Annotated in this window: 41 protein-coding genes and 1 pseudogene; 29 read left to right on the top strand and 13 right to left on the bottom strand. The window is 73.1% G+C overall.

Going from position 1 to position 50,485, the window contains the following annotated elements; all coding sequences use genetic code 11:
* Positions 1-89: 89 nt before the first annotated feature.
* The gene (dgoD, locus tag HZS56_RS21065; protein ID WP_216722304.1) at positions 90-1,235 is read right to left on the bottom strand and encodes a galactonate dehydratase; all 1,146 of its coding nucleotides are present in this window, start codon (positions 1,233-1,235) and stop codon (positions 90-92) included.
* Between the two features lie 55 nt (positions 1,236-1,290).
* Complete coding sequence (locus tag HZS56_RS21070) at positions 1,291-2,055, bottom strand: FadR/GntR family transcriptional regulator (RefSeq protein ID WP_216722305.1); 765 nt, start codon at positions 2,053-2,055, stop codon at positions 1,291-1,293.
* A gap of 330 nt (positions 2,056-2,385) precedes the next feature.
* Here HZS56_RS21070 and HZS56_RS21075 point away from each other — a divergent pair, with 330 nt between their 5' ends.
* The 24 genes and pseudogenes from HZS56_RS21075 (at position 2,386) to HZS56_RS21190 (ending at position 32,459) form a co-directional block, all read left to right on the top strand.
* Complete coding sequence (locus HZS56_RS21075) at positions 2,386-3,078, top strand: DJ-1/PfpI family protein (protein ID WP_216722306.1); 693 nt, start codon at positions 2,386-2,388, stop codon at positions 3,076-3,078.
* A 123-nt stretch (positions 3,079-3,201) separates the two neighbouring features.
* Positions 3,202-3,510, top strand: coding sequence for a hypothetical protein (locus HZS56_RS21080; protein WP_216722307.1), 309 nt, complete (start codon positions 3,202-3,204; stop codon positions 3,508-3,510).
* 83 nt (positions 3,511-3,593) lie between these two features.
* On the top strand, positions 3,594-3,995 hold the full coding sequence (locus HZS56_RS21085; RefSeq protein ID WP_216722308.1) for a hypothetical protein: 402 nt from the start codon (positions 3,594-3,596) through the stop codon (positions 3,993-3,995).
* 410 nt (positions 3,996-4,405) lie between these two features.
* The gene (locus tag HZS56_RS21090) at positions 4,406-5,884 is read left to right on the top strand and encodes a sugar transferase (protein ID WP_216722309.1); all 1,479 of its coding nucleotides are present in this window, start codon (positions 4,406-4,408) and stop codon (positions 5,882-5,884) included.
* Positions 5,885-5,984: 100 nt separating this feature from the next.
* Complete coding sequence (locus HZS56_RS21095; protein WP_216722310.1) at positions 5,985-7,301, top strand: nucleotide sugar dehydrogenase; 1,317 nt, start codon at positions 5,985-5,987, stop codon at positions 7,299-7,301.
* A 160-nt stretch (positions 7,302-7,461) separates the two neighbouring features.
* A pseudogene (locus HZS56_RS21100) lies at positions 7,462-8,681 on the top strand (glycosyltransferase family 4 protein).
* Positions 8,678-10,045 (top strand): Wzz/FepE/Etk N-terminal domain-containing protein, encoded by a 1,368-nt coding sequence (locus HZS56_RS21105; protein ID WP_216722311.1) that lies wholly within the window; start codon positions 8,678-8,680, stop codon positions 10,043-10,045. Before HZS56_RS21100 ends, HZS56_RS21105 begins: the two are co-directional and overlap by 4 nt.
* A 176-nt stretch (positions 10,046-10,221) precedes the next feature.
* Entirely contained in the window at positions 10,222-11,751 is a 1,530-nt protein-coding gene (locus HZS56_RS21110; protein ID WP_216722312.1) for a Wzz/FepE/Etk N-terminal domain-containing protein, read from the top strand.
* Positions 11,752-11,754: 3 nt separating this feature from the next.
* Positions 11,755-13,689 (top strand): asparagine synthase (glutamine-hydrolyzing), encoded by a 1,935-nt coding sequence (asnB, locus tag HZS56_RS21115; RefSeq protein WP_216722313.1) that lies wholly within the window; start codon positions 11,755-11,757, stop codon positions 13,687-13,689.
* Positions 13,690-13,741: 52 nt separating this feature from the next.
* Complete coding sequence (locus HZS56_RS21120; protein WP_216722314.1) at positions 13,742-15,982, top strand: bi-domain-containing oxidoreductase; 2,241 nt, start codon at positions 13,742-13,744, stop codon at positions 15,980-15,982.
* Positions 15,979-17,955, top strand: a complete 1,977-nt coding sequence (locus tag HZS56_RS21125; protein ID WP_216722315.1) for an alginate lyase family protein — start codon at positions 15,979-15,981, stop codon at positions 17,953-17,955. The genes HZS56_RS21120 and HZS56_RS21125 overlap by 4 nt, the downstream gene beginning before the upstream one ends.
* An 18-nt stretch (positions 17,956-17,973) precedes the next feature.
* Positions 17,974-19,536, top strand: a complete 1,563-nt coding sequence (locus HZS56_RS21130) for a right-handed parallel beta-helix repeat-containing protein (protein ID WP_216722316.1) — start codon at positions 17,974-17,976, stop codon at positions 19,534-19,536.
* A 13-nt stretch (positions 19,537-19,549) separates the two neighbouring features.
* Positions 19,550-20,791: an O-antigen ligase domain-containing protein gene (locus HZS56_RS21135; RefSeq protein WP_216722317.1), complete on the top strand. Its 1,242-nt coding sequence runs from the start codon at positions 19,550-19,552 to the stop codon at positions 20,789-20,791.
* 2 nt (positions 20,792-20,793) lie between these two features.
* Positions 20,794-22,035 (top strand): glycosyltransferase, encoded by a 1,242-nt coding sequence (locus tag HZS56_RS21140; RefSeq protein ID WP_216722318.1) that lies wholly within the window; start codon positions 20,794-20,796, stop codon positions 22,033-22,035.
* Positions 22,032-23,267, top strand: coding sequence for a class I SAM-dependent methyltransferase (locus HZS56_RS21145; RefSeq protein ID WP_216722319.1), 1,236 nt, complete (start codon positions 22,032-22,034; stop codon positions 23,265-23,267). Before HZS56_RS21140 ends, HZS56_RS21145 begins: the two co-directional genes overlap by 4 nt.
* Positions 23,264-24,073, top strand: a complete 810-nt coding sequence (locus tag HZS56_RS21150; RefSeq protein WP_216722320.1) for a glycosyltransferase family protein — start codon at positions 23,264-23,266, stop codon at positions 24,071-24,073. Before HZS56_RS21145 ends, HZS56_RS21150 begins: the two co-directional genes overlap by 4 nt.
* Positions 24,070-24,717, top strand: coding sequence for a PIG-L deacetylase family protein (locus HZS56_RS21155; protein ID WP_216722321.1), 648 nt, complete (start codon positions 24,070-24,072; stop codon positions 24,715-24,717). The genes HZS56_RS21150 and HZS56_RS21155 overlap by 4 nt, the downstream gene beginning before the upstream one ends.
* A gap of 3 nt (positions 24,718-24,720) precedes the next feature.
* A complete protein-coding gene (locus HZS56_RS21160) occupies positions 24,721-25,746 on the top strand; it encodes an NAD-dependent epimerase/dehydratase family protein (RefSeq protein WP_216722322.1) in 1,026 nt (341 codons plus the stop codon).
* Entirely contained in the window at positions 25,743-27,017 is a 1,275-nt protein-coding gene (locus tag HZS56_RS21165) for a DUF4910 domain-containing protein (RefSeq protein WP_253914596.1), read from the top strand. The genes HZS56_RS21160 and HZS56_RS21165 overlap by 4 nt, the downstream gene beginning before the upstream one ends.
* Complete coding sequence (locus HZS56_RS21170) at positions 27,014-28,366, top strand: MATE family efflux transporter (RefSeq protein ID WP_216722323.1); 1,353 nt, start codon at positions 27,014-27,016, stop codon at positions 28,364-28,366. Before HZS56_RS21165 ends, HZS56_RS21170 begins: the two co-directional genes overlap by 4 nt.
* Positions 28,363-29,310 carry a glycosyltransferase family 2 protein gene (locus HZS56_RS21175; protein WP_216722324.1) on the top strand — a complete coding sequence of 316 codons (948 nt, stop codon included), beginning with the start codon at positions 28,363-28,365 and terminating at the stop codon, positions 29,308-29,310. The genes HZS56_RS21170 and HZS56_RS21175 overlap by 4 nt, the downstream gene beginning before the upstream one ends.
* Positions 29,307-30,569: a polysaccharide pyruvyl transferase family protein gene (locus HZS56_RS21180; protein WP_216722325.1), complete on the top strand. Its 1,263-nt coding sequence runs from the start codon at positions 29,307-29,309 to the stop codon at positions 30,567-30,569. The genes HZS56_RS21175 and HZS56_RS21180 overlap by 4 nt, the downstream gene beginning before the upstream one ends.
* Positions 30,566-31,144 carry a dTDP-4-dehydrorhamnose 3,5-epimerase family protein gene (locus HZS56_RS21185; RefSeq protein ID WP_216722326.1) on the top strand — a complete coding sequence of 193 codons (579 nt, stop codon included), beginning with the start codon at positions 30,566-30,568 and terminating at the stop codon, positions 31,142-31,144. Before HZS56_RS21180 ends, HZS56_RS21185 begins: the two co-directional genes overlap by 4 nt.
* Entirely contained in the window at positions 31,134-32,459 is a 1,326-nt protein-coding gene (locus tag HZS56_RS21190) for a glutamate-1-semialdehyde 2,1-aminomutase (RefSeq protein WP_216722327.1), read from the top strand. Before HZS56_RS21185 ends, HZS56_RS21190 begins: the two co-directional genes overlap by 11 nt.
* A 33-nt stretch (positions 32,460-32,492) precedes the next feature.
* Here the strand turns inward: HZS56_RS21190 and HZS56_RS21195 are convergent, their stop codons facing one another.
* The 10 genes from HZS56_RS21195 to HZS56_RS21240 form a co-directional block, all read right to left on the bottom strand.
* Positions 32,493-33,164, bottom strand: coding sequence for a phosphatase PAP2 family protein (locus HZS56_RS21195; RefSeq protein WP_216722328.1), 672 nt, complete (start codon positions 33,162-33,164; stop codon positions 32,493-32,495).
* 113 nt (positions 33,165-33,277) lie between these two features.
* Entirely contained in the window at positions 33,278-33,799 is a 522-nt protein-coding gene (locus HZS56_RS21200) for a hypothetical protein (RefSeq protein ID WP_216722329.1), read from the bottom strand.
* Positions 33,800-33,822: 23 nt separating this feature from the next.
* Complete coding sequence (locus HZS56_RS21205) at positions 33,823-34,902, bottom strand: DNA polymerase III subunit beta family protein (protein WP_216722343.1); 1,080 nt, start codon at positions 34,900-34,902, stop codon at positions 33,823-33,825.
* 125 nt (positions 34,903-35,027) lie between these two features.
* The gene (locus HZS56_RS21210; protein WP_216722330.1) at positions 35,028-36,482 is read right to left on the bottom strand and encodes a glycoside hydrolase family 30 protein; all 1,455 of its coding nucleotides are present in this window, start codon (positions 36,480-36,482) and stop codon (positions 35,028-35,030) included.
* 323 nt (positions 36,483-36,805) lie between these two features.
* On the bottom strand, positions 36,806-37,432 hold the full coding sequence (locus HZS56_RS21215; protein WP_216722331.1) for a GntR family transcriptional regulator: 627 nt from the start codon (positions 37,430-37,432) through the stop codon (positions 36,806-36,808).
* Between the two features lie 171 nt (positions 37,433-37,603).
* A complete protein-coding gene (locus HZS56_RS21220; protein ID WP_308408116.1) occupies positions 37,604-38,539 on the bottom strand; it encodes an NAD(P)-dependent oxidoreductase in 936 nt (311 codons plus the stop codon).
* Between the two features lie 162 nt (positions 38,540-38,701).
* Positions 38,702-40,030, bottom strand: a complete 1,329-nt coding sequence (locus tag HZS56_RS21225) for a GntT/GntP/DsdX family permease (protein ID WP_216722332.1) — start codon at positions 40,028-40,030, stop codon at positions 38,702-38,704.
* A 105-nt stretch (positions 40,031-40,135) separates the two neighbouring features.
* Positions 40,136-40,660 carry a ribose-5-phosphate isomerase gene (locus HZS56_RS21230; protein ID WP_216722333.1) on the bottom strand — a complete coding sequence of 175 codons (525 nt, stop codon included), beginning with the start codon at positions 40,658-40,660 and terminating at the stop codon, positions 40,136-40,138.
* 175 nt (positions 40,661-40,835) lie between these two features.
* Positions 40,836-42,542, bottom strand: a complete 1,707-nt coding sequence (locus HZS56_RS21235) for a dihydroxyacetone kinase family protein (protein WP_216722334.1) — start codon at positions 42,540-42,542, stop codon at positions 40,836-40,838.
* 159 nt (positions 42,543-42,701) lie between these two features.
* Positions 42,702-43,631 carry a sugar phosphate isomerase/epimerase family protein gene (locus HZS56_RS21240; protein ID WP_216722335.1) on the bottom strand — a complete coding sequence of 310 codons (930 nt, stop codon included), beginning with the start codon at positions 43,629-43,631 and terminating at the stop codon, positions 42,702-42,704.
* A 241-nt stretch (positions 43,632-43,872) separates the two neighbouring features.
* Here HZS56_RS21240 and HZS56_RS21245 point away from each other — a divergent pair, with 241 nt between their 5' ends.
* Positions 43,873-44,808, top strand: a complete 936-nt coding sequence (locus HZS56_RS21245; protein WP_216722336.1) for an aminoglycoside phosphotransferase family protein — start codon at positions 43,873-43,875, stop codon at positions 44,806-44,808.
* Here the strand turns inward: HZS56_RS21245 and HZS56_RS21250 are convergent.
* Entirely contained in the window at positions 44,793-46,718 is a 1,926-nt protein-coding gene (locus HZS56_RS21250) for an ABC transporter ATP-binding protein (RefSeq protein WP_253914597.1), read from the bottom strand. The two genes, HZS56_RS21245 and HZS56_RS21250, sit on opposite strands and share 16 nt — an antisense overlap.
* Before the next feature lie 289 nt (positions 46,719-47,007).
* Here HZS56_RS21250 and HZS56_RS21255 point away from each other — a divergent pair, with 289 nt between their 5' ends.
* The 4 genes from HZS56_RS21255 (at position 47,008) to HZS56_RS21270 (ending at position 50,404) form a co-directional block, all read left to right on the top strand.
* Positions 47,008-47,865, top strand: coding sequence for a TetR/AcrR family transcriptional regulator (locus HZS56_RS21255; protein WP_216722337.1), 858 nt, complete (start codon positions 47,008-47,010; stop codon positions 47,863-47,865).
* A gap of 159 nt (positions 47,866-48,024) precedes the next feature.
* Positions 48,025-48,918: a beta-keto acid cleavage family enzyme gene (locus HZS56_RS21260; protein WP_216722338.1), complete on the top strand. Its 894-nt coding sequence runs from the start codon at positions 48,025-48,027 to the stop codon at positions 48,916-48,918.
* Between the two features lie 53 nt (positions 48,919-48,971).
* Positions 48,972-49,928 carry a 3-hydroxyacyl-CoA dehydrogenase NAD-binding domain-containing protein gene (locus HZS56_RS21265; RefSeq protein WP_216722339.1) on the top strand — a complete coding sequence of 319 codons (957 nt, stop codon included), beginning with the start codon at positions 48,972-48,974 and terminating at the stop codon, positions 49,926-49,928.
* On the top strand, positions 49,925-50,404 hold the full coding sequence (locus HZS56_RS21270) for a thioesterase family protein (protein ID WP_216722340.1): 480 nt from the start codon (positions 49,925-49,927) through the stop codon (positions 50,402-50,404). Before HZS56_RS21265 ends, HZS56_RS21270 begins: the two co-directional genes overlap by 4 nt.
* Positions 50,405-50,485 lie beyond the last annotated feature (81 nt).

Genomic DNA, 50,485 nt, shown 5'->3' on the forward strand with positions numbered 1-50,485 from the left:
GTTGGCACCCTCCATGCCGAGCCCCAGCATATTTGCCCCGCCCAGAAGCTGCGTCTGGGGCGGGGCGGGGGCAGGCACGGGGGCCGAGGTCACCATTCGGCGAACGACCCGTCCGGGTGCCGCCACACCGGGTTGCGCCAGGCGTGCCCCGCGCGGTCGGCGGCGCGTACGGCCTTCTCGTCGATGTCGAGGCCGAGGCCCGGCGCGTCGTTGCGGGCGGCGTGGCCGTCCACGAAGCGGAAGGGCTCGGTGTCCATCAGGTAGGTCAGCAGATCGGCGTTCTTGTTGTAGTGGATGCCGCGACTCTGTTCCTGGATCAGGAAGTTCGGGGTCGCGAAGGCGACCTGGAGGCTGGCGGCGAGCGCGATCGGACCGAGCGGGCAGTGCGGGGCGAGCAGGGCGCCGTACGTGTCGGCGAGCGAGGCGATGCGGTGCACCTCGGAGACGCCGCCGGCGTGGGACAGGTCCGGCTGTGCGACGGCGATGCCCGCGTCGAGCACGGGCAGGAACTCGCCCCGGCTGTAAAGGCGTTCGCCGGTGGCGAGCGGGATGTCGGTGGCCGCCGCGAGCCGGGACAGCAGGTGACTCTGTTCGGGGACGACCGGCTCCTCCACGAACAGCGGGTGCAGGGCTGCCAGTTCGGCCAGTACCCGGCGGGAGTTGGCGGCGGTGAACCGGCCGTGGAAGTCGACGGCGACGTCCCGGTCCGGCCCGAGCGCCTCGCGGGCGGCGGCCACCCGGGCGACGACGGCCGCGGTCCCGGCGGGGGTCGTCAGCGGTGCGACGGCCCCGGCGCCGTTCATCTTCACCGCGGTGAACCCGGCGTCCACCTGGGCTGCGATCTGTTCGGCCAGCGCGGCCGGTTCGTCGCCGCCGACCCAGGCGTAGACCCGCACGCGTTCGCGAACGGGACCGCCCAGCAGGGCGTGCACGGGTGCCCCGTAGGTCTTGCCCGCGATGTCCCACAGGGCCTGGTCGAGTCCGGCGACGGCGCTGGAGAGGACGGGGCCGCCGCGGTAGAACCCGCCCTTGGTGAGGACCTGCCAGTGGTCCTGGATGCGCAGCGGATCCTTGCCGACGAGGTGTTCCGCGAGGACGTCGACGGCGGCACGGACGACCTCGGCGCGGCCCTCGACGACGGGTTCGCCCCAGCCGACCACTCCGTCGTCGGTCTCCACCCGGCAGAACAGCCAGCGGGGCGGAACGAGGAATGTCTCTATGCGGGTGATCTTCACTTGGCCGGACAGCCTTTCCGTGTCGTCGGGTTCTGCGGCGCCCCGGCCGGTGGTTTCACCGGTGCCGGGGGGTGCCTTCGATGTCGCGGGTCTCGTCGGGGCCGGCATTGCTGATGCGGTGCTGGTCGCGGTGTGCCTGGTCGAGCAGGGCGTGCATCGCCGCCTCGGCCGCGTGCGGATCGCGGTCGCGAACGGCGTCCAGGACCGCACGGTGCGCCGGTACCGGATCGCCGCTGTCCGGGGAGCCGTGGACGATGCGGTCCCGGTGGGCGAGTCCGGACTCGAGCACGAGCCGCATGCGGTCGAGGAGTTCGTTGTGGGTGGCCGCGAGCAGGGCACGGTGGAAGGCGAGGTCGGCGTCCACGGCGTGGGCCGGACCCGCGTCCCGTTCCCCCATCGCGGCCAGCGCGGCGTCCAGTGCGGCGAGGTCGGTGCCGGTACGGCGGGCGGCGGCGAGCCGGACGGCGGCCGGTTCGACGATCGCGCGCATCTCGGCGAGGTCGCGCAGCAGCGCCCGGTCGCGGCCCTCGCCCTCGTCACCCGCGTCGCCCTCGAATCGCCAGCGCAGTACGTCGGCGTCGAGCAGGTTCCAGTCGGCGCGGGGACGGACGAAGGTGCCGCGCTTCTGACGGGCGTCGATCATGCCCTTGGCGGCCAGTACCTTCAGCGACTCGCGCAGCGCGGTCAGACTCACGTCCAGCTCGCCCTGGAGCGCGACCAGGTCGAGCGTCGCGCCCTCGGGGATCCGTCCGCCGAGAATGCGGCGGGCGAGGGCTTCCACGGTCTGGCCGTGCACGCCGCGACGGGCGTAAGGAGTCATGGCGTAGACCCTCTCCCGGTCACGACTCCCTCGTCAATATTTATTAGTAATTTATTTTTTACCGAGGGACTCCACCGGCAGGACGGCGACACGGCACGCCACGCCACGGCCCGACGCGGCCCGGCCCGGCCCGTGACCCCGTCTGACCTCATCCCGTCGACAACCGTCACTTTTCCCTCTGGGAGGAGGGCCGGCCGCCCTCTACGTTCGGAAACACCCGGCACGGTCCGGACCCGCCGACCGGCCGACCCACCCGGCCGCCGCGACCCGACCCGGACCGGAACCGTCCCTCCCCCGACTCCATACCGATCCACCCCGGAGGCTCTCCTTATGCATGCCCAGATCGTCCTGTTCGACGGCTTCGACCCGCTCGACGTCGTCGCCCCCTTCGAGGTGCTGGCCGCGGGCGGCAGCGCTTCCGGGGGCGCGGTGACGGTGGAGCTGGTCTCCGCCGAGGGACCGCGCGAGGTGGTGAGCGGCACCGGCGGGCTGGCACTTCGCGCCACGGCCGCCCTCGCCCCGGACCAACCCGGCCTGGTCCTGGTCCCCGGCGCGTCCGGGCCGATCGGGGACCCCGCCGACATTCCCGGCCACGATGCCGGGGCGCCGGGGCCGTCGGGGCGCGAGGAGTCCGTGCCCGTACTGCTGGGCCGCACCCTCGGCACCGCCCTGCCCGCGCTGCTCAAGGAGGCGATGGACCGTCCCGAGGTGGTGGTCGCCGGCGTCTGCGGCGGCTCGCTCGTCCTGGCCATGGCCGGACTGCTGGAGGGACGCCGTGCCACGACCCACCACATGGGCCTGGACATGCTCGACGCCACCGGCGTCCACGCGGTGCGCGCCCGTGTCGTCGACGACGGCGACCTCGTCACCGGCGCCGGGGTCACCTCCGGGCTCGACCTGGGCCTGTACCTGCTGGAACGGGAGGTGGGCCCCCGCATCGCGCACGCCGTGGAGGAACTCTTCGCCCATGAGCGCCGCGGCACCGTCTGGCGCGCCGAGGGCCCCGAGCCGGCCCCGTTCTGACGCGCGTGTCACCCCACAGCACTCAGGGCACCACCTCTCGCAGCCCACACATCCGAGCATCCGAGCATCCGGACGTCCGAGCATCCGGACTCCGGACGTCCGAACCCGAGGAAGTACAGCGACATGGCAGTCGAAGGCGCCTGGGACCTGTCCGTATCGACCCCCGTCGGCAGGATCCGGGCGGTGGCCGAGTTCCGCCGCGAGGGCGGCACCCTGACCGGCACCGCCCGTGGGGAGGGGGAGGAAGTGGCACTCAGCGGGGTCGTCCTGGACGGTGACCGGCTCACGTGGAAGCAGCGCGTCACCAAGCCCCTGCGGCTGAATCTGACCTTCGACGTGAGGGTCGACGGCGACACGCTGAACGGGACGTCGAGGGCGGGACGCCGGCCGCCCTCGAAGGTCACCGGCCGGCGTCGCCCCGCACATTCCTGACCTCCACACCCTTTGAGGGGTTTTGCCCTTTTCCTCACTGGAGACTCGAATGGCGGACATCCACATGCGACGAGGTGAGGAACATGCTGGTACTGGGTCTCCTGCTCATGGCGGGCGCCGCCGCCTTCGCGGGCCTGCTGATCGCGTACAACCTGTCCGGCGGGCCGGACTACACGGTGACTCTCCTGGGAAGCGAGCCATTCACGATCAGTACGCTCGGAGCGTTTCTCGGCGGAATCGCCCTGACCCTGATCTTCGGCCTGGGCATGTGGATGCTCCTGGCCGGAACGGCGCTGGCGCGCCACCGGACCAAGAAGCGCCGCAGGGACCGCGAGACCGCCCGGCAGGCCGCTACCGAGCGTGACGTGCTGGCGGGCCGCCTGGAGGGCCGCGGCTCGACCACCGACGCCGAGAACGAGCCCGCCGGACACCGCCGGGCGACGGCTCACCGGCCGGGGTGGCTGCGCCCGCACGGCCACCACTGACCCGGCGGAGCGAGCGGCCGGTGCCGCGATCGGCGTCAGCGGATCGCGGCACCGACGCGAGGGCGCGGCGGACGGGGCGGCGAGCAGCCGCCCGCCTCCGGCGCAACAAGTCTCAAAGCTTGCGCACGAATTACACACATCCTCTCTACATACTGGTCGCGATGCTCTAGATTGACCGTGCTTCAGCTGTTCGGACATGAGTCGACCAATGATGATCTATCGGTTCAGCTCTCTCCGAAGTCGGTGGCCGGGTCCCGGCGCCGGGTGTGGGGAACAGCGGAATGTCGTGCGCGGGGAGGCGGGGGCCTCCCGTGGGGAGGAGCGGCGCGGCGCGGAGGGCGGGGGCCTTCCGAGACGCACAAAACAGTGTTGGGCGAACACGTCGTACCACTGGGGACCTGGGGGGTTCTGTGCGACAAGGGGGACTGCTCAGCCCGTTTCTGTCCGCGGGCGGGCATGTGGCGAACGGGGCGGTGGACCGCCCCGAGCACGACTGGGAGCAGCGGTACCGCCGTACCGTGATCACCAGTGACACCGTGACCACCGCCGTCGTGGCGGCTTCGATCGGCAATTTCTTCGGGGTGCGGGACGCCGCCGACTGGCACGAGAAGTGGGTCATCCTGGCCTTCGGCACCGAGGTGCTCGTGCTGGGAGCGCTCGCGGTGAGCCGGTCGTGGGCCCCGGCGGTGCTCGGCCAGGGCGCCGAGGAATTCCGCCGGCTGGGCCGCTCACTGTTCATGGCGACCGTCGTGCTGGCGCTCGGCGGAATCGCCCTCACCTCACGCAACATCAAACTCTGGATCTTCGTCGCGGTTCCCGCGATCGCGGTCGTCACCATGGTCGCGCGCTACGCGCTGCGCGTCCGGCTGCACCGACAGCGCAAGAAGGGACGCTGCCTGAGACCGGTGCTCGCCGCCGGGAGCCCGGCCACCGTCAGCGACCTGATCGCCCGGACCCGCCGATTCCCGCACCTCGGGTGGCGCGTGGACGCGGTGTGCCTGACGGACGGTTCCGGACCGGCCGGTGCCCGGCTGGACGGAGTACCGGTCGTCGGCCGGCTGGCCGACGTCGCCGACCACGTCCACCGCGACGGCTACCGGGTCGTCGCCGTCACACCCGACCCGCACTGGTCGCCGCACCGGCTGCAGCGGCTGGCGTGGAACCTGGAGGGCAGCGACGCCGAGATGGTCGTGGCCCCCGTGCTGATGGAGGTGGCCGGACCCCGGCTGCACGTGGACGCGGTGCTCGGCATCCCGCTGCTGCGGGTCAGCATGCCGGCCTTCACCGGAGGCCGGCGCGCGGTCAAGGGAGTCGTCGACCGGGTGGGCGCGGCGCTCCTGCTGGTCCTCTTCGCACCGCTGATGGTGGTCGTCGCCCTGCTCGTCCTGGTGGACAGCAGGGGCGGGGTCCTCTACCGCCAGCGCAGGGTCGGCAAGGGCGGCCGGGAGTTCACCATCGTCAAGTTCCGCACCATGGTCGCCGGGGCCGACGGGGCACGGGCCGCGCTGGCCGACCGCAACGAGGGCGCGGGGCTGCTGTTCAAGCTCCGCCGGGACCCGCGGGTGACCCGGGTGGGGGCGGTGCTGCGCCGGTACTCCATCGACGAACTCCCGCAGCTCTTCAACATCCTGACCGGATCCATGTCGCTCGTCGGCCCGCGGCCCCCGCTCCCGGAGGAGTCCGCCGCGTACGGCCCGGACATCCGAAGACGGCTGCTGGTCAAACCCGGGCTCACCGGCCTGTGGCAGATCAGCGGACGCAGCGACCTGCCGTGGGAGGAGGCGGTCCGGCTGGACCTGCGCTACGTGGAGGACTGGTCGCTCGCGCTGGACACGGTGATCTTGTGGAAGACGCTGCGCGCGGTGCTCCTCGGACAGGGGGCCTACTGATGCGCGAGGAGCGCCGGAGCGGCGCACGGATGCGCGGGGAGCGTCGGAGCGGCGCAGGCACCGCAGGCCGGCAGGGCCTGCCCGGGGGGAGGAACGGGTCATGAGGGTCAGCGTTTTCGGGCTCGGCTACGTGGGCTGTGTGTCGGCCGCGTGCCTGGCCGACATGGGGCACGAGGTCGTCGGGGTGGACGTGAACCGGGTGAAGGTCGACCTGGTCAACGAGGGCCGGGCCCCGGTGGTGGAGGAGCGGATCGGCGAGCTCGTCGCCGCGGCCGTGCGGACCGGGGCGCTGCGCGCCACCACCGACGTGCGGGAGGCGATCGCGGACAGCGACGTGTCGCTGATCTGCGTGGGCACGCCGTCGGAACCCAACGGCAGCCTCTGCACGACCTACTTGGAGCGGGTGACCGAGCAGATCGGCGCCGCCCTGGCGGAACGGGGCGGACGGCAGACCGTGGTGTACCGCAGCACCATGCTCCCCGGCACCTGCCTGAACCTGCTGGTACCGATCCTGGAGAAGTACGTCGGCGGCACGGCCGGGGCGGACTTCGGGGTCGCGGTCAATCCGGAGTTCCTGCGCGAGGGCACGAGCGTGCGGGACTTCTTCGACCCGCCGAAGACCGTCGTCGGCGAACTGGACCGGGCGAGCGGCGACGTGGTGACCGCGCTGTACGACGGCCTGCCCGGCGAGGTGTTCCGGGTGCCGGTCCCGACGGCCGAGGCCATCAAGTACGCGGACAACGCGTTCCACGGCCTCAAGATCGGCTTCGCCAACGAGCTGGGCGCGGTGTGCCAGGCGCTCGGGGTGGACTCGCACCAGGTGATGGACGTGTTCCTGGCCGACCGCAAGCTGAACATCAGCCCCGCCTACCTGCGGCCCGGCTTCGCCTTCGGCGGTTCCTGCCTGCCCAAGGACCTGCGCAGCCTGGTCCACGCGGCGCGGCGGGCCGACGTCTCGGTGCCCATCCTCTCCCACGTGCTGCCCTCCAACTCCGCTCACCTGGAACGCGCGGTGGAACTGGTCGAGCGCACCGGCAAGCGCCGGGTGGGGATGTTCGGGCTGTCCTTCAAGCCCGGCACCGACGACCTCCGCGAGAGCCCGCTCGTCGAGCTGGCGGAACGGCTCTTCGGCAAGGGCTACGACCTGCGGATCCACGACGCCAACGTCAGCCTGTCCCGGCTGCTGGGCGCCAACCGCGAGTACGTCGAGAACCGGCTGCCGCACCTGGCGCAACTGCTCGCGGACTCCGTCGGCGAGGTGCTGGAGCACGCCGAGGTGTGCCTGGTCGGGACGAAGGACCCGGCCGTGCTGTCGGCGCTGCCGCACGGCGGCGGCCCGACGCTGATCGACCTCATCCACCTTCCCGACGCCGACGCGCGCCGGGCCGAACCGGGGTACGTGGGCCTTGCTTGGTGACAGACAGTCCAAAGACGCGACGCCCGGTGGCACAGGTCCTGGTGGCACAGGTCCTGGTGACATAGCGCCCGGTGACACAGGCCCGGGTGGCACGGCCGCCCGTGGCGCGTCGTCCGCCGCCGCCGGCACGGCCGCCGGCGGACGGCCCGGAGGGCGCGCGCTGATCCTGGTGGAGAACCTGTCGGTGCCCTTCGACCGGCGGGTCTGGCAGGAGTGCACGACACTGCGCGACGCGGGCTGGACGGTCCACGTCATCTGCCCGCAGGGCAGCAAGCGGGACACCGAGCCGGAGGCGGAGATCGACGGGGTGCACATCCACCGCTACCCGCTGCGGGCGGCGACCGGCGGCCCCGCCGGATACCTGCGGGAGTACGGCGCGGCGCTGTGGCACACGGTGCGGCTGGCGCGCAGGGTCGGGCCGGTCCACGTCGTCCACGCGTGCAACCCGCCCGATCTGCTGTTCCTTCCGGCCCTGTGGCTGAAGCGGCGCGGAGCCCGGTTCGTCTTCGACCAGCACGACCTGATACCCGAGCTGTACCTCTCCCGGTTCGGGCGCGGCAAGGACCTGCTCTACCGCGCCGTGTGCGGGCTGGAGCGGCTGACCTACCGGGCCGCGGACGTCGTGCTCGCCACGAACGAGAGCTACAAGGACGTCGCGGTACGCCGTGGCGGCCGGCGGCCGGACGACGTGTTCGTGGTGCGCAGCGCCCCCGCGACGGACCGGTTCCAACCAGTGCCGCCCGAGCCGGAGTTGAAGCAGGGCAAGCCTCATCTGCTGTGCTACCTGGGGGTGATGGGGCCCCAGGACGGTGTCGACTACGCCCTGCGGGCCCTGGCGAAGCTGCGCGACGAGCTCGGCCGGACCGACTGGCACGCGGTGTTCGTCGGCTCCGGCGACGCCTTCGACGCGATGGTGGAGCTGTCCCGGTCGCTCGGTCTCGACAAGCAGGTGCAGTTCACCGGGCGCGTCCCGGACGCCGAGCTGGTGCGCTACCTCTCCACCGCGGACGTGTGCCTCTCCCCCGACCCGCGCAATCCGCTCAACGACGTGTCGACCATGAACAAGGTCCTGGAGTACATGGCGATGGGCCGCCCGATCGTCTCCTTCGACCTCAGGGAGGCCCGGGTCTCCGCCGGGGACGCCGCCCTCTACGCGCCCGCCAACGACGAGGCGGAGTTCGCGGGGCTCGTCGCGCGGCTGCTGGACGATCCGGAGCAGCGGGCCCGGATGGGCAGGATCGGCCAGGAGCGGATCAACGGGCGTCTCGCCTGGCGCAATTCACAGGCCGCGCTGCTCAGCGCGTACGCCGCCGCGTGCGGTGACCGCACCCCGGTGACGCCGGTGCCCCGGCCCGGACCGGGAAGGGGCCGCACCGGTGAGCGATGACACGATACGGCTGGTCACGATCGGGCGGCTGCTCCGTCGCCGCCTGAGGTTCCTCGCCGTCCTCGCCGTGGTCGGCGCGGTGGCCGGCTACGGCGTGTCGGTGCTCTTCCCGCCGCGCTACACCGCGTCGGCGTCGGTCCTGCTGCCGGGGCAGTGGGAGGAGCGCGAGCTGGTGACGCAGGTCGAGATCGCCACCAGCTCCGCGGTGGCCGACCGGGTGGCGGAAACGCTGGACCGGCCGGGAGCCGGCGGCGGAGAGCTGCGGGAGCGGGTCAGTGCCGAGGCCGCCGACGGGAACATCATCAAGATCTCGGGCACGGACGACGCCCCCGGGCGGGCGCAGGAGCTCGCCGACGAGGCGGCCCGGCAGTTCGTCTCGTTCGCCGCACGGGTCGCGGGCGGCGACGCCGATGCCGGCGCGGCGGCGGGGCCGGAGGAGCTGCGGCAGCAGGTGTCGCAGACCAACCGCCGCATCAGCGACCTGGCCGACGCGGCGGACCCCGGGCAGACGGTGGAGAGCGTGCAGGCGCGCACGGAGCTCGAGAAGCTGCGTTCCGCGCTGCAGGACGCCATGCAGAAGCTGGAGCAGGCCGACCCGGCGAACAACGCGGCCGGCATGGTCGTGATGGGGCCGGCGACCCGCCCGGCCGGCGAGGCACCACCGACGAGGGTCCAGTTCGTGGCCGCCGGGGCGCTGCTGTTCTTCCTGCTCGCGGTGGTCGGCCAGCTCGCCGCCGCCCGGGTGAGCCGCCGGCCGCGCACCGGGGAGGAGATCGCGGCGGCGCTGGGCTCGGTGCCGCTGGGTGCCGTCGACGTGCCGGTCGGCGGGCGCGCGGACCGGCCGACGGCGCACGGCACGCGGGCGCGGGTGCGCCGGCTGCTGGGTGCCGACACCCGGTGGGACGTGCCGGTCCCTCGGGCGTCCGGTGACGAGGCCGGCCGACGGCTGCGGTACCGGAGGGTCTGTGCCCGCCTCCGGGAGCGGCTTCCGGCCGCCCGCGGACTGCTGGTCGTCGTACCGGACGGCGACGAGGTCGCGCGCCGGGCCGCCCGGCAGCTCGTCGCCGAGGCCGGCGGCGATCCGGTGCTGCGGGTGGTGGAGGTCGCGGTGGACCGGCCGATGGTGCCGGACCGCGAGACGGAGTCCGGCGCGCTGGTCGTGCTCGGCGCGGGCAGCAGGACCGCGGAGGAGCTCGCCGACCTCGCCGGGGCCTGCGCGGACGGCGGGCACGAGGTCGTCGGCGTCGTCGTCGCCGGACCGGTACGGGCCGGTACGGCGCGCCCCGCCGAACGGCCCGCGCAGAACGGCACCGCGGCTGTCGCGGTGGGGGGCGGCGCGACGGGGGGTTCCGGGTGACGGCGGACACGGACTCGACGAACACGAGGGGCACGGCGGGCACGACGGCCGGGACACGTACGGCCGGCACGGGGGGCGGTACCGCGGATGCGTCAGACACATCAGGCACATCAGGCTCTTCACACGCATCAGGCACTTCAGGCACACCGGGTGCGGCAAGCACGGGCGGTACGGCGGTGACGGGTACGGCCGCGCAGGCGCCGGCCGCCGCTCCGCTGCTCGACCTGCACGCGCTGGTGGTGGCGGTGCGCAGACGCCGACGTCTGTGGTGCTCGCTGGCGCTGCTGGGGCTGCTGGCCGGTGCGGCGGTGGCGGTCCTGCTGCCGCCGTCCCCGGCCGCGGTGACGCAGGTGCTGGTCGCGCACAAGGAGGACCAGCCGAACGACACCGGGACGCTGATCCGTACCGACGTCGAACTGCTGGGGACCACGCGGATCGCGAGCCAGGCGCTGCGGGCCCTCGACTCCTCCGAGAAGCCCGAGGACTTCATGCGGGACTACCGGGGCACCGGTGTGACCAACAACCTGCTGCGGATCGACGTGACGGGTGACAGCGACGCCCAGGCGGTGGCCCGGGCCAAGGCGCTGGCCGACGCGTTCGTCGCGGACCACGTGCGGCGGATGCGCCAGACCGCCGAGGCCGAGGCCGACGCCCTGCTCGACCAGCGCGACCGCATGCGGGACGAACTCGCCGAGGTCAACGAGGCGATCGGCGGCCGGTCGCCGGAGAGCAGCGACCCCAAGGCGTCGGCGAGCATCGAGTCGCTCTTCGCCCGGCGGGCCGAACTGGACTCGCGGATCGCCGAGTTCGACCAGCGCGCCGCCGAGGCCCGCACGGGCACGCCCACGGTCGTCGCCGGTACGCAGATCGTGGACGCCCCGCACGCGGTGCGGCATTCCCTGGTCAGGACCGCCGCCACCGACGCCGGGATCGGGCTCGCCCTCGGGCTGGTCCTCGGGCTGGCGCTGGCCGCGGTCGGCTCGGTGGTGGCGGACCGCCCGGTGCTGCGCCGGGACGTCGCGGCACACCTGGGCGCCTCGGTGATCGCCGAGCTGCGCCGCGTGCCCCGCCGGCCGGCCGGACGGTGGCGGCGGCGCCGCACCCGGGCGGCCGGCGAGCGGCTCACCGCCACCCTGGTCCGCACGGTGCGCGGCTCCGCCGAACCCGTGTCGATGCTGGAGCTGGGCTGTGCGCGCGGCACGGGTCTGATCGCCCTGAACGTCGCGGGGGCCCTGGCGGCGGACGGCCCGGTGGTCGTCGTCGACGGCCTGCCCGGTCCGCAACTCGCCCGCGGGCTCCCGAAGTCGGGCGGGCCGGCCGTGATGGGCGCCGAGCGCGCGGCGGCCGAGCCGCCCGAGGTGCGCCGGATCGGCGTCGGCTCGGTGGCGCCCGGCACCGCCTGGACCGACCTTCCGCGCCTCGGCGGCCAGGCCGTGCTCGTCGTGCGCGCCGGTCACGGCAGCACGGCGTGGCTGCACACCGTGGCGCGGCAGCTCGCGGACCTGCGGGTCACGGTCCTCGGAGTGGTGCTGATCGACCCCGATCCGCGGGACCGGACCGACGGCACGCTGTGGGACGGGCGGCGCACCGCGGCGCGCGGCCGCGACGAGCGGCCGAACCGGCACAACGGCAAGGCCCGGACCCGGGTGGAGCGGCCTCCGGTACCGGTCGCACAGGGCGCGGACGGCGAGCGGGAGGCGCGGTAGATCATGTGTGGCATCGCAGGCACCTACCGGTGGCGGGACGGGAAGGCGGTGACCGACCGGCTCACCGACGTCCTCGCCCACCGCGGGCCGGACGGGGCGGGGCGGTACAGCCACCCCGTCGGCGACGGCGAGGTGCAGCTCGGGCACCGCAGGCTCGCGATCATCGACCTGTCGGAGACCGGCGCCCAGCCGATGGTCTCCGGCGGCCTCGCCCTCACGTACAACGGCGAGCTGTACAACGCGCCCGAGCTGCGCACCGAACTGGCGTCCGCCGGGGTGCGCTTCCGCGGCACCTCCGACACCGAGGTCCTCCTGGAGGCCTGGCGCCGCTGGGGCACGGACTGCCTGCCCCGGCTGCGCGGCATGTTCGCGTTCGCGGTCTTCGACGAGCGCACCGGTGACCTGGTGCTCGCCCGCGACCAGCTCGGCGTCAAGCCGCTGTTCCTGCTGCGACGCGGCGGGGGCCTGGTGTTCGCCTCCGAGCTGAAGGCGCTCGCGGCCGTGACCGGCGGGTCGCTGGAGGTGGACCACGCGGCGCTGGTCGCGTCGCTGCTGTACTACTGGGTGCCGGACTCGCGGTGCGCGTTCCGGGAGGCGGAGAAGCTGCCGCCGGGGAGCTGGCTGCGGTGCCGGCCCGACGGCCGGGTGGAGCGCGGCCGGTACTGGAACCTGAAGGACGTCGCCGCGGAAGGCCGGGAGCGGGCCCGCAGCGGCGGGCAGCCGGACCTGGCGGCCGTCGTCGAGGAGTCGGCCCGGCGCCACCTGCTCTCGGACGTGCCGGTGGCGACCTTCCTCTCCGGCGGGCTCGACTCCAGCTATCTGACGGCGCTGGCGGCCCGCGAGCGGCCCGGGATCTGCGCCTACACGATCGGGTTCCGCGCCGAGGACGCCAGGTTCGAGGCGATGCCGGACGACCTGCGCCACGCCCGCCGGGTGGCGGCGCGGTTCGGCGTCGACCTGCACGAGATCGAGATCGCCCCGGACGTGCTCGACCTGCTGCCGCGGATGACGTACCACCTGGACGAGCCGATCGGCGACCCCGCCGCCATCAACACCTTCCTGATCTGCTCGGCCGCCCGGGAGGCCGGGGTCAAGGTGATGCTCTCGGGGATGGGCGCCGACGAGCTGTTCGCCGGGTACCGCAAACACCTGGCCAACGTGCTGGCGCTGCGCTACCAGCGCGTCCCGCGGCCGCTGCGGCGCGGGGTGTCCGCGGCCGTGGACCGGCTGCCTGTCGCCACGAGCCGCCGGGGCTTGCGGTCGGTGCGCTTCGCGAAGCGGTTCCTGTCCTTCGCCGACCTGCCGGAGGAGACCGCGTTCCGGCGCAGCTACACGATGTACGACCGGGAGGAGCTGCTCGCCCTGCTCAGCCCGGACCTGGCGGGGACGGTCGAGGACGTGCTGACCGAGCACGCGGACGTCTACGAGGACAACGACCTCGACGACTTCGTGAACCGCATGTGCCTGGGCGACGCCCGGATGTTCCTGCCGGGCCTCAACCTCGCCTACACGGACCGCTCCAGCATGGCCGCCTCGACCGAGGTGCGGGTGCCGTACGTGGACGTCGAGGTGGTACGGGCGGCGTTCGCCGTGCCCGGCGACCGCAAGATCGTCGGGCGGCAGGGCAAGGCCGTCCTGAAGGAGGCGGCCGTCTCGGTGCTGCCCCGGGAGATCGTCTACCGGCCCAAGGGCCTGTTCAGCGCCCCGCTGCGGGCGTGGATGAGCCGGGACCTGGCACCGCTGGTGCGTGAAGTGGTGAACGACGGCGAACTCGTCCGGGCCGGGCTGCTGCGCCGCGACGCGCTGCGGCGGCTCGTCGCCGAGGACGCCGCCGGGCAGCGGGACTTCTCCAAGCACCTGTGGCACGTGCTGACCCTCGAGTACTGGTACCGCGGCGCTACCTCGGGGGCCGGCCACCACTCCCCGCCGACGGCGTAGCACCCCGGCACCCTCCCGCACCCAGACCAGCAGAGAGACAAGAGGACCTTCGGTGAAACAGGTTGTGCAGAACTACAAGAGCGGCGAGCTGGCGCTGCTCGACGTGCCGGTGCCGGGCTGCAAGCCGGGCGGTGTGCTGGTGCGGACCGCCTTCTCGCTGATCTCCACCGGGACCGAACTGATGAAGGTCTCCGAGGCGGGCATGTCGATGCTGGGCAAGGCACGTTCGAGGCCGGACCAGGTGGCCAAGGTCGTGCAGAGCGTGGCCACCAACGGGGTGCCCGCCACCTACCGCAAGGTGATGGGCAAGCTGGACTCGTACACGCCGCTGGGGTACTCGCTGTGCGGGGTGGTCGAGCAGGTCGGCGCCGGGATCGACGACGTCAAGGCGGGCGACCTGGTGGCCTGCGCCGGGAACGAGCACGCGCTGCACGCCGAGCTGAACTGGGTGCCGAAGAACCTCTGCGTCCCGGTGCCCGAGGGTCTCGAGCCGCGGCACGCGGCCTTCGGCACGGTCGGGTCGATCGCGTTGCAGGGTGTCCGCCAGGGCGAGTCGCGGCTCGGCGAGGTGGCCCTGGTCGTGGGCCTCGGCCTGATCGGGCAGCTGGTGGTGCAGTTGCTGGCCGCCTCGGGCGTACGCGTCGTCGGCGCCGATCCCGACCCGGCCCGCTGCGAGCTGGCCGAGCGGCTGGGCGCGGCGGCCTGCGGCGACCCGTCCTCCCCCGCCGTGGAGGGTGCCGTCGCCCGGCTCACCGGCGGCCACGGGGTGGACCAGGTGTACCTGGCCGCCGGGGGCGGCAGCAATCAGCCCGTCGAGCTGGCCGCGCGGCTGTGCCGGGACCGCGGCCGGGTCGTCGACATCGGCAAGTGCCGCCTGGACCTGCCGTGGAACGCGTACTACGAGAAGGAGCTCGACGTCCGCTTCTCGCGCAGCTACGGCCCCGGGCGCTACGACCCGGAGTACGAGCTGGAGGGCCGGGACTACCCGATCGGCTACGTGCGCTGGACCGAGCGCCGCAACCTGGCCTGCTTCCTGGACCTCGCCGCCCGCGGCCGCGTGGACGTGGAGCCGTTGATCTCCCGCACCGCCGACTTCGACGACGCCGTCGAGACGTACCGGAACCTGCACGACGGCACGCTGAAGGCGGTGGCCGTGCTCTTCCGGTACCCGGACCAGGAGTCCGGAGGCACACCCCTGGCGCAGGAGCAGGAGCAGGAGCAGGCACCGGCACCGGCACCGGCACCGGCACCGGCACCGGCGGTGTCCCTGCCCGCGGCGAGCGCGAAGCCGGACCGGGCCGCCCGGGCCGCGAACACCCCCGTGCGCCTCGCGTTCGTGGGCGCGGGGAACTACGCGAGCTCGATGCTGCTGCCGCATCTCGCCCGGCGCGACGGCGTCGAGCTGGCCACGGTCGTCACCACGACGGCGCTGTCCGCCGCCAACGCGCAGCGGAAGTTCGGCTTCGCCGGGGCGACCACCGACCTGGACGCCGTGCTCGGCGACGACTCCGTCGACGCGGTCTTCGTGGTCACGCGCCACAGTTCGCACGCCGAACTGACCCGCAGGGCGCTGCTGTCCGGCAAGGCGGTCTTCGTGGAGAAGCCGCTTGCGCTCACCGGCGACGAACTGACCGGCGTGCTGGCGGCGGTGGAGGAGTCCGGCAACGACCGGCTGCAGGTGGGCTTCAACCGCCGGTTCGCCCCGCTGCTGCGGGAGGCCAGGAGGCAGTTCGGCACCCGGACCGGTCCCGCGCACGTCCGCTACCTGGTCAACGCGGGCCGGCTGGACCACGGCAGCTGGTACCTGCGGCGCGGCACCGAGGGTTCGCGGTTCACCGGGGAGGGCGGGCACTTCGTCGACACCGCGAGCTGGCTGCTCGGGGCCGACCCGGTCTCGGTGTACGCGACCGCCACGCCCGGGGGCGAGGACCTCCAGGTCGTCCTGGGCTACCCGGACGGGTCCACCGCCACCCTCTCCTACGTCACCACCGGTCCGGCCGGATTCCCGAAGGAGACCCTGGACCTGGTCGCGGACGGCCGCGCGCTGCGGCTGGACGACTTCCTGCGGGCCGCCGTCTACGACGGCCGCCGCAAGAGGTGGGTCGGTCCGCGGCTGCCCAAGGCCCGGGACAAGGGCCAGGCCGCCCAGCTGGCCGCGTTCGTCAGGGCGGTGCGGACGGGCGGTGCGATGCCGGTGCCGCTGAGGTCGCTGGTCGCCACGACCGCCGCCACCCTCGCCGTACCGACCGCGCTGGCGGCCGGTGCGCCGGTGACGCCGGCGGAGGCGCGATGACCATGAGCGCGGGCTGGTACCTGCGGCGGCTGTCCCGGATGGGGCCGCGGGAGGTCGGCGGCCGGGCCGCCGACGCGGTGCGCAGGCGCCGGTGGCGCTCGGCGCGGCCCCCGTGCCCGCCCGTGACCGGCGCCCGGTTCACGGCGGTCCTGCCCGCCCGGGCCGTCGCCGCGGTGGCGCCGGACGCCGCGAAACGCCTGGTCGCCGAGGCGGACCGGCTGATGGCCGGGCACGTCGAGTACTTCGGCGTGCTCCGCGACGACCTGGCCGACCCGGACTGGTGGTACGACCCGAAGACCGGGCACCGGGCTCCCTGGGGCTACGCCTTCGACGTGCCGTACCGGGACGAGGAGGCGGTCGGGGACATCAAGCAGATCTGGGAGCTGTCCCGGCACCAGTACCTCACCGTGCTCGCCGCCGCCTACGCCGTCACCGGGAACGAGCGGTACGCCGAGCGCGTCGCCGAGCACCTGCGGTCGTGGTGGGCGTCCAACGCGCCGCTGCGGGGCGTGCACTGGACCAGCGGCATCGAGCTGGGGATCCGGCTGCTGTCCTGGGTGTGGGTCCGCCGGCTGCTCGACGGCTGGCCGGGCGCGGCCGCCCTGTTCGAGGACAACCCGGTGGCGCTGGAGCAGATCTGGCACCACCAGCGCTGGCTGGCGGCCTTCCCCAGCCGGGGTTCCTCGGCCAACAACCACGTCGTCGCCGAGGCCGCCGGACAGTTCGCGGCGGCCTGCGCGTTCGCATGGTTCCCCGCCTCGGCGCGCTGGCGGACCGACGCCCTCAGGTCGCTGGAGCGGCACCTGCGGAGCAACACCTTCGGCTCCGGCCTCAACCGCGAGCTGGCCACCGAGTACCACGGTCTCGTGCTGGAACTCGGCCTGGCCGCGCTGGCGGAGGCGGACGCCGCCCGGGTGCCGGTGCCCGCGACGGTCCGGCTGGTGCTGCTGCGGATGACCGACGCGCTGGCGGCCGTGGTGGACGACCGGCTGCGGCCGCCCCGCCAGGGGGACGCCGACGACGGTCACGGCCTGGTCGTGGACGGCGCGGGCACCGACCGCTGGGCCTCGCTGCTGGCCACCGGGAACGCCGTGTTCGGCTCGCTCGGCTGGTGGCCCGCGGTCACCAGCACCGACGTGCGCACCCCGCTGCTGGCCGCGCTCGTGAGGCCGTACGGGAAGCCGGGAACGACGCCCGCCGTGTCGCGGCCCGCCCGCCGCCCGGCCCACTTCGCGGACGCGGGACTCACCGTCCTGCGGGGTCCCGCGGGGATCTGGTGCCGCTGCGACGGCGGTCCGCACGGCTTCCTGTCCATCGCCGCGCACGCCCACGCGGACGCGCTGTCCGTGGAGGTCCGGCACGAAGGGGTCGACGTGCTCGCCGACCCGGGGACGTACTGCTACCACGGGCAGCCCGTGTGGCGGCGGTACTTCCGGTCGACCCTGGCGCACAACACCCTGGAGCTGGACGGCACGGACCAGTCCGTGTCCGGCGGACCGTTCCTGTGGACCCGGCACGCCCGCAGCCGCGTCCTGTCGGTGCGGACGTCGGACGAGGGGGTGTCCCACTGGTGCGCCGAGCACGACGGCTACGGGCGTTCCGTGCACCGCCGCCGGGTGGAACTGACTGAAACCACAAGCGAGTTGCGGGTGGTCGACGAGGTGCGCGGCGAGGGCCGCGCCGTGCGTCTGGCGTTCCACCTCGGACCGGCCGTCACCGCGGACCTGGCGGGAAGCCGGGCGGTGCTCACCTGGAACCGGGACGGCGAGGAGCGCTCCGCGGTGCTCGACCTGCCCGGCCGGCTCTCCTGGCGGACGCACCGCGGCGAGACCGGCCCGCCGCTGGGCTGGTACTCCCCGGGCTTCGGCCGCAAGGAGCCCGCCACCACGCTCGTCGGCACCGGATTCGCCGACGGCGCACACGAGTTCACCACCGTGCTCAAGTTCAACGGGCTCAACGGGTTCAACGGTTAGAGAGGGGAGGGAGGGCGCGTGCGAGTGAAGTGGCGGCACCCGGCACGGGCGGCGGCACCGCTGGTGCTGGTCCTGCTGGCGGCGACCGGCTGCGACAGCGGCGGCGACGACGGCGACGGTGACGGCGGCACGCCGGGCGCACGGCCGGAGTCGTCGGCCGCGCCCTCCCCGACCGGGGCGCGGTCCGTGGCCCGGGTGTGCGCCAAGCCGGCCGCGGGTCCCGCGAAGGCGCCCGCGGGTGCGGTGACGGTCGACCCCGCCACAACCGGCGACCTGGCCGCGAAGACCAGGAGCAGCCCGCCGCACACCACGTTCTGGCTGCGGCCGGGCAGACACAAACTCGATCCGGACCGTTTCGCCCAGGTCGTCCCCAAGGAGGGCAACACCTACCTCGGCGCACCGGGCGCGGTGCTCGACGGCGGCAGGACCAACCAGTACGCGTTCGGCGGCACCGCGCCCGACGTCACCATCAGCCACCTGACCGTGCAGAAGTTCGCCGCGCCGCACGACGAGGGCGTGGTCAACCACGACTCGGCCGACGGGTGGGTGATCGAGCACGCGACGGTCCAGGACAACTCCGGCGCCGGGCTGATGGCCGGCGCCCGCCAGAAGGTCCGCGCCAGCTGTCTGCGCGACAACGGCCAGTACGGCATGAACGCCTACAAGGGCGACGACTCCATCACCGGCCTGGTCCTCGAGGGAAACGAGATCACCGGCAACAACACGGGCGACTGGGAGCGGCGGCGGCCGGGCTGCGGCTGCACCGGGGGCGTCAAGTTCTGGGCCGTCGACGGCGCCGACATCCGCGGCAACTGGGTGCACGACAACCGCGGTACCGGGCTGTGGGCGGACACCAACAACAACGACTTCCGCATCGAGGGCAATGTGCTGGAGGCCAACGACGGTGCCGCCCTGATCTACGAGACCAGTTACAACGCGGTCCTGAGGGACAACACGATCCGGCGGAACAACTGGGTCGAGGGACGCAGGTACGCCGACCGCGGCGACACCTTCCCGTTCGCGACCGTGTACCTGTCCGAGTCCGGCGGCGAGCCACGGGTCGGGGCCCGCACGGACAAGATCGAGGTCTACCGGAACGTGTTCGAGAACAACTGGTCCGGGATCACCCTGTGGGAGAACGCGGACCGGTTCTGCAACAGCCCGGCCAACACCTCGTCCGGCGACTGCACGTTGCTGGTCAAGGACACCGACCGCTGCGCCCAGCCGGGGATCGCCGACGCGCCGTTCTACTCCGACTGCCGGTGGAAGACCCAGCGCGTGGACATCCACGACAACCGCTTCGTGCTGGACACCTCCGTCGTCGACTGCACGCAGATGTGCGACCGCATGGCGGTGCTGGCCAACTACGGGACGTACCCGGACTGGTCACCGTACCAGGGCGAGCTGGTGGCCGATGCGATCACCCGCGAGCAGCACAACCGCTGGCACGACAACACCTATGTCGGACCGTGGAAGTTCGTCGCGCACGACCCGAGCCGGGTGCTCGACTTCGGGCAGTGGCAGCGCGCGCCGTACGAGCAGGACGCGGGCAGCACCCTGCGCGCACGGGACGGTGGTTGAGGTGAGCGCCGCGGTGAGCGGGGCACCCGCACAGCGCACGCCGAAGGCCGTCGGGACGGTGTGGGGGCTGCTGGTCCTCAACACGCTCGGCTCGGCCGGCGCGGAGACGATCGTGCCGCTGCCCCGCTCGCTCATCCAGATCGTCACCATGGGCGCGCTGGTCGCCGCGTTCGCGCTGGCGCTCGCGCTCAACCTGCGGCTGCGCGTGCGGTCCAGTGCCTTCCTGTTCCTGCTCTCGCTGCTGCTGGTGCCGAGCCTGATCTCCAGCGTCAGCCTGGAGTCGGGCTTCGGCGCGCTGTTCCGCTGCGCCCGGCTGGGGCTCTTCGTCGGCACGCTGTGGCTGCTCACCCGCTGGTGGGACGGCGGCACGGCCTTCGTCCGGCACCACGTCCGGATGTACTTCTTCGTCCTCGTCTCGGTCGTGGCGGGCGCGCTGATCTCACCGGGCGCTGCCCTGCCCGACCTCTACGGCGGGCGGCTGGTGGGCGCGCTGTGGCCGCTCACCCCGCCGCAGATCGGGCAGTACGCCGCGGTCGTCGTGGGGCTGGCCGTGCTGCTCCTGCTGGGCCGCCGCACCGACCGGGTGAGCGCGGCCGTGGTCGTCGTGCCCTCGCTCGTGCTGCTGGTGCTGACCCACACCCGTACGGCCACGATCGGGCTGCTCGTGGGACTGGCGCTGGCCATCGGCTCGCTCGTGCTGACCAGTGCCGCCGCGCGCCGCTTCTTCGCCTGGGCGGTGCTGTGCGCGGCGGTGGCCGCGGTGGGGTTCGCCGCCGCGCTGCGGGCGTGGTTCCTGCGCGGGCAGGACGAGGAGTACTTCTCCAGCCTCACCGGCCGGGCCAAGGTATGGGACGCCCTGCTGGCGGAGCCCCGGTCGACCGGTGAGCAGATCTTCGGCATGGGCCTGGGCGACAAGTCGTTCGGCGGGCTGCCGATCGACAACAGCTGGCTGGCGGTCTACCACGAACAGGGTCTGACCGGGATCTGCCTGGTGGCGGCCTTCCTCGTCGTCCTGGGGGGCGTGGCGCTGCTGCGGCCGCCGTCGCTGGAGCGGGCCTGCGCGATCTTCCTGATCGGCTACTGCGCACTGGCCTCGTACACCGAGGCCGGGCTGGGTGACGCCTCGCCGTACCTGCTGCACCTGGCCGTGGCCGCGTCGCTGCTGGCCGCGCCCGCCCGGCCCGCGCCGCCCCCGGCGCCCGAACCGCCTCGCCGTCATGTCCCGCGCTGGGCCCGGAAGCCGGAGGTGATCTGACGATGCACGTCCTCGTGGTGCACAACCGCTACGCGTCGGCACAGCCGAGCGGCGAGAACAAGGTCGTCGACCAGGAGGTGGCGCTGCTGCGCGGCGCCGGTCACCGGGTCGGGGTGTTCGAGCGGCGCAGCGACGAGATCGGCTCGCGGTCGCTGCTCGGCAAGGCCGCGATCCCGCTCACCGTGCCGTGGAACCCGGCGGTCCGCAAGGAGCTCGCCGACCGGCTGCGCAGGGAGCGGCCGGACGTGGTGCACGTCCACAACGTGTTCCCGCTGCTGTCCCCGGCGGTGCTGGCCGCCTGCGCGGACGCCGGGGTGCCGGCCGTCGCCACGCTGCACAACTACACCCAGGTCTGCCCGCCCGGCACGCTGCAGCGGGACGGCCGGCCGTGCACCCAGTGCGTCGGTGCGGCGCCGCTGCCGGCCGTCCGGCACGGCTGCTACCGCGGTTCCCGGCTGGCCACGGTGCCGCTGGCGGTGAGCCTGTCGGTCAACCGGCGGCGGTGGCAGTCGGGCGTGGAGCGGTTCCTGTGCATCTCCGCGGCGCAGCGCGACGTCCTGGTGGGGGCCGGGCTGCCGGCCGAACGCCTCGTGGTGAAGCACAACTTCGTGCCCGACCCGGACGTGCGGCGCACGGGCCCGGGCGAGCACCTGCTCTTCCTCGGGCGCCTCGCACAGGCCAAGGGCGTGCGGCTGCTCATGGCCGCGTGGGACGAACTCGCCGCGGACGGCGGGGTGGGCGTGCCGCTGGTGATCGCCGGCACCGGGCCGCTGGAGCGCGAGGTGGCCGCCTGGGCGGCGGGCCGGCGCGACGTGCGCTGGGCCGGGCTGTACGACACCGCGGAGGTCCGCCGGGCCGTGGCCCGGTCGGTGGCCGTGGTGGCGCCGTCGACGTGGCTGGAGGCGTTCGGCCTGGTGGTCGTGGAGGCGATGGCGGCGGGGGTACCGACCGTCGCCGCCGGTCACGGCGCCTTCGTCGAACTGGTCGAGGACGGGGTGACCGGACTGCTGCACCGGCCGGGCGAGGCCGCCTCGCTCGCGTCCTGTCTGCGGCGGATCACGGACGGGCCGGAGAGGAACCGGGAGATGGGGCGGGCGGCCCGGCGCCGTTACGAGCAGGGCTTCAGTCCGGCCGTCGGGCTGGAGCGCCTGGTTCAGGAGTACCGCACCGCGATCGCGGGTCGGTCAGCACTGGCTCGCGGCGGGCGGACCCGCGCGGGCAGGGGGGATGGGAACAGCAGATGACACGATGCCGACTCTGCGGCTCGGAGGCGATGGCCAGCGTCGTCGACCTCGGGGCGACGCCGCCGTGCGAGAGCTTCCTCGCCGCGGACCAGCTGGACCAGCCGGAACCGGCGTACCCGCTGCACCTGCGGGTCTGCACCGACTGCTGGCTGGCGCAGCTCCCGCCGCTGATCACGCCGGAGGAGACGTTCACGCAGTACGCGTACTTCTCCTCGTACTCGACGTCCTGGGTGGAGCACGCCCGCACGTTCGTCGCGGACGCCGTCGAGCGGCTGCCGCTGGGTCCCGGCTCCTTCGTCGTCGAGGTGGCGAGCAACGACGGGTACCTGCTGCGGCACCTGGTGGACCGGGAGGTCCGCTGCCTCGGCATCGAGCCGTCGGTGAACGTCGGCGCCGCGGCGCGGGAGGCGGGGGTGCCCACGCTCACCGAGTTCCTGGACCCGGCCACCGGCGCGGCCGTCCGCGAGGAGCACGGCCCGGCGGACCTGGTCGTCGCCAACAACGTGTACGCGCACATCCCCGACGTGGTCGGGTTCACCCGGGGGCTGCGCGCCCTGGTCGCCGACGACGGCTGGGTCTCGATCGAGGTGCAGCACCTGCTGACGCTGATCGAGGAGAACCAGTACGACACGATCTACCACGAGCACTTCCAGTACTACACGGTCGCCTCCGCGATCCGGGCGCTGGCCAGTGGCGGGCTCACGCTCGTCGACGTGGAACTGCTGCCCACGCACGGCGGTTCCGTCCGGCTGTGGGCCCGGCCGTCCGAAGCGGCGGGCGAGCCGGGCAGGCGGGTGACCGACGTACTGGAGCGGGAGAAGGCGGCCGGGCTGCGGGAGCTGACCGGGTACGCCGAGTTCTCCGCCCGGGTGGCCAAGGTCCGCCGGGACCTGCTGCGGTTCCTGATCGAGGCCGCCGAGCGCGGCGAGACGGTGGTCGGCTACGGCGCGCCGGGCAAGGGCAACACCCTGCTCAACCACTGCGGGGTCCGCCCGGACCTGCTGGCCTACACGGTGGACCGCAATCCGTACAAGCACGGCCGGTTCACCCCGGGCGCCCGCATCCCCGTCCTGCCGCCCGAGCAGATCGAGGCCGACCGGCCCGACTGGGTGCTCGTCCTCCCGTGGAACCTGCGGGACGAACTGGTCGAGCAGCTGTCCTTCGTGCACGAGTGGGGCGGCCGGCTGGTCTTCCCCATCCCGGAACTGAGCATTGTCGAGGTCGAGCGATGAAGGTCGTACTGTTCTGCGGCGGTTACGGGATGCGGATGCGCGAGGGCGCGGCCGACGACGTGCCCAAGCCGATGGCGATGGTGGGGCCGCGGCCGCTGATCTGGCACGTCATGCGCTACTACGCGCACTACGGGCACACGGAGTTCGTCCTGTGCCTGGGCTACGGGGCCCACCACATCAAGGAGTTCTTCCTCACCTACGAGGAGACGGCGTCCAACGACTTCGTGCTGCGCGGCGGGCGGACCGAGCTGCTGTCCACCGACATCTCCGACTGGACGATCACGTTCGCGCAGACCGGCATCGAGTCGCCGATCGGCGAGCGGCTGCGCCGGGTGCGGCACCACCTGGACGGCGACGAGATGTTCCTCGCCAACTACGCCGACGTGCTCACCGACGCGCCGCTGCCCGAGATGATCGACCGCTTCGCCCGGCGGGACGCGGGCGCGTCGATGATGGTGGTGCCGCCGCAGTCCTCGTTCCACTGCGTGGACCTGGGCGAGGACGGCCTGGTCGGCGGGATCACCCCGGTGAGTGAGCTGCCGCTGTGGGAGAACGGCGGCTATTTCGTGCTCCGCCAGGAGGTCTTCGACCACATCCCCGAGAACGGGGACCTGGTCGCCGACGGATGCGCGGGGCTGGCCAAGCGGGGCCGGCTGGTGGCGCACCGGCACCGCGGCTTCTGGAAGCCGACCGACACCGTCAAGGAGCGGGCCGCGCTGGACGCCGCCTACACCCGGGGCGAGCGCCCGTGGGCCGTGTGGGAGCGGGACGCCGCTGCCGCGCCCGCCGGTGCGGGGTCCGCGTGATCCGGCTGGGCGCCGGGCGCCTGGACCGGGTCGTCGCGGTGGGCGCGCACTGCGACGACATCGCCATCGGCGCGGGCGGCACCCTGCTGACCCTCTGTCTGGCGCGGCCCGGCGTCCGGGTCGACGCGCTGGTCCTCTCGGGCGGTGACGGTGAACGGGAGCAGGAGGAGCGGGCCGCGCTGGCCGCCTTCTGCCCGGGCGCCGACCTGCGGCTGACCGTGCTCAAGCTGCCGGACGGCCGCATGCCGGCGCACTGGGAGGAGGCCAAGAACGCGGTCGAGGAGCTGCGCGGGCGCAGCGAGCCGGAGCTGGTGCTGGCGCCGCGCACCGACGACGCGCACCAGGACCACCGCGGCCTGGCGCAGCTGACGACCACCGCGTTCCGCGACCATCTCGTCCTCGGCTACGAGATCGTCAAGTGGGACGGCGACCTGGGCCGTCCGTCGGCCTACCAGCCGCTGCCGGCCGAGACCGCCGAGCAGAAGGTACGGCTGCTGCAGGAGCACTACCCCTCGCAGCGGCACCGGCCCTGGTACGACCGGGAGGCCTTCCTCGGTCTCGCCCGGATCCGCGGCATCGAATGCCACGCGCGCTACGCCGAGGCGTTCGCCGTCACCAAACTCACTCTCAACCTGGGGGGTTGAACCTTGCGCGTACTGCTGACCGGGCACCAGGGCTATCTGGGCACCGTGATGGCCCCGGTGCTGGCCGCCGCCGGGCACGAGGTCGTCGGTCTCGACGCCGGCCTGTTCGCCGACTGCGTCCTCGGCCCGACGCCCGCGGACCCTCCGGGGCAGCGGGTGGACCTGCGCGACGTCACGGCCGAGCACGTGGCCGGGGTGGACGCCGTGATCCATCTGGCCGCGCTCTCCAACGACCCGCTGGGCTCGCTGGCACCTGAGCTCACCTACGACATCAACCACCACGCCTCCGTGCGGCTGGCGCGGCTGGCCCGCGACGCCGGGGTGCAGCGCTTCCTGTACGCCTCGACCTGCTCGGTGTACGGCACCGCGGGCGGTGACGACCTGGTGGCCGAGGACGCGCCGCTGCGCCCGGTGACGCCGTACGCGGAGTCCAAGGTGCGGGTGGAGGACGACCTGCACGCGCTGTCCGACGGGGACTTCAGCCCGGTGTACCTGCGCAACGCCACCGCCTTCGGGTACTCGCCCCGGCTGCGCGCGGACATCGTGCTGAACAACCTGGTGGGTCACGCGCTGCTGTCCGGCGAGGTGCTGGTGCTCTCCGACGGCACCCCCTGGCGTCCGCTGGTGCACGCCGCGGACATCGCACGGGCGTTCACGGCCGCCCTGGACGCGCCGCGGGAGGCGGTGCACGACCGGGCGTTCAACATCGGCAGCGAGGTCAACAACGTCACGGTCGCCGAGATCGCCGAGCAGGTGGCCGCGGCGGTGTCCGGTTCGAAGGTGGTGATCACCGGGGAGACCGGTGCCGATCCGCGCTCGTACCGGGTGGACTTCTCCCGCTTCCGCGCCGCGGTGCCCGGCTTCGACTGTGCGTGGACGGTGAAGCAGGGCGCCGCCGAACTCGCCGACGCCTACCGGGACTTCGGTCTCACCCGGGAGGGCTTCGAGCAGCGCTTCACCCGCCTCGCGGTACTGCGCGCGGCCACCACGAGCGGCGCCGTCGACGACACCCTGCGGCGGCGCCGATGACCGGGTCCGGGCAGGAGATGTACGCGCTGGTGGAGCGGCTCTACCCGCTGTGCCGGAGCATCACGGGCGACGGTGTGCGCGCCACCCTGCGGATCGTCGACGAGTACATCCCCCTGCACGTGCACGAGGTGCCGACCGGGACACAGGTGCTCGACTGGACGGTGCCCAAGGAGTGGAACATCCGGGACGCGTACGTCGCCGACGCCGCCGGCCGCCGGGTCGTCGACTTCGCCGCCTCCAGTCTGCACGTGCTCGGCTACAGCGTGCCGGTGTCGGCGACCATGCCGCTGGCCGAGCTGCGCCCGCACCTGCACACCCTGCCGGACCGCCCGGCCTGGGTGCCGTACCGCACGAGCTACTACGAGCCGGCGTGGGGATTCTGCCTGGCCCAGGAGACCCTGGACGCGCTGCCGGACGGCGAGTACGAGGTCCGTGTCGACTCCACGCTGGAGGACGGCCACCTCACCTACGCCGAGCACGTGGTCCCCGGGCGGGTCCCCGACGAGGTGCTCGTCTCCTGCCACGTCTGCCACCCGTCGCTGGCCAACGACAACCTGGCGGGGATCGCGGTGGCGGCGTTCCTGGCCCGGGAACTGGCGGAGCGCAACCCGTACTACACGTACCGGTTCGTCTTCGCGCCCGGCACCATCGGGGCGATCACGTGGCTGGCCCGCAACCGGGACCGGATCGAACGGGTCAGGCACGGGCTGGTGCTGGCCTGTGCGGGCGACGCCGGGCAGCTGACGTACAAGCAGAGCAGACGCGGCGACGCGGAGATCGACCGGGTGCTGCGGCACGTGCTGGCCGCCTCCGGACGCCCGCACCGTGTCCACGAGTTCACGCCCTACGGCTACGACGAGCGGCAGTACTGCTCGCCCGGGTTCGACCTGGGCGTGGGCTCGCTCACCCGCACCCCGTACGCCGGCTACCCCGAGTACCACACCTCGGCGGACGACCTGGACTTCGTCTCCCCCGCGGCGATGGCGGACACGCTCGCCGTGTGCCGCGAGGCGTTCGCCGTCCTCGACCGCAACCGGCGCTACGTCAACCTCAGCCCCTACGGCGAACCGCAGCTGGGCCGCCGCGGGCTGTACGACTCGCTCGGCGGCCGCAGCGACGCCAAGCAGGCCCAGCTGGCCATGCTGTGGGTACTCAGCCTCTCCGACGGCGAGCACGGTCTGCTGGACGTCGCCGACCGGTCGGGGCTGCCGTTCGACACCGTCGCCGGAGCGGCGGACGCCCTGCACGGCGCCGGGCTGATCAAGGCATGACGCCGATGGCCACCGGGGAGGAGAAGAGGACGCCCGCGGCACGGGCCGGCCGAGCCCCGCGGGCCGGCACCCGGGGCATGGTCGGCCGGCTGTCCTGGGGGCTGGCCGACCAGGCGGCCTCCAGCCTGTCCAACTTCGTGGTGGGCGTCTACGTGGCCCGCGAGCTCGGGCTGACCGCGTTCGGCGTGTTCAGCCTGGCCTGGGTGACCTACGGGGTGGTGCTCAACGTCTCCCGCGGGCTGGCCACCGACCCGCTCGTCGTGCGGTTCAGCGGGGTTCCGGAACCGGCCTGGCGTGGGGCGGTGGCCCGCTCCTCGGGCACCGCTCTCGGCGTCGCCGCGGCCATCGGCGCGGCCTGCCTGGCCGTCGGCCTGGCGGTCGGCGGCACGGTGGGTCCCGCCTTCGCCTGCCTCGGCGTCGTGCTGCCGGGGCTGCTGCTGCAGGACGCGTGGCGCTATGCGTTCTTCGCCGCCGGGACCGGCCGCAAGGCGTTCGTCAACGACGTCGTGTGGGGCGTCGCGCTCGTCCCGGCCATGGTGGCGGCGGCCCACGTGGGCAGCGTGTCCGCCTTCGTCCTCGCCTGGGGCGGGTCCGCCGCGGTGGCCGCGGCCTACGGCTGCCTCCAGTCCGGCATCCGGCCGAGGCCGGCCGAGGCGCGCGCATGGCTGCGGGAGCAGCGCGACCTCGGCTACCGGTATCTGGTCGAGAACGTCGGGGTCAGCGGTGCGAGCCAGCTGCGCGCGTACGGGCTCGGCGCGATCGTCGGGGTCGGCGCGGTGGGTGTCGTGCGGGGCGCCGAGCTCCTGATGGGCCCGTTCCTCGCCGTGCTGATGGGCCTGTCGCTGGTCACCGTCGCCGAGTCGGCGCGGGTGCTGCGGCAGGCCCCGCACCGGCTGGGCCGGTTCTGCCTCATGCTCGGCGGCGGCCAGGCCGTCGCCGCCCTGCTGTGGGGCACGGTGCTGCTGTTGCTGCCCAACCGGCTGGGCGAGCTGGTGCTCGGCGACGTCTGGAGCGGTGCCTCGGAACTCGTCCTGCCGGTCACGCTGAGCGTCGCGGGCGCCGGCATCGGCACCGGCGCGGCGGCCGGGCTGCGCGCGCTCGCCGCGGCCCGGCGCAGCCTGCGCTGCCAGCTCTTCGCCTCCGCCTGCTACGTCGGCGGCGGGCTCGCCGGCGCCGTCGCCGGCGGCACGGTCGGCTCGGCCTGGGGCGCCGCCGCCGCGTCCCTGTGCGGCTCGGCCGCATGGTGGCTGCACCTGCGGGCCGCCCTGCGCGAGCGCGGTCACGTACCCGTCCCCGAAACAACCGGAGTACCGGAAGTACCCGAAGTCCCTGAGACGAGGAACCCATGACCCACCGTCCCCGGCTGAGCATCGGCCTGCCCGTGTACAACGGCGAGGAGTACCTGGCCGAGTCCTTCGAGGCCCTGCTCGGCCAGACCTACGAGGACTTCGAACTGGTCGTCTCCGACAACGCCTCGACCGACGGGACCCAGGACATCTGCCGCCGCTACGCCGCGCGGGACTCGCGCGTCAGGTACATCGCGCTGCCCCGCAACATCGGCGCGGCGCCCAACCACAACTACGTCTTCACCGAGTGCCGCGGCGAGCTGTTCAAGTGGGCCTCGCACGACGACCTCTACGCCCGGGACCTGCTGCGCCGCTGCGTCGAGGCGCTCGACGAGCGTCCCGGGGTGGTCCTCGCACACTCGGGCCAGGCGGTCGTCGACGGCGACGGCAAGGTCAAGGTGCCCTACGAGTACGGACTCGCCACCGACTCGCCGCGCGCGCCCGAACGGTTCCGCAGCCTGCTGTTCGAACCCGGGGGCGACGACTTCTACGGCGTGATGCGGGCCGACGTGCTGCGCCGGGTGAAGCCGCACGACAGCTACCACCACGCGGACCGCACGTTCGTCGCCGAGATCACCCTGCACGGGCCCTTCCACCAGGTCCCGGAGCTGCTGTACTTCCGCCGCGACCACCCCACCCGCGCCGAGCGGGCCAACCCCTCCAAGCGCTCCCGGTGCGTCAACCTCGACCCGCGCCGGGCGGGCCCGCTGCACCCGACACCCCGGCTGCTCGCCGAGTACGTCTGGGGTTTCGTCTCGGCCGTCCGGCGGGCGCCGCTGTCCGTGGCCGACCGGCAGGCGTGCTACCGCCATCTGGCCGCCTGGGCGACCAGCCGGGTCCGTCCGGGCGCCGGCGAACGGGTCGAGGACCGCACCCCGGTCGACCCCGACCGGCTCACCGTCTCCGTCGACGACCTCGTCGCCGGCCGCGAAGGGAAGAACGCATGACGACGGAGCACAAGTCCCCTTTACGCGTGGGGCTGTTCGGCCTGCTGGGCGCGGGCAACACCGGCAACGACGGATCGCTGGAGGCCGTGCTCGACCACCTCCGCGCCGCTCACCCCGAGGCGGTCGTGGACGCGATGTGCGGCGGACCCGAGATCGTCGCGACCCGGTACGGGATCCCCACGACGCGGCTGAACTGGTACCGGGGCGAGTACCGGACCGCCTCCCGGGCGGGCGCGATCGCGGGCAAGGGCCTGGGCAAGATCGTCGACGCGGTGCGCACCGCCGCCTGGGTGCGCCGGCACGACGCGGTGATCGTGCCGGGCACCGGCGTCCTGGAGACCACGCTGCCGCTGCGGCCGTGGGGGTTCCCGTACTCGCTCTTCCTGCTCTGCGCCACCGGCCGCCTGCTGCGCACCCGGGTCGCGCTCGTCAGTGTCGGCGCGGGCCCGATCGGCAGCCGGCCGACGCGGGCGCTGACGCGCTGGTCGACGCGGCTGGCCGCGTACCGGTCGTACCGGGACACCCAGTCGCGGGAGGCGATGCGGGCGATGGGCGTGGACACCGCGCGGGACGAGGTGTACGCGGACCTCGTGTTCGCCCTGCCCGCGCCCTCGGCGGGCGAGCCCGCGGGCACGCCCGGCCCGGTCTGCGTCGGCGTCATGGACTTCCACGGCAGCAACGACGAACGCGACCGGGCCGAGGAGATCCACCGGCGCTACCTCGACGGGACGACCCGGTTCGTGCGCGCGCTGGCCGAGGAGGGCAGGCCGGTCCGGCTGCTGACCGGCGACGAGCTGGACCGGCCGGTGGCCGACGCGATCGTCGACGCGGTGGACTCGCCGCTGGTCACCGTCGCCGAGGCGGCGTCGCTGGCCGACCTGATGAAGGAGACGGCGTGTGCCGACACCGTCGTGGCCACCCGGTACCACAACCTGGTCTGCGCGCTGCGGGTCGGCACACCGACCCTCGCGATCAGCTACTCGGCGAAGAGCGACTCGCTCATGGCCGACATGGGACTGGACCCGTACTGCCACCCGGCCCGCGAGGTCGATGCCGACCGGCTCCTGGAGCAGTTCCGGGAGCTGGAGCAGCGGTCGGCCGAGGTGCGGCGGACGCTCGCCGAGCGGAACCTGGCCGCCGTCCGGCGCGTCGAGCAGCAGTTCGCCGCGCTGACCGCGGTCCTGCGGCCGGCGTCCGGTTCCGGCACCACCGACCCACGCGCCCGTGCCCGTTCCCGTGCCCGGCAGGAGGCCCCATGAAAGTGACCGACGTCGCGGAGATCCACGGCGCGTACCTCTTCGAGCCGACGCCGTACGCCGACGAACGCGGCTTCTTCTGCCGCACCTTCGACGCCGACGTGGTCCGCTCGGTGGGCATCGACCCGGACGCCTTCGTCCAGGACAGCCTCTCCCGCTCGGCCCGGGGTGTGCTGCGCGGCCTGCACCTGCGTTCCGGGGCGGGCGAGGCCAAGCTGGTGCGCTGCTCGTACGGGAAGGTCTTCGACGTGGTCGTGGACCTGCGTCCGCACTCGCCGACGTACCTGAACCGCGGCTTCTTCGAGCTGTCCGGCGAGACGCAGGCGACCCTCTACGTCCCGGCGGGCTGCGCCCACGGGTTCCAGGCGCTGACGGAGACCGCCGACACCTCGTACCGGATCGACCGCCCGCACGATCCGGCCGAGGACGTGACGATCGCCTTCGACGACCCGGACCTCGCCGTTCCGTGGCCGCTGCCTCCCACGTCGGTGTCCCGGCGGGACCGGGAGGCACCGGGTCTGGCCGAGTTCCTGCAGCGCCAGAAGCACGAGGGGAGTCGAGACCGCCGTGACGGGTGAGGACTTCGCGCTGCCCCGCTCGCGGGCGGCGAACGAACGGCTGCACGCCCTGGTGCCGGGCGGCGCGCACACCTACGCCAAGGGCGACGACCAGTACCCCGAGGACCTGGCACCGGTCATCAGCCGCGGCCGCGGCGCCCACGTGTGGGACGTCGACGGCAACCGCTACGTCGAGTACGGCTCCGGCCTGCGGTCGGTCAGCCTCGGCCACGCCCACCCCCGCGTGGTCGAGGCGGTGCGGCGGGAACTCGACCGCGGCAGCAACTTCGTACGGCCCTCCGTCGTCGAACTGGAGGCGGCGGAACGCTTCCTGGCCACGGTGCCGACCGCGGAGATGGTCAAGTTCGCGAAGAACGGCTCCGACGCCACCACGGCCGCGGTACGCCTGGCCCGCGCCGCCACCGGGCGCCCGCGGGTGGCCGTCTGCGCCGACCACCCGTTCTTCTCCGTCGACGACTGGTTCATCGGGACCACGCCGATGTCCGCGGGTGTTCCGGCCGCGACCACGGAACTGACGCTGTCGTTCCCGTACGGCGACCTGGCTGCCACGGAGAAGCTGCTCGCCCGGTACGAGGACGGGATCGCGTGCCTGGTCCTCGAGCCGGCGGCGCACTCCGAGCCGCCGCCCGGGTACCTGGAGGGGTTGCGCGAGCTGGCCGACCGGCACGGCTGCGTCCTGGTCTTCGACGAGATGATCACCGGCTTCCGGTGGTCGGAGGCGGGCGCCCAGGGCCTGTACGGCGTCGTGCCCGACCTCTCCACCTTCGGCAAGGCGCTGGGCAACGGGTTCGCCGTCTCCGCCCTGGCCGGACGCCGCGCCCTGATGGAGCGGGGCGGGCTGCGGCACTCCGGCGACCGGGTGTTCCTGCTGTCCACCACCCACGGTGCGGAGACACACGCGCTGGCCGCCGCCATGGCCGTACAGAGCGTCTACGTCGAGGAGGGGGTCACGGCGCGACTGCACTCCCTGGGCGAGCGACTGGCCGCCGGAGTCGGACGGGCCGCGGCCGACGCGGGCGTCGGCGACCACGTCGTCGTCCGGGGCCGGGCCAGCAACCTGGTCTTCGCCACCCTCGACGAGAACGGGCAGCCCTCGCAGGAGTACCGCACCCTGTTCCTGCGCCGGCTGCTCGCGGGCGGGGTGCTGGCGCCGTCGTTCGTGGTGAGCAGCGCGCTGGACGACGCCGACATCGAGCACACCGTCGAGGTGGTGGCCGAGGCGTGCGCGGTCTACCGCAAGGCGCTGGAGGCCGGTGACCCGACCCCCTGGCTCGCCGGACGGCCGGTGAAGCCGGTGTTCCGCCGGCGGGCGTGACGGGCCCCGGCTCCCTGGTGAAGTAACGCCCCGTCAGAGGTGGTTCGCGTCGGCCATCGCCCTGGCCGGCCGGTCGGCGGCCCGGTCGACCAGCCAGGCTGTGGCCGGGACCACGGCCAGGGCGGTGCACCAGCCGCCCAGGGCGTCGGTGGCGTAGTGCGCGCCGAGGGCGACCTGCGCCCAGCCCATCGCGGCGCCGGTGGCCGGCGCCGCGCCGAGCACGACGAGGGTGCCCGCCGTCCTGCCGAGACCGAGCCGCCCGGTCACCAGCAGCGCCAGCACGAGGGCGAAGGCGGTGAGGAAGGCGGTGTGGCCGCTCGGGTAGGACAGGTGCCCGCCGTTGATGGTGCGTCCGACGACGCGCTTGAGCAGCGTCGTCGTCGCCACGCTCGCACCGGTCCCGGCCACGACGAGCACCGCCGCGCGAGGGCTCCGCAACAGCAGGCAGCCCGTCAGGGCGGCCCCGACGAGCAGCACCGCGCCCGCGGGCTCCCCCAGGAAGTCCGTGGCCGTCGCCACGTGCCGCCACGGTGCGCCCGGCCCGTACACCGCGGCCGAGACCCGCGTGTCCACCGTGCCGGGGGCTCCGTCGTCGGCGTACCGGATGCCGAGCACGAGGAGCAGCAGCGCGGCGAGCGCCGCGGCCGGCGCGAGCCACGGGCGCAGCGACGGGGACAACAGCGCGGGCGCCGGTCCCCCGGTCACCGGCGGACCGCTCCGTGCGAGTATGCGCGCATTGGTGCAGCTTACTCGCGACCGGGACGCGTCAGGCGGGCCGCCGGGGAGGCCGGCCTCGTCCGGCCGAGTGACAGCGGGAGTCATCCCGCGGGACCCGGGGCGGAGGCCCTCCTGGTGGTGTCCCGGCGGGAGACGGCCTCGGCCACCTCGTCGAGGGCCGTGCGCAGGGAGGCCCCGTACGCGTCGTGGGGCAGGTCGGGGGCGTGCTCCCGGGCCGCGGTGAGGTGCTCCGCCGCTGCGTGGAAGGAGCCGAGGCGGCGGTAGTCGTCGGCGAGGTTGAGGTGCAGGGACGGGTAGAAACCGGCGATGTGCAGCCCGGTGTGGTGCCGTTGGACGCGCTGCTCGGTCACGGCGCCGGCGGCGTCCAGGGCGCGGACGTCCCAGGCCAGGGCCTGGGCAGGGTCTTCGTAGAGGTCGGCGAGGTGGTGCGCGAGGGTGCAGCGGTGCAGCGGGTCGCCGGTGACGCCGATCGTGGCCCACAGGGTCAGCAGCTTCTGCCGGGCGGAGGCGGCGGCGCCGGTGCGTCCTTCGGTGACGGCTCGGGCGATGGCGTCCATTGTCGGGTCGGTGGCGGTGGCGGTGTCCGTGGGGCTTTCGTTCATGGTGGGTCCTCTGCCGGTTCCGCTCAGGCGGGGTGGTCGGGTGCGACGGGCATGACCAGGGTGGTGAGGTCACCGCGGTCGGCGGAGCGGATCGTGACGGGCCGGCCGGGCCCACGCAGGTCGAGCAGCACGTCGGGGCCGACGGCGGTGCTGACGGCCGGGTAGAGGGTGGTCGGCTCGAAGGAGATCTCGAGGTCCCGCCCCGTCGTGGTGGCCGTGAGCGTCGTGGCAGCCGGGAGCGGCGCGCCCGTGGCGCCCGTACGATCGACCTCCGCCGCCGGAACCGTCAGGCCGTCCCGGGTGATCCGCAGCGTGATCCGCTCGCCCAGCCGGTCTTCCAGGACCCTCAGGAGCAGGTCCTTGGAGACGGCCGCCCGGGTCGTGGGCCCGGGCAGCGCCGCGAGCATCGACCGGTGGTCGGGATACTCGTCCGCCAGCAGCCGGCAGTGCAGGTCTCCCCGGTCCGCCGTGCGCAGCAGGCATGCGTGCGGCGTCGCCTCGATCCGCACCGCCGCGCTGCGGCGGATCTCCCCGGCGGCGGCCCGCAGTTCGTCGCCGTCGACCGTGGCGGCCCAGGAAGCGGCCGCGGCCTCCACCGGGACCAGGGTCCGGGTCGCCAGACGGTAGCGGTCCGTCGCGGTCAGGGTGACCGCTTCCGTCGTCGCCTCGACACGCAGCGCGCCGAGTACCGGCATGCCCGGCTCGCGCACGGCCGCGGTCAGGACCTGCTCGATCGCGTCGGCCAGAACGGGCCCCCTGAGCACGGCGACCGGGACGCTCGGCTCGTGGGTGAGCGACGACTTGACCGATGCGGCCTTCTCCCGCACCGCCTCCGCGTCCCCGAGGACCTTCGCGACGTGCTCGTCGATCAGCCGGGCGGCGTCCCCCGCTCCGGCGCCGAGCACCGCTTCGACCGCGGTGAGGGGCATGGCGAGTTCGCGGAGCCCGCGCAGCGCGGTGGCCCGTTCCACCTGGTCCGCACCGTAGTAGCGGTATCCGGAGCCCGGGTCGACCTCGGCGGGCGGCAGCAGACCGGAGTCGGCGTAGAAGCGCAGGGCGCTCGCGGTCAGCCCGGTACACCGGGCGAAGACCCCGATCGGCATCAGTTCGGCGTTTGTGTTCGGCACGCCGTCATCCTCGGCCTTCAAGCAGCATGAAGGTCAACCGTGGACGGACGCCCCGGACCGTTCGGGCCGGGGCGTCCGTCCACGGGGAGGGAGGTGGCGGGTCAGCCCTTCGCCGGGAGGACGAAGGAGACCATGGAGCGGGCGGGGACGTCCGCGGTCAGGTGACCGCGGGCACCGCGCACGGGGCTCAGTGCGCTCAGGTCGTGCTCCTCGTTGGTCAGGTAGCGCTTGACGGAGACCCCGTTCACACCGGGCAGCGCGAGGTCGGTGGACGCGTTCTGGTGGCCGTTGTTGATCACCTGGACGGCGACGGAACCGTCCTTGTTCTCGAACGCGCTCACGCCCAGCAGCGAGTTGGGGCTCTCAGCCGCGACCCGGTGGGCGCCCGGCTTCACGAAGCGGCTGAACTGGGCCATGGCCCACAGGCGCGCCGAGGCGTCGACCTCGCCGTCCTTCAGCTGGATCAGCGCACTGTTGCTGTCGGTGTTCTCCGCGCCGATCCAGTACAGGAACGCGCTGACGCCTCCCTCGGTGAACGAGTCCTGGATCTTGTTCGCCCACTCCAGGCCCTCGCCCGCCTTGCCGATGGCGTCCCAGTGGTTGTTCCAGTCGCCGTCGAGGTCGGCCCACTCCGTCTGCCAGGTGGGCTTGTCCGTGCTCAGCGGAGAGGACGGCGCGTCCTGGTAGCCGTGACCGACGACGGTGTCGACGTACCGGGCGGCGCCGGGCACCGACTTCATCTCCTGGAGCATCTCCTCCTGGTCGCGCCAGCCGGTGGCCTCCCCGAACGCGATCTTCGTGTCCAGGTCCGACTTCCCCAGCAGCGGACCGAACACCTTCAGGAAGTCCGCGGCCTGGTAGCCGTCGGAGCGCATGCTGGCGTACTCGGTGGTCAGGTCCGGTTCGTTGGTGAATCCGACGTGGGTGACGTCGATTCCCTCCTGCTGGTAGAACCTCAGGTACTGCACGAGGTACTTGGCGTACGCGGTGCGCCAGTCGCCGGACGCGCAGTCCGTGCCGCGCACGCCGCACAGCTCGCCGCCGTTGCTGTCCTCGCCGTTGGTCTTCATGTAGCCCGGTGCGCTCCAGGCGTCGGCGTAGATGTTCTGCACGCCGTACTTCTGCGCCTGCTTGGTGAGCCACACCTGCCCGTTGTCGTCGCCGTCCCAGACGTAGTGCGGGGCGGCGTCGGGGGCGCCCGGGCTCTCGGGCGCGATCGACTTCATCCAGTCCCGCTCGTCCGTGGGCGAGGAGCCGATGCCGTTGCGGAGGACGGTGAGGCCGGCGCCCTTGTCGTCGCTGAAGAGCAGGTCGAGGACCTGTTGCCGGCTCTCGGAGGGGAGGTCCTGAATCTGGCGGGCGCGTTGGAAGGCCTCGGAGAAACCGAACCCGTCGACGACCTGGTACCGCTGATGAGGATTGACCGTGATGGCGGTCCGGTCCGCGGCCTGCGCCGTGCCGGAGCCGAGGGCCGTCGCGCCGAGGACGAGCAGACCGGTGAGGGCGGTGGCGGTCCTGCCGCGCCGGCCGGTCCGCGAATTCTGCGTTCTGCGCATACCTTGCACACCTTGTTCCGTGGAATGGACGGAGTTCACCGCGCCCGTGGAGTTCCCGCGGGAGTCCCGCGGAGGGAAAGAATGCCGGGGCGGCGAGCATGACAGTGGTGCTCTCTTCCGGCCAGAAGATGACTTCAATTTATGAGCCATTTATCGGGCCGGTCAACCGTCCGACGGAAATTATTCGAATATTTCCCGCCGCCCTCAGGCGCAGGAAATCGCAGCGGCAGTACGGAAATCGCCCGGAAGGCGGGCAGGCGTCGACGCCGGCCCGCGTCGCCGTACGGCGGGCGGGGGCGGCAGGCGGGAGGGTCAGGAGCGGCTCAGGACCGTGCCGCGCGGTCCGCCACCCCCTGCAGATGTGCGCGCATGGCCGTCTCGCACTGCTCCGGATCCCCGACGTCGAACGCGTCCAGAATCGCCTGGTGTTCGGCCAGGGCGATTTCCGTGTCCGTCACCCGTGTCCCGTGAAATCTCCGAAAGCGCTGCACATGCGCTCCGAGCGGATCGATGGCATCGCACAGGAAACGGTTTCCGCATTTCTTGGCGATGACGTCATGGAATGCGGAATCCGCCTGGAGATAGGCCCGGAAATCGTCGTTGTCTCGTTGCACGGCGGCCTGTGTCATGCGCGCGTGCCATTCCTGGAGCGACTGCGTGGTGCCCGCTGCGTCCCGCTCGCAGGCGTGCCGGGCGTTGTAGGGCTCGATGAGCAGGCGGGCGGCCATCAGCTGCGAGAATTCCTCGTCGGTGAGCATCGGCGCGACCGTGTAGCCCTTGAGCGGGACGCGGCGGACGAGGCCGGTGTGCTCCAGCTTCGCCAGGGCCTCGCGCAGCGGAGTGGCCGAGACGTCCCACTCGCGGGCGATGGTGTCGATGCGCAGCGGCGTGCCGGGGGCGAGGCCCTCGTCGAGGATCAGCGACAGCAGGGCTTCGTAGGCCTCGTCCATCAGTGCGGTGCGTACCGGTCCGCCGACCGTCCGCCTAACGGTGCCGCCCATGTAGTTGCCCTCCGTTCTGCCGGGCGCCGTTCCTCGCGCCTCACCGTGGCGGATCCCAGGTTAGCGGCCCGGGCGGGAGGCCCTGTCGCGCAGCCCGGGCCGGACACCGCGCGGCCCGCATCAGGTCCCGGTGTGCGGGAAGAGCAGGGTGACCAGGGCCGAGTCGTCCTCGGCGGCCAGGCCCTGCGCCATCGCCAGCTGGTAGAGCTGGTCGGCCGCGGCCGCCACCGGTGTCGACACCCCGGCCTGCTTGGCCAGTTCCACCACCAGGTGCATGTCCTTGCGGATGATGTCCAGCCGCGACCGCAGCTCCGGCCCGCCCGAACCGTCGGCGGCGCGGCGGTACTGCTGCGCCATCCGCGGGCCGCGGTCGGCCAGCATGAACGAGGCGGCGGCGCCCTGGCCGAGCACCTCCACCGCGGCGTCGGCGTCGATGCCCAGGGAGTGCGCGAGGGCCAGGGACTCGGCCGCGGCGGCGGTGTGGATGCCGCACAGCAGTTGGTTCACGGTCTTCATGATCTGTCCGTCGCCCACGTGGCCGCCCACGACGTGGACGGTGGTGGCCAGCCGGTCCAGGACCGGGCGGGAGACGGCCAGCGCGGCTTCGTCCGCCCCCACCATGATGAGCAGTTCACCGGTTCCGGCCCGGACCGCGCCGCCGCTGACGGGGGCGTCGACGAGCAGGACTTCCTGTTCGGCCAGGCGCGCGGCGGCGGACTTGACGGCGTCGACGCCGACGGTGCTGGTGACGACGACCACGGAGTTCCGTCGCAGTCTGCTGCAGGCCCCCGTGGAACCGTCGCCGTCGCCGAACAGACAGGCGTTCAGCTGGGCCTGGTCGCGGACGGCGACCACGACGACGTCCGCGCCGTCGACCGCCTCGGCGGGGTCGGTGGCCGGGACGGCGCCCGCCTCGGCGGCCAGGTCGCGCCGCGGTCCGGAGATGTCGAAGGCGCGGACCGGAAAGGCCCCGGCCAGACGGGTCGCCATGGGCAGGCCCATCGCGCCCAGGCCGAGTACGGCGGTTGCGGGGGCGTTGGTGTGCGGCTCGGACACGGTGTGTTCCTTCGGGTCTCGGTGTGTGCGGGCGGTGGGCCCGTCCGGCTCCCGGTGGTACCGGAGAACCGGTGTGGGCCGGAGGGGGCCGGTGCGGACCGGCGTGGGCCGGTGTGGGCCGGTGGACCTGTGGGCCGTTCGGGTCACGGCCCGGTGCGGTCGTCAGACGAGGACGGCGTGCATCAGCAGTGCCATCGCCAGGCCGACCACGGCGACGAGGGTGGACAGGACGGACCAGGTCTTGACGTTCTGGGCGACCGACATGCCGAAGTACTCCTTCGAGAGCCAGAAGCCCGCGTCGTTGACGTGCGAGAAGAACAGGGAGCCGGCGCCCACGGCCAGGGCCAGCAGGCTCGCCTCGACCTGTCCGGTACCGGCGGCCATGGGGGCGATGATGCCCGCGGCCGCGGTGGTGGCCACCGTCGCCGAGCCGGTGGCGAGGCGGATGAGTACGGCCACCAGCCAGCCGAGGACCAGCAGGGGGATGTTCGCCTCGGCGGCTCCCTTGCCGATGGCGTCGGCGACTCCCGAGTCGACGATCAGCTGCTTGAAACCGCCACCGGCCCCGACGATGAGCAGGATGCCCGCCACCGGCGGCAGACCGGAGGAGACGATGGAGCGGACCTCGGCCCTGCTGGTGCCCAGCGCGTAACCGAAGGTGGTCATGGCGACGAGGACGGCGAGGAACATGGCCACCAGCGGGTTGCCCAGGAAGTCCAGGACCGTGTTGTACCAGGCGTCGCCGGGGAAGGCTATGTCCACCACCGACTTGGCGATCATCAGCACCACCGGGAGCGCGATGGTGAGCAGGGAGACGGTGAACGACGGGGTACGGCGGCCGTCGCTGTTCTCCTCGTCCACCACGAGCGACTCCACCAGCGCCGCGGGCGGCTCCGAGTGGACCCGCTTGGCGATGTAGTTGCCGTAGAGCGGCCCGGCGATGATCACTGCCGGGACCGCCGCTATCAGGCCGAGTCCGAGCGTGGTGCCGACGTCGGCGTGCAGGGCGTCCACCGCGACGAGCGGGCCGGGGTGCGGCGGCACGAAGGCGTGCAGGGCACCGAGGCCGGCGAGGGCCGGAACGGCGAGGCGGACCAGCGGGGTGGCGGTGCGCCGGGACATCACGACGATGAGCGGGACCAGCAGGACCAGTCCGACCTCGAAGAACATCGGCAACCCGATGACGACGGCGATGAGCGCCATGCGCCAGGGCAGCGAGCGGGCGCCCGAGCGGGCGGTGAACCTGTCGACGATACTGTTCACCGCGCCGGAATCGGCGAGGAGTTTGCCGAGGACGGCCCCGAGTGCGATGAGCGCACCGGTACTTCCGAGAGTGCTGCCCATGCCGTCGCCGAAGGCTTCGACCACCTTGTCGAGGCCCATGCCGGCTCCGATGCCGAGCACCAGCGAGCCGGCGATGAGCGCGACGAAGGGGTGGAAGTCGAGCACGCTGATCAGCGTGACGATCACGACGATGGCGACCCCGACCATGGCGAGCAGCAGGGTGTCGTGTCCGGTCCAGCCGCCGTCCTGCGCGGAGGCCAGGGAGAGGACGGGCGAGGACGGGTCGCGGTCGGCGGTCCCGGCCGAGCGAGGTCAGCGAGAGGCGTCGGCCTCGCGGGAGGCGGCACGGTCCGCGGTGTCGCCGCGGTCGTAGGTGTCCAGGGCCGCGACCTTCTCGCCGGAGGGCGAGGCGGGGTCGAAGCGGTAGCCGAGCCACTCGCGGGCCAGCCGGCGGGCGAGCTCCAGACCGATGACCCGCTGCCCCATGGTCAGCACCTGGGCGTTGTTGCTCAGCACCGACCGCTCCACGGAGAAGCTGTCGTGCGCCGTGACGGCCCGGACACCGGGCACCTTGTTGGCGCTGATGGCCACGCCCAGGCCGGTGCCGCACACCAGGAGGGCCCGGTCGGCCTGTCCGGCCGCGATCAGGCGTGCCGCCGCCACACCGATGTGCGGGTAGGCGGTGTGCTCGTCCGCGCCGACACCGACGTCGGTGACGGCCGCGACCCGGGGATCGTTCTCGAGGTCGGCCTTGAGGGTCTCCTTGTAGGCGAAGCCGGCGTCGTCGCAGCCGACGACGACACGCAGTCCGTCGGAGGCCGCGGAGGTGTCCGTCATGGTGGTCGCACTTCCTTTCCGGTGGCAGGTCGGGTGGGGAACGGGGAGTGAGTGAGGGAGGGACGCGAGGGGCGAGGGCGTCGCCCGCGTGAGCGCGGCGACGGGTGACTGCCGGTACGCGTCCCCGGCCGGTGCGGTCGTCCAGGACGTGGGCCGCGGTGGGCGTTGCCCGCCGTCAGACGCCGGCGGCCGTACGGGCGCACAGTGCGAGGGAGGTCGCGCCGGCGTCCGGGGTTCCGAGGCTGCGCTCGGCGAGGGGTGCCGCCCGGCCGGTGCGCGGACGCAGGGACGCGGTCGCCTCGGCGGCGCGGGTGGCGGCCCCGGCTGCGCGCCGGGACGCCTCGCCCAGGGGGAGGCCCTCGGCCACCCCGGCACCGAGTTGCTCGGCCAGCGGGCCGAGAGCGTCGACGAGGGTCTTGTCGCCGGGCCGGGCACCGCCCAGGCGGGTCACCGCGTCCAGTGCTCCACGCACCCCGGCGGCCACGGTCTCGCCGTCGACCGCGCCGGTGTCGCCGAGCGCCTCGGCCAGGGCCCGCAGGCCCACGCCCCACAGCACCCCCGACGTGCCGCCCGCCTCGTCGGCCCAGGCGTCCGCCCCGGCGGTGAGGACCGTGGCGGCGCCGCCGCCGCGCTCCGCGACGAGGCCGGCCGCCCGGACGGCGGCGTCGATGCCCTTGCACATGCCCCGGCCGTGGGCGCCGTCACCGGCGACCGCGTCGATGCGGCCCAGGCTGTCGGCGTTGTCGTGCAGTGCCCGCTGCACGGCGCGCAGGTTCTGCAGCACCGTTGCGGCCGCCCGGCGGGAGGCCTCGTCCGCGGGCGGCGGGGCGGCTCCCGCACCGGTCACGGCGGCGGCCTCCACCACACGCGGCGCCGCGGCGGGAAGGGCGGGGTTGCGCCGGTAGCCGGGGGCGTCGCACGAGGCGCACCACCAGCGTTCCAGGTCCTCGTCCAGCCAGGTCAGGGTGAGGGATACGGCGGCCATGTCGAGGCTGGTCACCAGTTCGCCCACTTCGGGCCGTACGACGGTGAGACCGGCCGCGCGCAGTTCCGCATCGACGTGGCCCCACAGCAGGTACAGCTCCTCGTACTTGGTGGCGCCCAGGCCGTTGAGTATCGCGGCGACCCGGCCCGCGGACCCCGCGGGACGTTCTTCCAGCAGCCGGGTGACGAGGGTGCGGGCCAGCGTGGCGGCGTCGGTCCGCGGGCGGTCCTCGATGCCCGGCTCGCCGTGGATGCCCAGGCCGACCGCCATCATGCCGTCCGGGACGGTGAACAGGGGCCGGTCGGCGCCCGGAAGGGTGCAGCCGGAGAGGGCGACACCGAAGGAGAAGGTGCGGTCGTTGGCGCGCCGGGCGGCCTCCTCCACACCGTCCAGATCGAGCCCTTCCTCGGCCGCCGCGCCGGCCACCTTGAAGACGGTGAAGTCGCCGGCGATGCCCCGGCGTTCGTGGCGCCGTCCGGCCGGGGCGCTGGCCACGTCGTCGGTGACGACGACGGTCCGTACGTCGAGCCCGGCGGCTCTCAGCCGTTCCTGCGCCATGCCGAAGTTGAGCCGGTCACCGGCGTAGTTGCCGAAGCCGAACAGGACGCCGCCGCCGCGCTCCGCGGCCCGCGCCACCGTCTCGGCCTGTCGGGCCGAGGGCGAGGTGAACACGTTGCCCACCACCGCGCCCGCGGCCAGGCCGGGGCCCACCAGCCCGTGGAACGCCGGGTAGTGTCCGCAGCCTCCTCCCACCACGACGGCCACCCGGCCGTCGTCGAGCGGGCCACTGCGGACGACACCGCCGTCGACCGGGGTGACGTGGCCGGGGTGGGCGGCGGCGAAGCCGCGCAGCGCCTCCTCGCCGAACTGCTCAGGGTCGCCGAACAGCTGTGTCATCGAAAGGTCTCCACTTCGTCGTGGGCATCCGCCGGCGGGCGGACGTGGTGCGTGAGGGGCCAGGGGGTGCGGCGCGCGCCCGTCCGGCGGCGGACGCGGCCGTGAGCGGGCGGGCCGTGGCGGGCACGGCCGAGCGGACGCGGCCGGCCGTGCTGTCGGTCAGACGGCCGCGGCTGCCAGGACCCGCCGCAGGTAGTCCCGGTTGGCGGCCGAGACGCTCAGGCCGTCGCCGCCGTAGTGCTCCACGCAGAACGCGCCGGTGAAGCCGTGCTCCAGGGCGAACCGCACGGCCTTGCGGTAGTTCATGAAGCCCGACTCCAGCGGCGCGGGCGTGGTGAGGACCGTTCCGTCCGCCGGGTCCTCGCTGCGGTAGTAGTTCTTGACGTGCCAGTAGTTGGCGTGCGGCAGGGTCTTCTCGACCATCGACTCCCACGACTCGACGGGCCGCTGCATGCGGAGCAGGTTGCCCAGGTCGGGGTTGAGGCCGACGTTGTCCCGGTCGATGTCCGTGAGCAGCGCGACGGCCGAGTCGGCGGTGCCGAGGTAGGTGTCCTCGTACATCTCCAGGGTCAGGGAGACGTTCACCCCGGCGGCGTGATCGGCCAGTTCGCGCAGCCGCGAGACCGCCTTCTGCCAGGTGTCGCGGTCGCCCTCCGGGTCCTTCGGGCCGGGCACGGTCCAGAACCACAGCACCCGCTGCTGCTCCGGGCTGAGCGGCCGGTGCAGTCCGAAGGAGACCACCGGCACGCCGAGGGCGGCTGCCGCGTCGACGGTGCGGTGCGAGTAGGCCAGGTTGCCGTCGCCGTCGGCCGGGTCGATGACGCTGCGGCGGATCGCCGAGATGGCCGGTGCGACGAGACCGGCCGCCACGACGGCTTGCTTGAGCTCCTCCAGCCGGCCGCCGTCCAGGTCGCCTGGCCGTACCCAACTGTCGGTCAGGTCCACCTCGGAGAAGCCGGCGTGGGCGACCTCGCGCAGGGTCCGGGCCCACTCCTCGGCGGTCTGGTCGTGCGTGGTGCGGCCGTCGGGGAGGTTGTGGGGGAACTGGAGCAGGGCCGCGGCGATCGGCCAGGTGTCTGCACTGTACAAGTGACTCCGCCTTTCCTATTTCCTATAGGATGCAGGGGATGCATGCATGAGTCAACAGTCTTGACGGCGACCCGTCCCACGCCGCCTTCGGCGCCCCCTCCCCCGTCTTCGGGAAACAGCAGCGGTCCGAAGGAGGCGCGCGGAGAGGCGCGCCTCACGGTTATTGGAGTTGACCCCGGGGAGTCCGCTGGTGACGATCGGGACCGCGGAGTGTCGGTACGCGGGAACCGAGGAGTCAGACATGCAGGACCGACCGGCCCATGTGGACGAGAGCGAACTGCTCGCACTCGTGCGCGCGCACTGGGACCCGGACGTGGACGCGCTCGACCACCAGCCGGTCGGGTTCGGGGCGCACCACTGGCGTGCCACCGCGGGCGGCGAGGCACGGTGGTTCGTCACCGTCGACGAGCTGGGCCGTCGGCACGACGCGAAGTCGCTGGAGTCGGCGTACGCCGGCGCGGCTTCCCTGCACGCCGCCGGGCTGGACTTCCTGCACGTCCCCGCCGTGGCGGGATCCGGCACCTACACCCTTCCGCTGCCCGCCGAGTCCCACCGCCTCGCGGTCAGCGTCACCCCGTGGCTCGGGGACGCGCGGGAGCCCGGGGCGCCCGGCGCCGAGGCCGAGTTGCTGGCCCGGCTGCACGCGGCCCGGCCGGTGCCGCTGCCCGAGTGGGCGCCGCGCGTGCCCGCGTCCTTCGTCGACGACCTGGCGGTCCTCCTCGACCGGCCCTGGACGGACGGCCCGCTCGGCGAGGAGGCCCGAGCCCTGACGGCGGACCGCCGCTCCCGGGTCGAGGGGTGGTACGAGGAGTACGCCGCGCTCTCGCGCACGGTCGATCCGGACGAGTTCGTGGTGACCCACGGGGAACCGGGGGTGCACAACCAGCTGGTCACCGGCGGCCGCGTGGTACTCGTCGACACCGAGAGCCTCATGCTGGCCCCGGCCGAACGCGACGTGTCCGGCCTCTGGCCCGTCGGCCGCGACTGGCTGGACCGGTACGGCTCGGTGCCGCGCCAGGACCGGCTGCGTCTCTTCGATCTGGAGTGGGTGCTGACCGAGGTGGACGAGTACACCGCATGGCTCGGCGGCCCCCACTCGGGAGGCCCCGACGACGTGGTCGCTCTCGGAGGCCTCCGTACGGAGCTCGACAAGGACTTGGGTCAGGGGCTGTCGTAGCCGGCGCTCGTGCGGGCGGGCGAGACGGGGCCGTGGTACGGGTCGGGCGCGGGGTCGGCCGGTCGCGGCAGGTCGCCCGTGAGGGGCTCCGCGGCCGAGTGGCCGGGCACCGGCTCGGCGCTCTCGCCGAGGAAGCCGCCCGACTGGTGCTGCCACAGCTTCGCGTAGGCGCCGCCGGCGGCCAGCAGCTCCGCGTGACTGCCCTGTTCGACCACGGTGCCGCGGTCGAGGACGACGAGGCGGTCCATGCCGGCGACGGTGCTGAGGCGGTGGGCGACCACCAGGGCCGTGCGTCCGTCCATCAGCCGCCACAGGGCGTCCTGGACGAGGACTTCGCTCTCCGAGTCCAGTGCGCTCGTCGCCTCGTCGAGCAGCAGGATCGGCGCGTCGCGCAGGATGGCGCGGGCGAGGGCTACCCGCTGGCGCTGGCCGCCCGAGAGTTTCACTCCACGCTCCCCCACCAGGGTGGCGAAGCCGTCGGGGAGTTGACCGGCGAACTCCGTGACGTGTGCGGCCTCGGCCGCCGCGTGGATCTCCTCGTCGGTGGCGCCGGGGCGGGCGAAGCCGATGTTGTCCCGCAGGCTGCGGTGGAACATCGCGGGTTCCTGCGGGACGTAGGCGATCAGTGAGCGCAGGTCCGCCTGGCGCAGCCGGCTGATGTCCTGACCGCCGATCAGGATGCGTCCTCGATCGAGGTCCGACATCCGCAGCAGTAGCCGGGTGAGCGTCGTCTTGCCGCCCCCCGACCTGCCGACCAGACCGATCCGGGCGCCGCCGGGCACGTCCAGGTCGAGTTTCCGGAAGATCGGCTCCGCTCCCGCGTGGGCGAAGGTCACGCCCTCGAACGCGATACCGGTGTGCTGCGGCGCGAGGGGTTCGGGCTCTGCCGGATCGAGCACGGTGGGCGGATCCAGCAGCAGCTCGGTGAACTGCGCGGCCTCGGTCATCGAGCTTTCCAGCCGCCGGTAGATCTGGTTGAACTCAAACATGATCTGGGTGGCGTTGGCGTAGTAGGTGAAGGCGACGACGAGCTCCTCCACTCCCTGTCCCGGCCCGCCGAAGGCGACGGCGACCACCAGGCCCAGCACGTTGGTCAGCACGGACATCGGAGCGATCAGGACGTCGACACGCAGGTTGCCGTAGTCCCACGACCTGAGCGTCAGCCTCCGGGACTCCGCGACCCGGTCGCGGTGTTCGACGGCCTCCCGGGGCTCGGCCGCGAAGGCCCGGACGGTCTCCATGTTCATGAGGCTGTCGGCGACGTGCCCGGAGACCCGGGCGATCGCCGCCTCTCGGTCGTTGACGAGCCGCTGCCGCCGGCGGATCAGCGGTGTCGCGGCCACCACGGTCAGCGCGATCATCACCAGCAGACCCGCGACGAGCATCGGTTCGTAGCTCCAGAGCACCACGGCCCCGAAGACCAGGGGGACGAGACTGCCCACGATCCGGTACGTCATCGTGTCGACGAAGTCCTCGAAGCGCTTGCCGAAGCTGAGCACCCGTTTGGTCAGGGAACCGGCGAAGTTGTCGTGGAAGAACGCCGCGTCCTTGGCGAGGAGTTCGTCCATGCCGCTCACGTACAGGTGCTCCATGCCGAAGGCGTCCACGCGGTTCAGGCAGTGCTGCCCCACCCGCCACACGGCCTCGGCCAGCAGCAGCGTCACCCCGAAACCCAGCACGTACGGCAGGGCCGAGCCGAGGGTGAGACCGCCGTCGTCGGCGGCCCGGCCCGCCAGTTTGGCGATCAGCAGCGGGCCGATGTAGCGGATGCCGATGTTGCCGACGGCCGGCAGCAGCAGCGCGGGCAGGGCCAGCCGTCGTAGTCGCAGCAGTTCCCGGCCGTAGTGGCGCAGCGCCAGGACGACCGCGCCCCTGCCCGGCGCCGCCCCTTGCTTCTCTGTGGTCCCCATCACACTCCCGGTGGTTCGGAAGCAGGAAGTTTCCCGTCGGACGAGGTTCCGGGTCCACGCATTTAACGCGGACGGGCGACAACCGGACACCGCTGCGCTCCGGCGCATGGGCGACTGCGGGGCACAGCGAAGACGACAGGAGGCGGCAGGGGACGGGTCGCTCCAGGGGCGTTGCAGTCCTGACTGTCTCGCCGGTCAGAATCTCAATAGGGCGTTTCACCAGTACTTTCTCACTACTCTCCTCCAATACTGTTGAGTTTTCCGCAACGTGCGTCTAGGGTCGTGGCCCGTGGAAACCGACGACGTCCTCGACGGCGCACCGACCGCCGACACCGCCGCCCGCGTCCGCGAGGTCATCGCGGACGCGGGCGTCAGCCAGCGCGAGTTCGCGCGCCGTGTCGTCATGGATCCGTCCAAGCTCTCCCGTTCGCTGAGCGGCACCCGCCGTTTCACGGCCGCCGAGTTGGCGCGGATCGCCGACGAGGGCCGGGTCGACGCGGGCTGGCTGCTCGGCACCCGGCCTCGCGAGGAGGCCGCGGTCCCGGACGCCGGGGTGACGGGCGGGCGACCGCTGCAGATCGTCCGCGAGACGGTCCGGCTGGTCGCGGAGCACGGTTTCCACGCGGTGCGGGTCGCCGACATCGCCCGCGCCTGCGCCACCAGCAGCGCCGCGATCCACTACCACTTCCCGGGTCGCGCCGAACTCCTGGAGGCGGCCGTGCGCTGGTGCATGGACGAGGACACCGCGCGCCGCGCCGCCCGGCTCGCCGAGGCGGACGACGCGGCGGCGGAGCTGCACCAGCTCATCGAGTTGCAGACACCGCGCACCCCGCAGCAGCGCCGCCAGTGGGCGGTGTGGCTCGATCTGTGGGCCGAGGCCGCGCGCTCCACGGCGGTGGGCCGGCTGCACTCCGAGTACTACCGGCAGTGGCGGGAGACCGTCGCCGACGTAGTGCGCCGGGGCGTCGGACAGGGCGTGTTCCGTGCCGGGCTGGATCCGCAGGCGGCGGCACTGACGCTGACCGCACTGATCGACGGCCTGGCGACGCACGTCCTCTCCGTGGGCGAACCGGCGTCCGCCACGGCCGCGGACGCGATGCACGCGGCGCTGACCACCCATGTCACCCACACGATCCTGATCCCCTAGCCCGCCGGCGACGGACGTCGGCCCCGGCAGCCACAACAGCCGGTCGGCCGACCACAGCCACTCGAGTCGTCCCGACAGCCACAGCAACCCCGCACCCGCCCGCACCCCGCACCCGCTCCGCCGTCACGTCGAAGCGGCAAGATCCCGGGAGGCCCCCGCATGCCCATGACCGAGAACGTCATCATCACCTGCGCGCTCACCGGCGCCGGCGACACCGTCCGCAAGAGCCCGCACGTCCCCGTCACCCCGGAGCAGATCGCCAGGAACGCCGTGGAGGCGGCCGCCGCCGGAGCCGCCGTCGTCCACATCCACGTACGGGACCCGGAGACCGGCGACCCGTCGCGCGACCCGAAGCTGTACCGGGAGGTCGTCGAACGCGTCAAGGAGACCGGCACCGACGTCGTCATCAACCTCACCGCCGGCATGGGCGGCGACCTGGTCATCGACCCGGACGACCCGCTGACCCACCTGCCCGGCACGGACCTCGTCAGCGGCCTGGAGCGCCTCCCGCACGTCGAGGACCTGCTGCCCGACATCTGCACACTGGACTGCGGTTCGCTCAACTTCGGTGACGGCTCCAACCTCTACGTCTCGACGCCCGACATGCTGCGCTCGGGCGCGCGGCGCATCCAGGAACTGGGCGTGCGGCCCGAGCTGGAGATCTTCGACACGGGTCAGCTCTGGTTCGCCAAGCAGTTGCTCGCGGAGGGGCTGCTCGACGACCCGACCGTGTTCCAGCTGTGCATGGGCATCCCGTGGGGCGCTCCCGCGGATCCCGGCGTACTTCAGTCGATGGTCAACATGCTGCCGGACGGCGCACGTTGGGCGAGTTTCGCGCTCGGCCGGATGCAGATGCCGTGGGTCGCGCAGTCGATCCTGCTCGGTGGCCACGTCCGGGTGGGCCTGGAGGACAACCTGTATCTCGGCAAGGGCAACAAGGCAACCAACGCCCAACTCGTCGAACGGGCCGTAGCCATCACCGAGTCGATCGGCGCACGCGTCGCGACGCCGGACGAGGCCCGTGCCACCCTCGGCCTCAAGCCGCGCCAGTAATTCCCTTCTCCTCTCCCGTTCCCTCCCCTCCCTCCCCCGATGAAGGACCCCCCATGACCTCACCCGAGAACGTCCGCCGCGTCGCCTGCGTGGGCGCCGGCGTCATCGGCGGCGGCTGGGTCGCCCACTTCCTGGCGCGCGGCTACGACGTGACGGCCTGGGACCCGGCACCCGACGCCGGACGCAAACTGCGCCGCCTGGTCGACGCCGCGTGGCCGACGCTCACCTCCCTCGGCCTGGCCGAGGGCGCTTCGACCGACCGGCTGACCGTGACCGACACCCTCGAACAGGCGGTTTCCGAGGCCGAGTTCGTCCAGGAGAGCGCGCCAGAGAAGCTCGACCTGAAGCGTGATCTGCTGGCCCGGCTGGACGCTGCGACACCGCCCGGCGTCGTCATCGCCTCCTCGACCTCCGGCTATCCGATGAGCGACATGCAGACCACGGCCGCGGACCCGTCGCGCCTGGTCGTCGGCCATCCGTTCAACCCGCCCTATCTCATCCCGCTCGTCGAGGTGGTCGGCGGCGAACACACCGACGCGGCGGCGGTCGCCTGGGCCTCGCGCTTCTACGAGGTCGCCGGCAAATCCGTCATCACGATGGACAACGAGGTCCCCGGCTTCATCGCGAACCGCCTCCAGGAGGCCCTGTGGCGCGAGGCGCTGCACATGGTCGCGAACGGCGAGGCGACGGTCCGGGACATCGACCTGTCGATCACCGAGGGTCCCGGGCTGCGCTGGGCGGTGATGGGCCCGATGCTGACGTTCGCACTCGCGGGCGGCGAGGGCGGGATGGCGCACATGCTGGACCACTTCGGCCCGTCGCTGAAGTCGCCGTGGACGCGTCTGGAAGCACCTGAACTGGACAAGCAGCTGTACGACGCGGTGGTGGCGGGCTGCGACGAGGCGGCCGACGGACGCTCCATCGCGGACCTGGTGGCCGAACGCGACCGGGGCGTCGTCGACGTGCTGCGCTCCACCGGCCGCCTGGACCGCGAGGAGGACTCCCGATGACGCGGCTCCCGCTGTTCCACAGCACGGTGCGCCCGGAGTGGATCGACTACAACGGCCACATGAGCGAGGCCTTCTACGTCCTCGTCTTCGGCCACGCCACGGACGCGCTGATGATCGAGACGGGTCTGGACGGCGGATACCGCGAGTCCACCGGCTGCTCCCTCTACACCGTCGAGTCCCACGTCCGCTATCTCAAGGACGTACCCGAGGGCGCCCATCTCGCCATCCGTACGCGCGTGTTGGGGGCGGCCGCACGCAAGGCGCGCTTCGTGCACGAGATGTACACGGTGTCCGAACCGAGGTCGGAGCCGGAGCCGGGCGCGGCCCCGGTGGCGACGACGGAACTGCTCGCGGTCCACGTCGACCAGCGGGCGGGCCGGGCCACCGGGTTCCCGGACACCGTCCGGCACCACTTCACGGAGCTCACCGAGCCGGCTCCGGAGTGGGCGGGCCGCTCGATCGCCGCGGTGGGCTGACCGCCGCGGTTGCGCTAGCCGCGCCGGGTTGAGTGACGCCCCCTGCGGCCCTGTCGGGCTGCCGGGGGCGCTTTCGTTGCC

It is taken from the genome of Streptomyces mayonensis (assembly GCF_018982965.1).
Lineage (GTDB): Bacteria > Actinomycetota > Actinomycetes > Streptomycetales > Streptomycetaceae > Streptomyces > Streptomyces mayonensis.

Coding starts and splice junctions, on each gene's coding strand:
- HZS56_RS21200 (WP_216722329.1), bottom strand. CDS start 33,799: ATGAACGAAAGCCCCACGGACACCGCCACCGCCACCGACCCGACAATG.
- HZS56_RS21140 (WP_216722318.1), top strand. CDS start 20,794: ATGCACGTCCTCGTGGTGCACAACCGCTACGCGTCGGCACAGCCGAGC.
- HZS56_RS21125 (WP_216722315.1), top strand. CDS start 15,979: ATGACCATGAGCGCGGGCTGGTACCTGCGGCGGCTGTCCCGGATGGGG.
- HZS56_RS21150 (WP_216722320.1), top strand. CDS start 23,264: ATGAAGGTCGTACTGTTCTGCGGCGGTTACGGGATGCGGATGCGCGAG.
- HZS56_RS21225 (WP_216722332.1), bottom strand. CDS start 40,030: ATGGTCGGGGTCGCCATCGTCGTGATCGTCACGCTGATCAGCGTGCTC.
- HZS56_RS21265 (WP_216722339.1), top strand. CDS start 48,972: ATGACCTCACCCGAGAACGTCCGCCGCGTCGCCTGCGTGGGCGCCGGC.
- HZS56_RS21210 (WP_216722330.1), bottom strand. CDS start 36,482: ATGCGCAGAACGCAGAATTCGCGGACCGGCCGGCGCGGCAGGACCGCC.
- asnB (WP_216722313.1), top strand. CDS start 11,755: ATGTGTGGCATCGCAGGCACCTACCGGTGGCGGGACGGGAAGGCGGTG.
- HZS56_RS21260 (WP_216722338.1), top strand. CDS start 48,025: ATGCCCATGACCGAGAACGTCATCATCACCTGCGCGCTCACCGGCGCC.
- HZS56_RS21075 (WP_216722306.1), top strand. CDS start 2,386: ATGCATGCCCAGATCGTCCTGTTCGACGGCTTCGACCCGCTCGACGTC.
- HZS56_RS21070 (WP_216722305.1), bottom strand. CDS start 2,055: ATGACTCCTTACGCCCGTCGCGGCGTGCACGGCCAGACCGTGGAAGCC.
- HZS56_RS21080 (WP_216722307.1), top strand. CDS start 3,202: ATGGCAGTCGAAGGCGCCTGGGACCTGTCCGTATCGACCCCCGTCGGC.
- HZS56_RS21250 (WP_253914597.1), bottom strand. CDS start 46,718: ATGGGGACCACAGAGAAGCAAGGGGCGGCGCCGGGCAGGGGCGCGGTC.
- HZS56_RS21175 (WP_216722324.1), top strand. CDS start 28,363: ATGACCCACCGTCCCCGGCTGAGCATCGGCCTGCCCGTGTACAACGGC.
- HZS56_RS21085 (WP_216722308.1), top strand. CDS start 3,594: ATGCTGGTACTGGGTCTCCTGCTCATGGCGGGCGCCGCCGCCTTCGCG.
- HZS56_RS21205 (WP_216722343.1), bottom strand. CDS start 34,902: ATGCCGATCGGGGTCTTCGCCCGGTGTACCGGGCTGACCGCGAGCGCC.
- HZS56_RS21180 (WP_216722325.1), top strand. CDS start 29,307: ATGACGACGGAGCACAAGTCCCCTTTACGCGTGGGGCTGTTCGGCCTG.
- HZS56_RS21245 (WP_216722336.1), top strand. CDS start 43,873: ATGCAGGACCGACCGGCCCATGTGGACGAGAGCGAACTGCTCGCACTC.
- HZS56_RS21170 (WP_216722323.1), top strand. CDS start 27,014: ATGACGCCGATGGCCACCGGGGAGGAGAAGAGGACGCCCGCGGCACGG.
- HZS56_RS21095 (WP_216722310.1), top strand. CDS start 5,985: ATGAGGGTCAGCGTTTTCGGGCTCGGCTACGTGGGCTGTGTGTCGGCC.
- HZS56_RS21145 (WP_216722319.1), top strand. CDS start 22,032: ATGACACGATGCCGACTCTGCGGCTCGGAGGCGATGGCCAGCGTCGTC.
- HZS56_RS21235 (WP_216722334.1), bottom strand. CDS start 42,542: ATGACACAGCTGTTCGGCGACCCTGAGCAGTTCGGCGAGGAGGCGCTG.
- HZS56_RS21165 (WP_253914596.1), top strand. CDS start 25,743: ATGACCGGGTCCGGGCAGGAGATGTACGCGCTGGTGGAGCGGCTCTAC.
- HZS56_RS21215 (WP_216722331.1), bottom strand. CDS start 37,432: ATGGACGAGGCCTACGAAGCCCTGCTGTCGCTGATCCTCGACGAGGGC.
- HZS56_RS21270 (WP_216722340.1), top strand. CDS start 49,925: ATGACGCGGCTCCCGCTGTTCCACAGCACGGTGCGCCCGGAGTGGATC.
- HZS56_RS21185 (WP_216722326.1), top strand. CDS start 30,566: ATGAAAGTGACCGACGTCGCGGAGATCCACGGCGCGTACCTCTTCGAG.
- HZS56_RS21230 (WP_216722333.1), bottom strand. CDS start 40,660: ATGACGGACACCTCCGCGGCCTCCGACGGACTGCGTGTCGTCGTCGGC.